The organism is Sphingobium sp. (genome assembly GCF_036170395.1).
Taxonomy (GTDB): domain Bacteria; phylum Pseudomonadota; class Alphaproteobacteria; order Sphingomonadales; family Sphingomonadaceae; genus Sphingobium.
Genome location: NZ_JAVHPD010000042.1, coordinates 1 through 57671, shown reverse-complemented (window position 1 = coordinate 57671; position 57671 = coordinate 1). Strand labels below are relative to the sequence as shown.

The window sequence follows — 57671 nt, the reverse complement described above, 5'->3', positions numbered from 1 at the left end:
TGAAGGGCTTAAGGCTCCGAACAAGGATACGGTCTGGACCGCCAGCGGCGCGGCGCTGACGCCGACGACCCCGGTGACGCTCAGCTGGAACAACGGCGCGGGCCAGCTCTTCGAGATTCGCCTGTCGGTGGACCAGAACTACATGATCTCCGCCGCGCAGAAAGTGTCGAACAGCGGCGCGGGCGCGGTGGGCGTGAAGCCCTATGCCTATATCAGCCGCACGGGCATCCCCAAGGATCCCGACACCTGGACCATCCATATCGGCCCGATGGGCGTGTTCAACGGCGCGGCCAATTATGACGTGAACTACAAGGATCTGGATGAAGGTCCGTCCACGCAAAGCTTTCAGTCGAAGGGCGGCTGGATCGGCTTTACCGACAAATATTGGCTGTCCGCGCTCGTCCCTGCCGCCGACGCCGATTTCTCCGGCCAGTTCCGCAAGGGTGCCGGCACCCAATATCAGGCCGACGTCGCGCTCGATCAAACGATGGTCGCCCCTGGCAAGGCAGTAACCCAGACCCAGCGCCTGTTCGTCGGCGCGAAGGAAGTGAAGACGCTCGAAGCCTATCAGGACGCGGGCGTTCCTCTGTTCGACCGGGCGATCGACTGGGGCTGGTTCTACTGGTTCGAAAAGCCGATCTTCGCGCTGCTCCACTGGCTGTTCGAACATATCGGCAATTTCGGCGTCGCTATCATCTGCCTGACGCTGATCGTCCGGGCGCTCATGTTCCCGGTCGCCCAGCGTCAGTTCGCCAGCATGGCGGCAATGCGCGCGGTGCAGCCCAAGATGAAGGCGCTCCAGGAAAAATATAAGGACGACAAGCAACAGCTCCAGATGAAGATGATGGAGCTGTACAAGCAGGAGAAGGTGAACCCGCTCGCGGGCTGCCTGCCGATCTTCATCCAGATCCCGATCTTCTTCGCCCTCTACAAGGTGCTGATGCTGACGATCGAGATGCGGCACCAGCCTTTCGTCCTGTGGATCAAGGATCTGTCCGCGCCCGATCCGGCGCATATCCTCAACCTGTTCGGCTATCTCGATTTCCAGCCACCCGATTTCCTGGCGATCGGCGTGCTGGCGTTGCTGCTGGGCGTATCGATGTGGCTCCAGTTCAAGCTCAACCCGGCGCAAATGGACCCGATGCAGCAGCAGGTGTTCGCGATCATGCCGTGGATGATGATGTTCATCATGGCCCCCTTCGCGGCGGGTCTGTTGGTCTACTGGATCACCAACAACTGCCTGTCGATGGCCCAGCAATGGTGGCTGTATCGCCGCCATCCGGTGCTGAGCACGGCGGCGGCAACGGCGAAGTAATGCCGATCCTCCCCTTGCAGGGGAGGTGGCTAGCCGCAGGCCAGACGGAGGGGTGTCACCCCCTCGCCACGGCGACACCCCTCCACCATTTGCTACGCAAATGGTCCCCCTCCCCCGCCAGGGGAGGATGAAAGAGAGAGTATGACCGACCAACCCGACCAAGACCTGATCGAGGACGCGCGCCGGCTCTTCGCCGGCCCCATCGCATTCCTCAAGTCCGCGCCGGACCTCAAATTCCTGCCCGACATGGCGGTGAACGAGGTCGCGTTCGCGGGCCGCTCCAACGTCGGCAAAAGCTCGCTGCTGAACGCGCTCACCAACCGCAACGGGCTTGCCCGCACGTCCAACACGCCGGGGCGCACGCAGGAACTCAATTTCTTCGACGTGGGCGACCCGCTGCGCTTCCGGCTGGTGGACATGCCGGGCTATGGCTATGCGAAGGCGCCGCGCGACATGGTGAAGAAGTGGCGCTTCCTCGTGAACGACTATCTGCGCGGCCGCGCGGCCTTGAAGCGGACGCTGGTGCTGGTCGACAGCCGCCACGGGATCAAGGATGTCGACAACGACATGCTCGACATGCTTGATGCCGCTGCCGTCAGCTATCGCATCGTCCTCACCAAGACCGACAAGATCAAGGCGAGCGAGCTTGCCGCCGTGGCCCAAGCCACCGCCGACGCGATCCGCAAGCGCCCCGCCGCTCACCCCGACATCATCGCCACGTCGAGCGAGAAGGGTATGGGCCTGCCGGAACTACGCGCCGCCGTGCTGGAGAGCGTGACGCAGGGGTGAGGACATCTCCCTCACAGCAGCTGATATTGCTCCCCGCCCGTTAGCGGCCATGCGCCGAGCGGTTCGTGGCGAGTGTGGCCGACATGGCTGCACAGCAGGACCAGTTCCTCGACCCGCCAGCCAAAGCCAGCGATCCGCTGCTGCGTCGGCCGGGTGTCGCGGTAGAAGAGCGTCTGGTGCGGCTCGAAGCGCCAGCCCGGCCGCGCGGTCGCGCCGGCGCGCTGCATCACCCGCTCCACCTCCGCCTGCAACAGAGCGAGCCCCGTGTTGCGCCGCGACGGACGGAGCGCCGCCGATCGGCCGCCGATGCTCAGCCGATCGAGCAGCAGGTCGAAAGGCTCCGCGCGGATGCCGCCGGCGGCGCGGCGCAGCGTCTTGATGACCTCATAGGGATAGTCGATCGCATCGGTGGTGATGCCGAGCGTCACATGCTGATGCGCCGCCGCGACATGCTGCGCGTCGGGCGCGAGAGTGCGGGCGAAATGGTCGATCTGCCGCGTCACCAACGCTGGCGGCTTCACGGCGAAGAACAGCCGATAGAGCGGCGTGGTGCGGCTTTCCATGACGAACCCCGTGCGAATCGAGCAACGATGTTCATCGTATGTTCTTATCGAGACAGAGTCGAATCCCCCCGCGCGGCTTACGCCATGGGGTCGAGCGTCCCGAGCCAGGCGACCAGGCCGATGATGGCGACGGCGGCGCTCGTTTCGACCAGCAGCGACCGGCGCAAATGGACGAGCGCGCCATCGCCGCCGCGCTCCAGCGCCCGCGTCAGCCGCCAGCGGTTTGCGGCGGCGAGGCCCAGCATCAGCGCGAACAGCCCCAGCTTCGCAGCCAGAAGCCAGCCATAGCGGCTGCCCAGCAGCGCCAGCAGCTCCGCCAGACCGGCAATCATGACGAGGTTCACCGCCCCGCTGACGACCAGCGTAGCGACCACCAGCGTCCCCATCAGCGCAAAGCGCGCCAGCATGGTCGCGACCGGGCGCGGATCGTGCCCCGATCGCAGCCGCAGCGCCGCGTGCAGCAGCGCCGCCAGCGCGCCGATCCACGCCGCCGCCGCCCAGATATGTGCGACATCGGCGGCACGGTGGAGCGTTCCGCCGAGCCCCTCGGTCGCGCCGGCATGACCGGTCCAAGCCAAAGTCGCGGCGGCGAGCGCGGCGGGGACGATCGCCAGCCGGACGCGCCCGGCCAGCGCCAGGAGCAAAGAGAGCAGCAAGGCGCAGGCGCGCACCGCCAGCACCGGGCCGATCGGCGTCATCGTCAGCAGCACCGCAACGCTAGCCCAATCGGGGGCCAAGACGGTGGTCCCGGTCATCGCCGCCGTGCTGGCGATCAACCAGAAGGCGGACAGGAGCAGCCCGCCGACCGCCAGCCAGGCAATCATCGCCGCCCGCCCCGCCCTGCCCATGACCCACCAGAACAGCGGCAGGCCCAGGAGCAGCGCGAGATCGAGCATCAGCGCCGCGCGCACGGCGATCAGCGCGCCCTCGCCCATTACTTGACCTTGAAGCTGTAGCCGCCTTCCATCTTGTGCTGGTCGGCGCCCACGATATGCCATTTGAGGTCATAGCTGCCGGCGGGCAGCGCGCGCGACAGGGTGACGGTCATGGTCTTGCCCTCGACGCTGGTCTTGAAGCCCTTGATCGGCATCGGCGGATGATCGGCCATGCCGGGCATCCCGGTCATGGTGAGATCAACGCCGCTCATCGGCGCGAGGAAGGTTTCGGAGAAGGTCAGCGTGATCTTCGTCGGCTTGGCAACGGTCGCGTTGGCGGCGGGATTGGACGAGAGCAGCTTGCTGTGCGCGGCGGCGACGCCCGGCAGGGCGATGGCGGCGGCGGCGATCAGGGCGACGAACGAACGGTGCATGGGGCAGTCTCCGAAAGGCATGGACAAAGGGCTTTACGCACGCCCTTGCCCGCCCCCTCATCTGCTGCGCATAATTTCCGACGAGGGATCGGCGCGCCGCGCGCGTATGCGAGTGCGTGGACATGGAGATGATGACGATGAGCGACCTCGACCATATGCTGGACGCGATGCGCGCCATGCCGACCGACGCGCGGCTGGCGGAGATCGACGGCGCGGTGATCGCGGGCGTCGCGCGGCGACGCGAGCAGGCGGTGGCGCGGCGCAGCCTGGCGCTGGCGGGACTGCTGGCGATCGGCATCGGCTGGGCTGGCACCATCCTGCCCGCCGCCCCGGCGCAGGCGTCGCCGCTGCCGATCGGCATGTCGGACTATGCGCCCTCGCGTCTGCTCGGCCAATGAGCGTTGGCCGCTATCTGCTGGTGGCGCTGGTGGCGTTCGCCGCCGCGCTCGCGGCCGTGCTGGTGGCGCGCACCTGGCTCGCGCCCGCGCCACGGGTCGAGAGCGAGGTTCATGCGCTGCTGCACGAGCGGCTGACGCTCGACCCCGCGCAGGAAGCGCGCATCCACGCGCTGGAAACGTCCTTCGCCAAGCGCCGCGCCGCGCTGGAGGCGGAAATGCGCGCCGACAACCAGCGGCTGGCGGACGCGATCGCCGCCGAGCATGGCTATGGCCCGAAGGTCGGCGCGGCGGTTGACCGGTCGCATCATGTCATGGGCCAGCTGCAAAAGGAGACGTTGCAGCACATCTTCGCCATGCGCGGCGTGTTGGGCCCCGATCAGGCGGCACAGTTCGACGCCGCCATCGTCAAGGCGCTGACCCAGCCTGCCCAGTCCTCCCGCTAAGGTGACCGCCGATCCCGAGGATCGCGCGCTTGTCGCCCGCGCATTGTCGGGCGATCAGGCCGGCTATGCCGGGTTGATGCAGCGCCACCGGGACGCGGTGTATCGGCTGGCGCGCGGCCATGTCGGCGACGCGGACGAGGCGTTGGACGTGACCCAGGAAGCCTTCGTCGCCGCCTTCGCCGCGCTGGCCCGCTATGACGGCGTTCGCCCGTTCCGGGTCTGGATCGCGCGGATCGCGCTCAACAAATGTCGCGACTGGGCGCGGCGCCGCGCGGTGCGGCGCTTCTTCACCGGGGCGCGGCCGATCGACGAGGCGCTGGACATAAGCGATGATGGCGCGACGCCGGAGGAAGCGCTGGCGTCCGGGCGCGCGCTTGCCCGGATCAACGCCGCCGTCGCCGCCCTCCCCGCGACACTCAAAGACCCGCTGCTGCTCTGCGCGATCGAGGGGATGAGTCAGATCGAGGCGGGCGCGGTGCTGGGCGTCACCCCCAAGGCGATCGAGACGCGGCTCTACCGGGCGCGCGCGAAGCTCAACGAAATGTTGAGGGATTAGGCGACAGCCCGCGTAAAGGACGGCATGGCTTCCCTGACTTTCGATCGCCGCGCCCTGATGAAGAGCGCTGCCGCGCTTACCCTCGCCCACGCCTTCCCCGCTTGGGCGCGCAGCGGATCGGCGGGGCTGCGTCCCACGCCCGATATGTTGTCGGGCGAGGCCATCGCGCTCACAGTAGGGGAAAGCCATTTCGCCACCGGCGGCCGATCGGCCCATGCCATCACCATCAACGGCACATTGCCCGCCCCGCTCATCCGCCTGAAGGAAGGGCAGACCGTCCGCCTGGCCGTCACCAACCGGCTGACGGAGGATACGTCGATCCACTGGCATGGCCTTATCGTGCCGTTCCAGATGGACGGCGTGCCGGGGATCAGCTTTCCCGGCATCCGGCCCGGCGATACCTTCACCTATGAATTCCCGGTCCGCCAGTCGGGCACCTACTGGTATCACAGCCATTCGGGGATGCAGGAGGCGATGGGCCATTATGGCCCCATCGTCATCGACCCCGCCGGCCCCGATCCGGTGCAGGCGGACCGCGAGCATGTGATCGTGCTGTCGGACTGGTCGCCGGTCCACCCGCATGTGCTGCTGAAGCGCCTCAAGCAGATGGGCGGCTATCATAATTTCCAGAAGCAGACCCTCGCCGGGCTGCTCAAGGGCAAGGACCAGAGCCTCAAGGAGCGGATCGACTGGGGCAAGATGCGGATGGACCCCACCGACATTTCCGACGTCACCGGCTCCACCTACAGCTTTCTGGTCAACGGCCATGGCACGCCGGAGAACTGGACCGGCCTGTTCGCGCCCGGCGAGCGGGTGCGGCTGCGGATCGTCAATGCGTCCGCCATGACCAATTTCAACGTGCGGCTGCCCGGTCTGCCCATGACGGTCGTCCAGTGCGACGGCCAGCATGTCCAGCCGGTCGAGACCGACGAGTTCCAGATCGGCATCGCCGAAACCTATGACGTGATCGTCCAGCCGACCGAAGCAACCCCCTATGGCCTGATCGCCGAGGCGATCGACCGCTCCGGCCTGGTCCGCGCGACGCTGGCGCCGCAGATCGGCATGGTCGCGCCGATTCCGCCGCTGCGCACGCGCCCGCTGCTCACCATGAAGGATATGGGCATGGACATGAGCGGCATGGACATGGGCCAGAACGGCGTCATCGATTTGAGCCAGCCGGCCAATGACAGCATGAGCGGGCATAGTATGAAAATGCTCGACCCCTCGGTCGCGCCCGATGTGCCGATGGGACCGGGCGTGGCGACGCTTTCGTCCATGCCCGCCGATCGCACCGCCGACCGGCCCACCGGCCTGGAGGATGTCGATCACCGCGTCCTCACCTATGCCGATCTCAAGGCGTTGGAGCCCAACAGCGACACGCGCCCGCCGACCCGCTCGCTCGACATTCACCTGACCGCGAATATGGAGCGCTATATGTGGTCCTTCGACGGGGTGAAGCTGTCGGACGGGGCCGAACCCATCGCCTTCCGCCATATGGAGCGGGTGCGCGTGACGCTCATCAACGACACGATGATGCCGCACCCCATCCATATTCACGGGCATTTCTTCCAGCTCGTGACCGGAGAGGATGCGGCCACCAATCCGCGCAAACATACGGTCAACGTGCTGCCGGGTGGCAAGATCAGCTTCGACCTGACCGCCGACGCAATCGGCGACTGGGCCTTTCACTGCCATATGCTGATGCACATGCACGCGGGCATGATGCGGGTCGTGACCGTGCGGCACGAAGGGGGCGCGGCATGAAGCGCGCGCTTGGGCTGGTCCTGCTTGCCGTCGCGCTGCCGGCGCAGGCGCAGACGATGGACCATAGCGCGCACGAGATGCCGCGGAGCGAAACACCTCCGGCCACCGATTCTCACGCCGGTCACGCGATGGGTCGCCCGGAGAGTGCCGTTCCGAAGGGCACGCCGCCCCCCGTTCCTGCCGACCATGCCGCCGACGCTGTCTATGATCCCGCCGTCATGGCCCGCGCCCGTGCCGCGATGACGCGCGAACATGGCGGCATGGCCTATTCGCAACTGATGATCGACCGGCTGGAGTATCGCGCGCTTCAAGGCCGCGACGGCTATCATTGGGAGGGCGAAGGCTGGATCGGCGGCGACATCAACCGGCTCGCGATCAAGTCGGAGGGCGAAGGCGACATCGACGGCGGGCTCGAAAGCGCCGAGGTGCAGGCGCTCTACAGCCGCGCTATCGATCCCTGGTGGAACATCGTCGGCGGCGTGCGGCAGGATTTCCGTCCGCAGCCACAGCGAACCTACGCCACCATCGGCTTCGAGGGGCTCGCCCCCTATTGGTTCGAGGTTGAGGGGCAGATCTTCCTCTCGCACAAGGGCGACGCGCATCTGCGGCTGGAGGGCAGCTACGACCAGCGCATCACCCAGCGGCTGATCCTGCAACCGGCGGTCGAGGTGAATTTCGCGGCCCAAGACGTGCCCGAAATCGGCGTCGGGTCGGGGCTGTCCGACATCGAGCTGGGCCTGCGCCTGCGCTACGAGATCGCGCGGGAGTTCGCGCCCTATGTCGGTATCAACTGGGAGCGCAAGTTCGGCGACACGGCCCGCTATGCGCGCGCCGACGGGGAGCGGGCGTCGGCGACCAGCCTGGTGATGGGCATCCGCTTCTGGTTCTGATCCGCGCGGCAGAAGATGCTGCGGCTTTCCCCCATTTCGTCATATTAGCAGCGGCTGGGACAGAGGTTTGCACGATAGCGCCGCTGGCGCGGCCCTAGCTTCGGCGCAGACGGAAGGGGGTCGATGCTGCGCGTTTCAGGTTTATGTCGACTTCTGCTTGCCTGCGCGGCGCTGTTCGCCATGCCGGCAGAGGCGCAGGACGCGGATGGCGGCGCAACGCTGAGCGGCGGCTTCGACCTCATCGAAATGCGCGCCGACAAAAGCGGCGACATCTTCCTGTGGGATGCGACCTTCTCCTATGGCGACGCGACCGACCAGCTGATGGTCGTCACGACCGGCGGCGGGCCGCTCTCGGCGCAGATCGACCAGTCCGAAATCCGCGTCTTCTACGGCCGCACGGACGGCAATGTGACATGGCTCGCCGGCGTCCGCCACGACATCACACCCGCCCCGCGGGACACCCATGCCATCATCGGCGCGCAGGGATCGGTCGGCACGCGGCTGAGCTGGGAAGCCTATGCCTTCCTGTCCGATCGCGGCCGGCTGAGCGGCGAGGGGCAGGTCATCTACGCCATGCCGATCACCGACACGCTCTACATCGAACCGCGCGTCGCCGCCGGCTGGGCGGCGCGCGACTGGATCGACCAGGGCGTCCGCTCAGGGATCGGCGAGGCGGAGGGGTCGGTCCGGCTGCGCTATCGGATCAAGCCCAAGATCAACGTGTATATCGGCATCGCGCATGAGCGGCTGCTGGCGCGACGCGCCGGCTGGCGAAGGATCAGGGCGACACGGTACAGGCAACGAGCGCGGTGATCGGCTTCGGCTTCAGCCTCTGACGCCGGCGGTTCAACGTCGCGCTAGGCCGAAAATGCTCCATTCACCCCATCATTCCTGCTTGCATATTGTAAGTAATACATACAATATCGCACAAGGATTGGGAGAGGATGAACCATGACCTGGGTTCGCAATCGCTGGTATGTCGCCGCCTGGGATGCCGAGGTCGATCGCACGCCGATTGCCCGCACCCTCTGCGGCGAGCCCGTCATGCTCTACCGCAAGCTCGACCGCAGCGTCGTTGCGATGCGGGACGCCTGCCCCCACCGGCTGCTGCCGCTCTCGATGGGGTTCAAGGAAGGCGACTCCGTGCGCTGCCGCTATCATGGCCTGCTGGTCGGGCCTGATGGGCACGCGACCCAAATGCCGATCAAGACCGAGCCCGTGCCCAAAGGGCTGTGCGCCACCCTTTATCCCGTGGTCGAAAAGCATCGTTTCGTCTGGATCTGGATCGGCGAGGCGGAGAAGGCCGATCCGGCCTTGGTGCCCGATTTCTGGCCGTGCAGCGCGCCGGGATGGACGTTCGACGGCGGCTACAACCGCGTCGAATGCGATTATCGGCTGATGATCGACAATCTCATGGACCTGAGTCATGAGACCTGGGTGCATCAGGGATCGATCGGCCAGCATGAGATTACCGAGGCGCCGATCGAAACGGTGGTCGAGGGCGAGCAGGTGCTGGTGCGGCGGTGGATGCCGGGCATCGAGCCGCCGCCCTTCTGGCGCGACGCGCTGCGCTCCACCGGTCTCGTCGATCGCTGGCAGGTCTGCCATTTCCTGCCGCCGTCGTCGGTCCTGATCGATGTCGGCGTTTCCCCGGTCGAAGCCGGCGACACGATCGAGCGGCATGATTCGGGCGTGCGCGGCTTCGTGGTCGATGCCATGACGCCGGAGACCGAAAGCTCGACCCATTATTTCTGGGGCATGGCGCGCAATTTCGACATCGAGGATTCAGGCTTCACGGCGCGATTCAAGGCGCAGCAAGGCCGGGTGTTCGACGAGGATGTGGACGTGCTCGAAGCCCAGCAGCGCAGCATCGACGCCAATCCCGACATGAAGCTGCGCGGCTATTCGATCGACGAAGGCAGCACGCGCGCGCCAGATCATCGCGCGGCTGAGCCGGGCCGAGGCGGCGTGAGCGGGCCGATCGGGCGCGGCGACCTGGACCATAATCTCGGGCTGCGGCTGCGCCGCGCCCATAGCGCGGTGCAGCGCCATTTCGCTGAGCATTTCGCCGATCTGGGGCTGACCCAGAAGCAGGTATCGGCGCTCTGGCTGACCGGCGACCATCCCGACCTTGCCCAGCGCGATCTCGCCCAGGCGATGGACATGGACCGCGCCACCGCGATGGCGCTTGTCCATGGCCTGGAAAAGCGCGGACTACTCTCGCGCAGCCCCTCCGCTATCGACGGTCGGCGGATCGCCTTTCGCCTAACGCAAGCCGGCGCGGCGCTGCTGGCGGAGGCGAAGCAGGCCATCGCCGTGCATGAGGCATGGCTCAAGGGCCGCTTCACCGCCGCCGAACTTTCGACGCTTGAGGAAATGCTGGCGCGCATCTATCGTTAGACTGTTCTACACCATAACGATTTCCGGAGCAGGACATGGCCGCAAACGACCCGCGCGACCTGATCGATCATCAACCGATGTCGCGATTCCAGTGGGGCGTCGTCGCGGTGATGGTGGGCCTTAACGCGCTCGACGGGTTCGACGTGCTGTCGATCAGCTTCGCCTCGCCGGGGATCGCGCAGGCATGGGGCATAGATCGGGCGGCGCTCGGTCTCGTCCTGTCGATGGAACTGCTCGGGATGGCGGCGGGATCGCTGCTGCTCGGCGGGGTCGCCGACCGGGCGGGACGGCGGGCGACGATCCTGCTGTGCCTCGGCATCATGACCGCCGGGATGCTCGGCGCGGCAAGCGCGTCGTCGGTGGTGATCCTGTCCAGCTGGCGGCTGCTGACCGGGATCGGCATCGGCGGGATGCTCGCCGCCACCAACGCAGCTGTCGCCGAAGCATCCAACGCGAAGCGCCGGTCGCTTGCCGTGGTGCTGATGGCAGGCGGCTATCCGGTCGGCACGATCGTGGGCGGATCGATCTCGGCGCTGCTGCTGGCGCATCATGACTGGCGCGCCGTGTTCCTGTTCGGCGCAGTCTGTTCGCTGCTCTTCATCCCGCTGGTGCTGTGGCGCGTGCCCGAATCGGTCGCCTTCCTGATGCACAAGCGGCCGCCCGACGCGCTGCCCCGGATCAATGCGATATTGGCGCGCATGGGCCGCCCGCCGGTCGATGCGCTGCCCCCCGCCGAACCCGTACAGCGCAAGCTGCCGATGGCGGCGCTGTTCGGCCCCGACCTGCTGCGACCCACGCTGGCGCTGACGATCGCCTATCTCGCCCACATTATGACCTTCTATTTCATCCTGAAATGGATACCCAAGATCGTGGTCGACATGGGCTTTCCCGCGCCGCAGGCGGCCGGGGTGCTGGTGTGGGCCAGCGTCGGCGGCGCGACCGGATCGGTGCTGCTGGGGCTGATGACAGGCCGCATCCGGCTGCTGCCGCTCACCGCCTTCGCCATGCTGCTGTCGACCCTGCTGGTCATCCTGTTCGGGCGGGGGCAGGCGGACCTCGCCGCCCTCTCCACCATCGCGGCGCTGGCGGGTTTCGCCACCAATGCCGGCGTAGTCGGTCTCTATGCGCTGATCGCCCAGGCGTTCCCGACCCATGTGCGAGCCACGGCCACGGGGTTCGTGATCGGCGTCGGCCGCGGCGGATCGGCGCTCGCCCCTGCCCTTGCCGGTTTCCTGTTCACGGCTGGCTATGGCTTGCAGACAGTCGCGATCCTGATGGGGCTGGGGTCGCTGATCGCCGCGCTCACCCTGTTTGCGCTCCGCCAAAAGGTCGCGGCGTGAGTCAGGAGCCGACCAGCGATTTCCGCTTCATATAGGCGCGCAGCGCCGGATCGGCGACGCATTGATAGGAGGCGGCGTCCTGCGTCGGCCCCTTGCCGTCATACCGCGCCGCCTGCGGATAGGGGCAGAGCCTGCGCGTGAACGCCTCGCGCCCCTCCTCGATCTTCGCAGCGACAAGCGACGCGGGCGCCTTGCCCTGCTCCACCCAGCCGATCAGCGCCCAGAGCATGTCGCGCGCCGCATCGCCCGGCGCGGTGCGCTGGCCCGATCCGCCGACCTGATCCGCGCCCGGTCCGCCGCCGCAATGATAGACGCCCGGCGCCATGAACAGCCGCACCGATTTGCCGAGCGCCTCCACCCCGCCATGGGCGCGAGCGAGCGCGGCATAATAGTCGATCGTCGGCCCGGCATTGGTCGATGGGTCCGCCCAGCCCTGCCACAGTATCGCCTTGCCGCCTCGCTGCACGAACGGCGCGATGGAGAGCCTGTCGGCGCGCAGTTCGGGCATGATGCGATTGGCCTGCGCCAGATCGCGCGCTTGTCGGAAGCTGTCCTCGTTCCAGTCCGGGTCGTTATAGACCCCGTCCGCCCACATCGCGCGCAGCAGCGGCGAAGGGGGACCGGGGCGCGTTCGCACGCCCGGGAAGAGGCCGTCGTCCATCACCCGCCCCGTCTCGTCCTTCATCGGCGCGACGATGCTTTCGAGCATCGCCAGCTTGGGCGCGGTGAGGCAGCCATCCGCCTGTCCGGGCTTGCAGAGCAGCGCCTCGGGCTCGAACCGGCAGGCGAGCGGGCTGGAGATGATGCCATCCTTCACCGCGTCGTCGCCATCGCAGGCGGCGGTCGCTGCCTTCTCGTAAAGCGACCAGTCGGCATCGGTCAGCGCCGCGTCTGGTTTCGCCTTCTGCTGGAGCGCGAACCAGAGCATCCGCACCGATTGCAGCGGCATATAGGGGCCAGGCGCGCCCGCGATCACCCCATCATAGTCGGCGGGGTAATTCTGCATTTCCTTCAAAGCCTGCCGCCCGCCGCCCGAACAGCCGACGAAATAGCTGCGATCGACGTCGCGGCCATAGAAGCGCGCGGCGAGCGCCTTGGCCGCCGTCGCGGTCAGATGGACGGCGCGATGCTCATAATCGATCCGCGCCTTGCTATCCGCCATCCAGCGCGCCTGGGTCGCCTTGTGCCCGCTGTCGGTGGTGACGGTGGCGAAGCCTTCGGCGATGCGACGGCTCATATCCACATAATTATAGATGCCGGCGTCGCCGCCCACGCCGGCCCCCAGCAACCGCCCGTTCCACTCGGCGGGCAGCCACAGCTCGAAACCGATATTGCCCTCGATCGTCCCTTCGACCCGGCAGAAGGGGCGCGTCACCGGCTCGGGGCGGTAGCCCTTCTGCTCGGTCGGCGCGATCCATCCCTTCTCTTCTATCGGTGTCGCGCGCATGACCACGCTGCCCGGATGCGCGCCCGAAAGCGCCGCGCATCCGGCAAGCCCGGCCGCGATCGCCACCGCCATCAGAATTTGACCAGCGCGGTCAGCGCGAACATGCGCGGGATCGGGTTGGCCGACTGCGGATCATAGCCGTTGGTGGTGTCGACGAAGGGCGGATCTTCGTTGAACAGGTTGCGCACGTCGAAGGACAAGGTGACATTCTGCGTGACATCATAGCCCAGCAGCAGATCGAACGTATCGTAATTGCTGACCTGCTGCACCGGCGTCACCGTATTGTTCACATAGCCGGCAAGATGGTTCCAGGTGAGGCGCGAGCGCAGCCCGCCGATCTTCGCGCCGATATCCGCCTGAGTGCGGAATTTCTGGGTGAAGCCGAACGTGTCGAGCACATTGCGCAACCCGGCGCCCGGCACCGCTTCGAACCGATAATCGAGCAGATATGTGCCCTGGATGCTGCTGTCGAGTTCCAACCCGCCCCAATTCCAGCGATAGCTGGCGGCGAAATCCAGCCCGCGCATCAGCGACGTGCCCAGATTCTGCCGCCGCCCGTCCTGAATATAGGTGACGAGCGCCGGGTTGATCTGCGCGTTGATCGGCAGGCCCGATGCGATCAGCGCATCCACCTCCGCGCGGGTCGGATTGAACTGCACGAAGGGCGCGTAGATCGGGTTGGTCAGCAGCCCCGGCGTGCCCCGCAACGCCTGAATCTGGTCGCGATAATCGATGCGGAAATAGTTGAGCGAGGCGGTGAACCCCGGAATGTCGGGCGGGGTCACCTCTGCGCCGAAGGACCAGGTCGTCGCCTTTTCGGGCGACAGCCCAGGATTGCCGCCGGCAATGCCGATGCCCTGAAGATTGCCGTTGGGACCGGGCAGCGTGTCGAAATATAGCCCCGCGCCGCCGCCCACGGTAGATACCTCGGTGAAGGTCGGTGCGCGGAACGACGTTCCATAGGTGCCCTTGAGCACCAGCCCTTCCCATGGCGAATAGGTGACGCCGATCTTGGGATTGGTAGTGCTGCCGAAGTCGCTGTAATTCTCATGCCGCGCCGCGATGCTGAGCGACAACCGCTCCAGCCCCGGCCCGCCATTGCCGCTGCCCACCAGCGGCACGAACAGTTCGGCGAAGATCGCGTCTACATTGCGGCTGCCGTCATCGGTCACATGGTTGGCGGTGGTCGACTGGCCGATGAACAGGTCGGTATAGGTATATTCGACGCGATGCTCCGCGCCGATGGCGATGCGGACATTGCCGCCCGGCAGAGTGAAGAGCGTGCCGTCCATTTGGCCGTTCAGCACTTCCAACCGGGTGCGGCCGGTGATGACGAAATAATTGTCGGTGATCCGCGCCAGCGTGGCGGGATTGTTCGGCCCGCCGAACACGTTGAGCGCGGTCGCCGGGTTGGTGTCGGCCAGCGCCGCGTTGAGCGCCGCGCCATTGACGCCCGAGCGGCGGCGGTCGGCGACTTCGCTCGACTTGCCATAGGCATAATAGACGGTGCCCTTGAAGTCGCCGAACAGGTCGGCCTCCACCCCGCCGCTGAGGTTCCAGGTGCTGGCGCGATAGGGATTGGGCAGCGTGCCGAGATCGCCCAGGAAATTGGTCTGCACCGTCACCGACTGCGCGCCCGGCACCGGCGAAACGAAGAAGGGATTGGTGCGCGGCACGGTGGCGTTGACCGTCGAGTTAAACAGCAAGGTGCCGCTGCGCCGCGACCAGAAGCCGTCCGCGAACAGGCGGATGCCGTCGGTAATATCCTGGCTGGCGGCGGCGATGACGCTCCAGCGCTCCTGTTCCGGGATCACCTGTTCGATGTCGCGAAATTCGCAGCGGTTGCTGGTGCCAGGCACCAACGTGCCCACATTGGCGGCGGTGACCCCGCCGGCCGGTATCGCATAGGTCCGCCCGCCGGCGGTCAGCGTGCCCGGCGCGCAGTTCATGCTGCGCAGGTCGCGCCCGCCCCGGTCGCGATTATCCTGCCGGTAGAAATCGAGGTCGGACCCCATGAGGTTGTTGTTCCGGGCATATTCGCCCGCGGCCATGATCCAGCCGGTCGACCATTTGCGGCCGGCGAGCAGCGAAATCTGCTGCTCATTATAGCCTTCCTCGGTGAAGCCGGCGCGAGCGCGCGCCTCCAGCCCGTTGAAATCGTTGCGCAGGATGAAGTTGACGACGCCCGCGACCGCGTCCGACCCATAGACAGCCGACGCGCCGTCGGCGACCACCTCGATCCGGCTGAGCGCGATCGAGGGGATGGCGGACGGATCGGTGAACTGGCCCTGCGTCCCTTGGGGCGGCAGGCGCTTGCCATTGTAGAGCAGCAGCGTGGCGTTGGTGGAGAGGCCGCGCAGGTTGATGCCCGCGCCGCGCGTGGCGTTGGCCGCGCCATTCTGCGCCGTGCCCCCCGCTCGGTTCGCGCCCAGCGAGACGACCTGCGGCACACGGCGCAGCAGATCGTTGGTGGAGACGACCGGCTCCTCCAATATCCTCGCCGAATCGATCGCGATCACGTTCGATCCCACCGGGTCGATGCCGCGAATGCGGCTGCCGGTGACGATGATGTCCTCCGCCGTGGGCGCTTCCGCCGCCTCCTGTGCCGCAGCCGGCGCGGCGATCCCCATCGCGAGGCTGCCAAGGGCGGAACAGGCGAGCCATTTGCTCGCCGGACGGGTGACGAACCTCTTCATATTTCCCTCTCCTTTGGCCCATCCCGCCTTGTCAGGCGGTTCGAGGGCGTGCGTGTTGAAATCTCAGCTTGTTTCCGCGCGCGCGGCGCGGGCTAGTCGGTCGGCGAAGCGCGGCGCGAGCGACAGCAGCACGATGGCGCCGATCAATATGGCCGCGCCGATCAGTTCGGCCGGGCGCGGCGCCTTCAAGCCCCAGACCCAGGACAGGATCAGCGCGCCGCCTACCCCGGCGATCAGGCTCGCCGCGCGCTCCAGCGGCACGCAATAGGCGTTCTCGCGCGGATCGAGCAGGATGATGATGGCGAACACCGACACGATCGTCAGGGTGAGGCCGATGCCCAGCAGCGGCCAGATCACCGGATCGGTCCAGACCTGCACGAAGCCCCAGCCCAATTCGCCCGACTGCCCGCCGATCCCCGATGCCGAGATGGCGGCCAGGATCGCCACCGACATTGGTAGCGCGAACACTTTCTCCTCGACGAAATAGCGCCGCACCGAGGCGGGATCGCCCGACTTCGACACTTTGGTCATGACCGCGAGGCGAATGAAATAGCCCAGCGTGTATAGAATGACGGTCAGGATCGCGAGCGGCGGCAGATGCAGTCCGCCCCGGTCGCTCAAGGTGATGATGAGGGCCAGCATCACCAGCCCCAGCGCGACCCAGCTCCACCAGCGCACCCGCCGCCCGAAAGCCAGATCCACAAGAGGCGCGATCAGCAATATGTCGCCGCGCATCAGCAATTGGATGAAGGGGATGCTGACCCCCTGGAAGGTGAAGGACAAGGGCACGGTGAACAGCACGAGCGCGGTGCCGATCCCCGACAGCAGCGTCCAGCGCGTCGGCACCGGCACGCGTCGCCCCAGGATCATCACGCCATGCGCATCGCGATGCCAGCCCGATCCCCAGATGAAGAGATAGGTCAGCAGCGTGCTGATGATGAGCGAGGCGGGCAGCGTCTCCAGCCCCGTCAGCGGCCGCCCTAGCCCCGGATGCGGCGTGCTCGTCACCAGCTTAGTGATGATGACGTTGGGCAGATAGGCGAGCAGATAGAGGGCGACATAGCCCTCCAGCGGGAAAGCCGATGCGGCGGGCTTGCTCATGCCGCCGCCTCCAGCTCGACCATCGTCTCGCCGGTGCGATAGCGCGCGTTGAGGCCCGCTTCCTGCGTGACGGCGCCCATATAGTCGACCACTTCGGCGTGGCGGGCGCTGCCCGGCTCGACGAAGCGGGGAACGGCGTCGCGGTCGATGTAGAGCGGCAGGAAACCGCTGCGGACGATCCGCCCCTGCGCTATTTCCAGCCGCGCGACCATCGACCGGCGCGACGCCTTGGGGAAATTATAGAGGCTCTCGAAATCCGGCTCCCATTCCTCGGCGAGGACGCGAATCTCGTTAAAGCTGCGCGAGGCGGCATGGACCGGGTCCATCCGCAGGTCGGTCGCGAAATTGCAGAGCGAATAATAGACCGGATTGCCGTCGATCAGCTCGCAGCCTTTGAGGATATGCGCATGCCCGCCGAGGATCGCGTCCGCGCCAGCGGCGATGGCGGCGCGGGCGACGTCGCGCTGATAGTCGGCAATGGCCGCGCGCACGAAATGGATGCCCCAGTGGAGCGACACCAGCACCACGTCCGCCTGTTGCTTGGCGGCGCGTATGTCGGCCTCCAGCGCGACGAGATCCTCGCGATGCGGATAGGTGTGGATGCGCGCGGGCGTGCCCGGCTGGTCATGCTCGATCTGCTCGTAGAGCGTATGCGCGCGCATCGGCGCGCAGCCCGGCCGTCGCTCGTCGGCCCAGTAACTGTGCGGCAGGATGCTGGAATAAGCCAGCATCGCGACCCGCGTGCCGTCGCCCAGGGTGGTGACGACGGGCCGGCGCGCTTCGGCGATATCGGCCCCCGCGCCCACCACCTTCATGCCGGCGCGTTCCAGATTGGCCTTGGTCTCGAAAAAAGCGTCATTGCCCCAGTCGAGCACATGGTTGCCGGCCATCGAGATGATGTCGAACCCCGCTCGCGCCAGCGCATCCGCGCCATCGGGCCGCGCGAGCACGGCATGGCGCGCCTGCGGCAGGCGCACGCCCTTCGTCGCAAAGCTGGTTTCGAGCTGGCCGAAGCTGATGTCGGCGGCGCGCAGCACGTCGCGGGTCGCGACATAGCTTTCGTCATAATCGTCGCGATCGGGCGCAAGATCGCCGGCGGCGAGGACGACATGGGTCATCCCACCGCATCCTCGAACCGCACCGGCACCCACAGCGCGCCGATTTCGGGAAAGCGCGTCTGGCGCGGCTCGCCCGCCAGCGCGAAGGGCGGCGCGGACAGCAGCGCGTCCAGCGCCACCTGAAGCTCCAGCCGCGCCAGCGCCGCGCCGACGCACATATGCGGCCCGCGCCCGAAGGCGAGCGATTCCTTCATGTTCGGCCGGTCGAGACGGAAACTGTCCGCATCCTCGAACACGGTCTCGTCGCGATTGGCCGACGCATAGACCAAAGCGATCGGATCATCCTTCGGGATGATCTGCCCGCGCACGGTCACATCCTCCACCGCCGTCCGCGCAAAGCCGCGATAGGGGGTATAGAGGCGCAGAAACTCCTCGATGGCGGCGGGCACCAGCGAACGGTCGGCGCGCAGTTGATCCTGCAAGGCGCGATCACGCCCCAGATGGACGGCGATCGACCCGATTATCACGCTCGGCGCGATGATGCCGACCACCAACACCTGGCGGATGGTGCCGACGATCATCTCCTCGGGCAGCGGCGCGCCATCGACCCGCGTCGCCAGCAGCGCGCTGGTCGCGTCCTCGTCCACCGGCATCGGATTGGCCTTGCGATCCGCGACGATGTCGCGCGCCATGTCGTAGAGCAGCAGGCTCGATTCCTTGGTCGCGTCGATATCGTTGGACTGGACCGCGATATTATAGCGCTGGCCTACGCGCGTCAGTTCGGCGACGGCGTCGGCGGGCAGGTTCATCCAGTGGGCGAACACCGCGATCGGCATATGCGCGGAATAGTCCGCGACGATGTCGCCGCCGCCCGCGGCGATCATCGGCACGAGCAGATCGCGGCAGATGGTGCGGATCACCGGCTCCAGCCGCGCGACTTTCCGCTCGGTCAGCAAAGGCGCGAGCGCGCGGCGATAGGGCGTATGTTCGGGAGGATCGAGATGCAGCGGCGGCCGTCGCCCGGTAAAGGCGACTTTGGGAATGACATTCTGCCGCGACGTGACGAAGGTCTGCCAATCGGCTGCCGCCATGGCCACATCCTCATGCCGGGTCAGCGCCCAGAAGCCACCCCAGCTATCGCTGTGCGCGACCGGGCAACCCGCCCGCAGCGCCGCATACTCGCCATAGGGACTGTCGAACGTCTCCGGCCGGGTCGGGTCATAGTCATGTGCCATAACTATTTTCTAGTGACGTTTGAAAGCGCTTGCAACAGCTTTTCTGATAGAGCGGGTAACAGTCCTATCAATCCGACCTACATAGTTGGAATGAGGGGAATTTAGCTAATTCTGGCTGCATTGCCGTTGCGGTAGCGGTTGAGCCGGTGGTAGCGCGAATTTGGGATTTTGGGTGCCCTCCGATGAAAACGCTTGTGTCCCACTCCGGCGGATGTAGTTTTACGGCATAACCAATTGGGAGATGATGGATGCGGACAAGCCTGATCGCGCTGGCGATGATCGCGGGAGCCTTGCCTCTGACGGCGGCGGCCCAGCAGCAAACCCGACCCGCCATCGAAGAGGAACGGCGCGCGGCCGACGCCAAGCGTCCAGATACGCCCGGCACCGGCGCCTATCCCGCGCTCAAGGAAATGGACCCTGGCCTCCCCGACCATGTCGTCTATCGCCCCGCCAATCTGGCTGCGCTGGGCGGCAAGAAATTGGGCGTCCTGCTCTGGGGCAATGGCGGGTGCGCCGCCGATGGGGCGAGCGCGCGCTTCCATCTCGCCGAGATCGCGTCGCACGGCTATGTCGTGATCGCGCCAGGCCGCATCCGCAGCGGGCCGGGCGCGGAGCCTTCTGCGACCCCGCCCGCACCTCGCCAGCCTGAAGGCACGCCGCGCCGCCTGCCCCCCGTCGCCACTACCGCGCAGGATGTGGCGAAGGGCCTGGACTGGATCCTCGCCGAAAGCGCCCGCGCCGGCAGCCGCTACGAAGGGCTGATTGACTCGGCCCAGGTCGCCGTCGCCGGGCATAGCTGCGGCGGGCTCCAGGCGATCCAGGTCGCGCCCGATCCGCGCATAAAGACCGTCATCATCAACAATAGCGGCGTGTTCACCGACGGCACCAACCCGATCCAGGGGCTGGTCGTCGACAAATCCATGCTGCGCGGCATCCACACGCCAGTCCTCTATGTGCTGGGCGGAAAGGGCGACATCGCCTGGCCCAACGGCACCGACGATTTCGTCCGCATCGACCATGTGCCCGCCGTGCTGGTGGACGGCGATGTCGGCCATGGCGGCACCTTTGGCGAAGAGAATGGCGGCGAGGTGGCGCGCTTCACCGTCGCCTGGCTGAACTGGCGACTGCGCGGCGACGAAGCAGCCGGCCGCCTGTTCAAGGGCGCGGATTGCGGCCTGTGCACCGACGCCAAATGGCGCATCCAGCGCAAGGGGCTGTGACGGCGGAAGCCGGCCTGTCGCGCCGGATCGCGGCGCACATCGCCGGCCTGACCCTGGACGCCATGCCGCACGCGGCGCAGCACGCGACGCGGCGCGCCCTGCTCGACGCGATCGGCGTGATGCTGGGGGCAAGCGGTCTCAGCGACGACGCCCTCCCCTATCGCGCCCACGCCGCCGCTACGCCCGGCCCCGCGCGGCTGATCGGCCTCGACCAGCGGAGCACGCCGGCCCTCGCTGCGCTCGCCAATGGCGCGCTTGCCCATGCGCTCGATTATGGCGACACGTTCGACTCCGGCCCCGCGCATCCCCATGCGGCGCTGGTTCCCGCTTTGCTGGCGCTGGCGGATGCGCGGCCGGAGGTCGATTTCGGGACGTTGCTGAGCGCCCTCGCGGCCGGCGGCGACCTCGCCTGCCGCCTGTCGCTCGCCCCTGCCCGCGCCTATGAGGAAGGCGGCTGGTATCCGCCCCCGCTCGTCAACCTGATCGCCGGCGCTGCGGCCTGTGCGCGCCTGCTGAGGCTGGACGCGGACGGGGTGCGGCACGCCATGGGACTGGCGCTGGTGCAGGGGGCCTTTCCCGGCATCATCAAATATGACGCGACATCGCCGATGCGGGGGATGCGCGAAGCCTTCGTCGCGCGCGCCAGCGTAGAGGCTGCGCTGCTGGCAGAGGCCGGCGCGCGCGGCTTCGATGCGCCGCTGGAGGGCAAGGCCGGCTTTTTCGAGGTCTATGGCGGCGGCGCGCGGGGCGCAGCCTTGACCGAGGGACTGGGCGAACGCTTCCTTGGCGCGGAAGTCAGCTTCAAGCCCTGGCCCGCCTGTCGCGGCACCCATCCCTATATTGAAGCGGCGCTGGCGCTGCGCGACCGCATCGACCTCGCCGCGATCGACCGAATCGAAGCGGAGACCGGGCCGATCCAGGAAATGCTGATCCGCCCGCTCGATGTAAAGGCCGCGCCATCTCGGCCGGTGGAAGCCAAATTCTCCATTCCTTGGACAGTGGGGGTCGCGTTGGTTCATGGCGGGGTTACGCTCGACAGCTTCCTTCCCCAGGCGCTGGACGACCCGCAGGTGCGCGCTGTCGCCGCCCGCCTGATCGAGCGGCGTAACCCCGGCTGGGGGCGCGCGGAGGCGGCAAGCGGATCGCTGACGGTCCATCTGCGCGACGGGAGGGTGCTGGTGCACAAGGTCGCACAGGCTGCGGGCCATCCCGACCGGCCAATGACCGACTCGGACCTGATCGCCAAATTCGTCCAGTGCGCCGCCCATGCCGCAACGCCCCTCGCCGCGGCGGAGGCGGAGGCACTTGCCGCGCGAATTTTGGATTTCCCGGTCGATCGACCGGGACGCAGACTGCTTGAACATAAGACTTGCGCGCGCGCCGATTAAGTTATATCCCATAACAATAAAGGAGAGAGGCATGGCAACCATCGCACCCCCGGCACCCGGCACCTTCGATCGGCTGAACCCCGTCACCGGCGACATCGCCACCACCGCGCGCGCCTTTTCCGTCGCCGACGCCGATGCCGCCGTCGAAGCGGCCGCCGCCGCCTTCCCCGCCTGGTCGGCGCTTGGCCCCAACGCCCGCCGCGCCGCGCTCAACCAGGCGGCCGATGCGCTCGCGGCCAGGGCCGACCAGTTCGTCGACGCGATGATGGGGGAGATCGGCGCGACCGAGGGCTGGGCGCGGTTCAACCTGATGCTCGCGGTCGGCATGGTGCGCGAAGCCGCCGCTCTCACCACGCAGATCGGCGGCGAGGTGATCCCGTCCGACAAGCCCGGCTGCATCGCGATGGCGATCCGCGAGCCGGTCGGCGTGCTGCTCGGCATCGCGCCGTGGAACGCGCCGATCATCCTGGGCGTCCGCGCCGTCGCGGTCCCGCTCGCCTGCGGCAATACAGTGGTGCTCAAGGCCAGCGAGCAATGCCCGCGCACCCACAGCCTGATCGCCGAGGCCTTTGACGAGGCACTGCCCAAGGGCGCGGTGTCGATCGTCACCAACGCGCCGGCCGACGCGGCAGAGATCGTCGGCGCGCTGATCGACCATCCTGAGGTCAAGCGCATCAATTTCACCGGATCGACCGCCGTCGGCCGCATCATCGCGCAGCGCGCGGCGGGCCATTTGAAACCTGTGCTACTTGAACTGGGGGGCAAGGCGCCGCTGATCGTGCTGGAGGACGCCGACCTTGACGAAGCGGTCAAGGCCGCCGCGTTCGGCGCGTTCATGAACCAGGGCCAGATCTGCATGTCGACCGAGCGGATCATCGTGGTCGATGCCGTCGCCGACGCCTTCGTCGCGAAATTCGGCGCGAAGGTCGGGTCGATGGCGGTCGGCGACCCGCGCGAAGGCAAGACGCCATTGGGCGCGGTGGTCGACCGCAAGACGGTCGACCATGTCCAGTCGCTGATCGCCGACGCGCTCGCCGCCGGCGCGACCCAGGTGACGGGCGGCGCGGCGGACGGCGTGCTGATGCCCGCCCATGTCATCGACCGGGTGACGCCCGACATGAAGCTGTTCCGCGACGAAAGTTTCGGCCCGGTGGTCGGCGTGATCCGCGCGCGGGACGAGGCCCATGCGATCGCGCTGGCCAACGACACCGACTATGGCCTGTCCGCATCGGTCTTCACCCGCGACACCGCGCGCGGCCTGAAGGTCGCGCGCCAGATCAAGTCGGGCATCTGCCATGTCAACGGCCCGACCGTGCATGACGAAGCGCAAATGCCCTTCGGCGGGGTCAAGGCGTCGGGCTATGGCCGCTTCGGCGGCAAGGCCGGGATCGACAGCTTCACCGAACTCCGGTGGATTACGATCGAGACCGAGCCTGGTCATTATCCGATCTGAGCCGCCATGACCCGCGCCACCCTCTCCTCGACGATCGCCGCGCTGGCGCTAGCCGGAAGCGCGCAGGCGCAGGGACCGGCCGCCCCCGCGCCGACGCTGGCCTACGCCTTCTCGGCGCGGGTCGAGGTCGCCGCGCCGGTCGAGCAGGGCGAGATCGACGGCGGCCGCAAGCGCTTCGTGCCGATCACCGGCGGCGCGATCACCGGCCCGCGCCTCACCGGCACGGTGCTGCCGGGCGGGGGCGACTGGCAGACCATCTTCCCCGGCGGCCTGACCCGCGTCGAAGCCCGCTATTTCCTCAAAGCCGCCGACGGCGCGGTCATCGGCATCCATAATGAAGGCGTCCGCGTCGCCACGCCCGAAATTACCGAGAAGCTGGCGAAGGGAGAGCGGGTCGATCCCGGCAGCTATTATTTCCGCACCAGCACCCGCTTCGATCCCCCGCCCGGCCCGCACGCCTGGCTGCGCGGCAAGACCTTCGTCGGTCGCGGCGTGCGGATGCCCGACCATGTCATCATCGATTTCTACATCGTCGAATGAGGCGCACGAGCGCCCTTTAACCCAAGGACAAGAGCATGAGTGAACTCAGCAGCAACGGCGTCGTCGCCTATGATGTCGAAGACGGCATCGCCTGGGTGCGGTTCAACCGCCCCGACAAGCGCAACGCGATGAGCCCCACGCTCAACCGCGACATGATGGAGGTGCTGGACGCCCTCGAATTTCGCGACGATGTCGGCGTGCTGGTGCTGTCGGGCGAGGGCGCGTCCTGGACGGCGGGCATGGACCTCAAGGAATATTTCCGCGAAACCGAGGCGCAGGGACTGGCCGGCACGCGCAAGGCGCAGCGCGAAAGCTATGGCTGGTGGCGACGGCTGCGCTGGTATCAGAAGCCGACGATCGCCATGGTCAACGGCTGGTGTTTCGGCGGCGGCTATGGCCCGCTCTTCTCCTGCGACCTCGCCTTCGCGGCGGAGGAAGCGACCTTCGGCCTCAGCGAGATCAACTGGGGCATCCTGCCCGGCGGAGGCGCGACCAAGGTCGCGCAGGAACTTATGCCCTTCCGGAAGGCCATGTATCACGCGATGATGGGCGAGAATATCGACGGTAAGAAGGCGGTCGAATGGGGCCTGGTCAACGAGGCGCTGCCGCTGGCGCAGCTCAAGGACCGCGTAACCGAAGTAGCCCAGGTGCTGCTCAAGAAGAACCCGGTCGCCCTCAAGGCCACCAAGGATGCGATGAAGCGCGTCGGCGTGATGAGCTATGACGATGCCGAGGACTATCTGGTCCGCGCGCAGGAAGCCGCCAACAGCTTTGACAATCACGGCCGCAAGGAAGGCATCCGCCAGTTCATCGACGAGAAGAGCTACAAGCCGGGCCTGGGCGCCTACGACAAGGACCGAGTGAAAGCCTAAGCGATAACACCTCACGTCTTATCGATAAGGGCCGCCAACCGCTTACATCGTCATCCCCGCGAAAGCGGGGATCCATCTCCGGCCCTATCCTCCTGATGAAAGGTTGGGAGATGGGTTCCCGCTTTCGCGGGAATGACGTTGTAGGGCGGATTGTAAAGCAATCCCCGCATCGGGGAGGATAGAGAAATAGATGCCCGACCTTTCCCGCCTCCTCGCCCCCCGCTCGGTCGCCATCGTGGGCGCCTCCCCCACACCCGGCGCGCTCGGCAACAGCGTGCTGCGGAACCTCGACCGGCACGGCTATGCCGGCGCGATCCACCTCATCAACCCCAAGCGCGACGCGATCGACGGCCGGCCCTGCCTGAAGTCGATCGAAGACCTGCCCCACGGCGTCGATGCGGCGGTGCTGGCGATCCCCGGCCCGGCGGTGCTGCCGGCGATCCGCGCGCTGGCCGAGCGCGGCGTCGGCGCGGCGATCATCTTTTCCGCCGGCTTTGCCGAAGGCGGCGAGGAAGGGCTGGCGGCGCAGGCGGAGGTCGCGCGCATCGCCCGCGACAGCGGGATGGTGGTGGAAGGCCCCAATTGCCTCGGCATGGTCAACTATGCCGCCGGCGTGCCGCTGACCTTCGTGGAAGCGCCGGTGCTCGACCTGACCGGCAAGCCCGCCGTCGGCATCGTCAGTCAGTCGGGCGCGATGGCCGTCGTGCTGGGCACGACCTTGATGGGCAAGGATCTGGGCATCACCCTGTCGGTCTCCACCGGCAATGAGGCCGCCTCAGGCGTCGAGGATTATGTCGAGCATCTGCTGGACGATCCCGCCACCCCGGCGATCGCGATGATCGTCGAGCAGTTCCGCCAGCCCGCGCGCTTCCTGAAACTGGCCGAACGGGCGCGCGCCTCGGGCAAGCCGATCGTCCTGCTCCACCCCGGCACGTCGAGCGCGGCGCGCGAATCAGCCGCCACCCATACCGGCGCGATGGCGGGCGACTGGCAGCTCATGCGCGCGAAGGTGGAACGCGCGGGCGTCATTCTGGTCGACAGCCTGGAGGCGCTGGGCGATGTGGTCGAACTGGCGGTGCGCTGCGGCATCCCCAAGGCGGGCGGCACCGCCGTTCTCACCGAATCCGGCGCGTTCAAGGCGCTGACGCTGGACCTGGCGGAACACATCGGCCTGCCCCTGCCCCCCATGGACGGCGCGACGGCGGCGGCGATGCGCGCTGCGATCCCCGAGTTCATCCCTGTGTCCAACCCGATGGACCTGACCGCGCAGGCGCTGGTCGATCCCGACCTCTACCGTCGCACGCTGATCCCGCTGCTGGCCGACGACAATTATGCCGCGCTGCTGTTCGGCATCATCCAGACCGACGCGGCAACCAGCGCCCGCAAATTCCCGGCGATCATCGACGCGGTGAAGGCGCTTGCGCCGGAAAAGCCCGTCATCTTCGCGGGGCTGGACGACGGTGCGCCTGTCCCTGCCGACTATATCAAGGGTCTGCGCGACATTGGCGTCGCCTATTTCCCGAGCCCCGGCCGCGCCTTCCGCGCGCTGCGGCACCTTGGCCGTCTCGCCGAGCGCGACTTCGCCCGTAGCGACGCCACGCCGATCGCGCTCGATCTGCCCACCGGCGTCATCCCCGAATATCGCGCCAAGCAACTGCTTGCCCCGGTCGGCCTCTCCTTCCCCGCCGGCGGCTTTGCGGCCGACGCGGCGCAGGCCAAGGCCATCGCCGCGCGGGTCGGCTATCCCGTCGCCCTGAAGGCGCAGGCCGCTGCGCTCAGCCACAAGAGCGACGCAGGCGGCGTGATCCTGAACATCGCCGACGACGCGGCGCTGGGTGCTGCCTGGGACAGGCTCTATGGCAATGTCGCCGCCCATGACCCCACGATCGCCCTCGATGGCGCGCAGGTCGAGGCGATGGGCAAGCGCGGGGTCGAACTGATCGTCGGCGCGCGCAATGATCCCGACTGGGGGCCGGTGATCCTCGTCGGCTTCGGCGGGGTGACCGCCGAACTGCTCCACGACGTCCGCCTGCTCCCGCCCGATCTGACCCAGGATGCGATCAAGGCCGAACTGCGCGCGCTGAAACAGGGCGCTCTGCTCGACGGCTATCGCGGATCGCCCGCGCTGGACGTGGACGCCGTCGCGCGGCTGATCGGGACGCTCGGCCAGCTGCTGATCGGCACCCCCGCCATCCGGGAAATCGACCTCAACCCGGTGGTCGTCTATCCCGCCGGCGAAGGCGTAGTCGCGCTCGACGCGCTGATCCTGGCGCAATAGGCGGCGTCAGGCGACCGCCGACGCGCGCCGCTCGATCCGGCCGAGAAGCTCCAGCAGCGTCGCCTTCTCCGCGTCGGTAAAGCCGGCGAGCATCCTTTGCTCATGCGCGGTGATGCGCGCGACGCACTGGTCGAGCATCGCGCGCCCGGCATCGGTGATGTGCAGCGCCACGACCCGCTTGTCGGTGGGATTGGCCTCGCGCGTCAGATATCCGGCCTCGGTCAGTTCGGTAATCAGCGACACCATGTTCGCCCGCTTGATCCCCAGGATCGCGCCGACTTCCCCCTGCTTGATGCCCGGATTGCCCGAGACCACCGCCAGCACGCCGACCAGCACCTGCCGCATCCCCGTGCCCTCGACCGCCGCCGCAAAGTCCGCCGCGAACGCGCCCGACGCCCGGCGAAGATGATAGCCCATCAGCGGCGCCAAAGGGCCGATTTCGTCGATCTGCTGTCCCATATGCCAGCCGACAAACATGTTTTTCGTTGCCCCGTCAACCGAACCATCCCGGTCGCGCCTGCACCATGAAACGGCTTTCAAGCGGCGCCGCGATACGGCATAGCGGCGTCATGGCCTTGCCCCGCGCTCCCCGGCTTGATGAAGTGGCCCGTCTGGCCGGCGTCTCAGCGGCGACCGTGTCGCGCTATCTCAACAATCCGGGCATGGTGGCGGCGGCGACCGCGCGCCGCATCCAGCAGGCGGTCGAGGAAACCGGCTATCTGCCGAACCTCAACGCCGGCGCGCTCGCCTCCAGCCGGTCGCGGCTGATCGCCGTGCTGGTGCCCGAAATCGCCCAGTCCATCTTCAACGACACGGTCGAGGCGATGATCGAGGAACTGGCGGCCGACGGCAGCAGCGTCATGCTGGCGCTGACCGGCGCGGACAATCGCCTGCTCGACCAGCAGATCAATGCCGCCCTGTCGCGCCGGGTGGACGCCATCATCCTGACGGGCATCCTGACCGATGCGGACGCGCGCCGCCGGCTGCGCGAACAGCCCGCGACCGTGATCGAAACCTGGGCGTTGCCGGACGATCCGATCGACGTCGCCATCGGCTTTTCCCACCGCGCCGTCGGGCATGAGATCGCCCAGTTTCTGCGGAGCCGGGGCTATCGCCAGCCCCATCTGGTGGTGCCGCGATCTCCGCGTGCGCAGGAGCGCGCGAGCGGCTTCATCGAGCGATGGACGACCGAGGGCGGCAGCGCGCCGAGCCAGATCGACGTGCCGGTCCCCAGCCATTTCGGTCAGGGGCGGCTCGCCTTTCGCGGCATGGCCGATCTGGCGACCCCGCCCGATGTCGTGGTCTGCGGCTCCGACTGGATCGCCCAGGGGCTGATCGTGGAGGCGCAATGCGCGGGCGTCCGCGTGCCCGATCAGCTCGCGGTCATCGGCTTCGGCAATCTGCGGCTGGCGGGCGACATGCGCCCCACTATCACCTCGGTCGATATCGATGGCCGCCACATCGCGCGCGAGGCGATCCGCGTGCTCAAGGCCCGCGCCGCCGGCGATCCGCCCCGGCCCGCCGCCATCGACGTGCATTTCCGGGTCATCGCCCGCGAAAGCGCATGAAGGTATTATGAAAACGCTTGCATCACCCGCTGCCGGGCTGCACTTTCCGCTGAAATCAGCAGAAAGGATAAGCGGATGAGGGCGATAGCGCGGCATATTCTGGCATGGACAGGCGCGATCGGCCTCACCCTATCCGGCGCCGCCGCGCAGGAAGTGCGCCCGCTCTATGCCGGCCCCGCGCCCGGCTCCGAGAACTGGACCCGGCCGGAGGAAGCCCGCAAGACGGGCGACGGCATCACCTATTTTAACGTCAGCGCGCCCTCCTTCACCGCCTATCTGCCGCCCAAGGGCAAGGCCAATGGCATGGCGGTCATCATCCTGCCGGGCGGCGGCCTGCGGCTGCTGGGGGTCGATGATGACACGCGCAGCGTCATTCGCCGGCTGAACGACGCCGGCATCGCCGCCTTCTTGCTCAAATATCGCATCCTCCAGATGCCGCCCCCGCCGCCCAGCCCGCCGCGTGCCGGTCCCATGCCCGCGCCCAAATTCCCGCGCATGGACATCCGCAACGCCAACGCCAATCCCGCGCCCGGCAATGCCCAACTGACGCAAGTGCTGGAGATGGCGGTCGCCGACACGCGCCGCGCCATGGCGATGATCCGGCAGGATGCCGCGCACTGGCGCATCGATCCAAAGCGTATCGGCCTCATGGGTACGTCGGCGGGCGGCGGCGTCGCGATCGGCACGCTGCTGGCGCAGGCCCCGTCCGACCGCCCGATCTTCGTCGCCTCGCTCTACGGCCCCGCCCTGCAGGACGTGGCCGTGCCGACGGACGCCCCGCCCTTGTTCCTCGCCACCGACAGCAACCATGGCGCGGTCACCGATGGCCTTGTCGCGCTCTTCTCGATGTGGAAGCAGGCGGACCGCCCGGCCGAGCTGCACAGCTACGAAGTGCCCGCCTTCGACTTTCCCTCCGCCCTCTGGCTCGACCGCTTCATGGCTTGGCTCGACCGGACCTTCTCCGCCGCCAACCGTTAAAGCGCGTCCTCTTCCAGCCAGGCCAGTATCTCCTCGCGATGCTGGTCGAGGCGGGGCGGCGCGTCGGTCGCGATATGCCCCGGCTCCATATGGAATCCCGTCCCCGGGAGGCGCACCGCGCCGTCACCCGGCAGCCCCTCGACCGCGACCGTAATCAGAGCATCCTCCCCCGCCAGCGCCGCCGCCTCATCGACCCGGCGGACCATGCCGCACGGTATCCCGGCGGCACTGAGGCTGCTTTCCCACTCCTGCGCGGTGCGCGTCGCCATCACCGTTTCCAGCTCCGCCTTCATCGCGTCGAAATTGGCGCGGCGCGCCTCCGGCGTCGCGAACAGGGGGTTCTCCAGCCAGTCCGGCCGCCCGACGAAGCGGGCGAGCGCGTCGAACTGGTTGGGCTGCACCACGCCCAGCGACACCTGCCGCCCATCCAGCGTCGTGAAGAGCGAAGCGGTGGGCAGGCCGCTATAGCCGGTATTGCCCATGCGCGACATGGCCTGCCCCGTCACCAGATAGGGCGTCAGCGCGGACGTCATGAAGGCCAGGCTCGCGTCGAACATCGACACGTCTATATAGCTGCCCCCCGCCCCCTGCATCCGCCGCACCAGCGCAGACAGGATGGCGAGCGCCGCCGTCTGCCCGGTCAGCGTATCGACGATGGGAAAGCCCACCCGCACCGGCGGGTCGCCTTCCTCGCCGCTCAGCATCATCATGCCGCTGGTCGCCTGCACGATATTGTCGATCGCCGGCCAGTCGCGCTGCGGGCTCTTCTGCCCATAGCCCGACACCGAGCAATAGATGATGTCGGGCCGCAGGTCGCAGGCGGCCTCGTAGCTGAGGCCCAGCCGCGCGATCACACCGGGCCGGAAATTCTCCAGCAGCACGTCGCTGCGCGCGACGATCCGGCGGGCGATATCGAGATCGGCGGCGTCCTTCAGGTCCAGCACGATCGACTTCTTGCCCGCGTTCGCGGCCATGAAGGCCGGCGACAGGCCGTCATAACGACGGTCCGCGCCATAGGATCGAAACGCATCGCCGCGCGGCGATTCGATCTTGATGACCTCCGCGCCCATCAGCTGCAACAGATGCGACGCGTAGGGACCGGCCATGACATGGCTGAAATCCGCGATGCGGATGCCGGCGAGCGGCTGGGTCATAATGTCTCCGAAGCAGGTTTGCGGGCACCCGTGGCATCGGCCTGCGACGGCGCGCACTTTATGTAATTCTTGCCGCGAACCGACGCGCGGGCGGATCGGAACGCGGCCATGCCGTCGATCCCGAACCGATCGAGCGCCCGCGCATTGGCGGCGGCATCGCGCAGGTAAAGCGCGTCGAAACGCCTCTGCTCGGCGGCGGGCACGCCGCTGATCGCGACACCGCTCTTGCGCGCCTCTTCCATGCCCTTGTCGAACGCGGCGACGATCTCGCGGCTGAGCGCCGCCTCCCACACGCCCTGAGATTGCGTCAGGATCGCGCGCTGCTCAGGGGTAAGGCTGTTCCAGCGCGCCATGCCCATGGCCCGTGCTGGATAGGCGCCACGCGGAATGGCCAACGTGTTGTAGTAGCCCGCGACCTCGGCGAAATGCAGCGACCGGAAGGTATCGCCAGGCGCGATCACGCCGTCGATCACGCCCTTCGCCATCGCCGAATAGACGTCCGCCATCGGCATGTTGACCGGGTCCGCACCCAGCGATTCCAGCACCGTCAGCAACTCGGTCGGCGCGCGCAGCCGAAGCCCGCGCAGATCAGTGAGGCTCCGCACCGGCCGCCCGGTCGTCACTACCCCGGCCAGCGACCCGCCCTGTACCGCCAGCACCTTCAGCCCTTCCAGTTCGTGCCCGATCTCGGGATTGGCGGCAGCGATGCAGCGATACAGCGCCAGCTGCGCCTCGATGCTGTCCGCGCCGCTGTAGAAGCCCGTCTGGATGCGCAGCAGATGGGTGCCGCCCCGCGCATAGATGGGGGTGATGAGGCCCACGTCCGCGACCCCATGGCGTAATTCCTCCATCGACATGTCGGACGACAGCAGCGCCCCCGACCAGCTCGGCCGGATGCGCAGCCGCCCGCCCGACTTCTGCTCGACAAAGGCCATCCATGCCTGGTCCGCCTTACTGAACGGATGATTGGGGCTGTAGGGCGACGCATAGGTGAGTATGGTCACCCCCGGCGGCGCGGGCCGCGCGCAGGCGGCGAGCAGCAGCAGGGGCAGGAACGCGGCAAACCTCACGCCAGCCCCCGCGCGTGCAGGAAATCTGCGACCATGCTCACCATATGGTCATGATCCCAATTTTTCGCGTCCACCATGTCCGCATCGATCGACAGCACCGGCACCCCGGCCGCCTCCAGCGACAGCGCGGTGATCTTCGTCCCCGACTGCGACAGGCGATTGTCGGGCGGCAGCAGCACGACGCAGGCGTCGATCCCGCACCGCTCCGCCTCGCTCGTCATCCATCCGTTCATCCAGGGCGGCAGGTGCAGCACCTCGTTCATCGAACAGATGCGGCTCGCCAGCGCGTCCATCGGCTGGCCCTGCAATTCGCGGATATATTGCGGCCCGGCAAAGGGCATGTACATCGACCAGACGAACACCGCACCCAGCCTTTCCTCCAGCGCCTGATAGAAGCCCGGATCGTGCCACACCCCCGCGCCGATCCACATAAGGCGCAGCTTCTCGGTCGCCGCCGCGCCCGCGCCGCTCGCCACCCGCTCCATCACCTCGTCGCGAAAGCGCTTGGCGTGCGCCACCGCCCAGTCGGAGCCGCGATGCCATTGCGGGATCATCGTGTTGGGCATCTGCTCGGCGATCGAGACCGGGCAGGGCCGCGCCGTGCCGATCGCCTGCGCCGCCTCCCAGATATAGCCCTCCTGCTCGTTGATCCGCTCCATCAGATGATGCAGCTTCGCCTCGTCGAAGCGCCGCCCGGTGCGGTTCTCCAGCAAAGTGATGAGGTCGCGCATCTCCTCGACCATCAGGGCGATGCGATCCGCGTCATAGACCGTCCGCCAGTCGGTCCGGCTATGCGCGAACCAGCGCGGGTCTTTATGCTCCCAGGCCGGCGCCTCCATCGGGAAGAATTCGGTGCCCAGCGCCTTGGCCCATTGGCCGAACACATGCTGGATGCAGTCGCAGGTCAGCCGCGCGACCAGCACCGTCGGCTTGGGCAGGCCGCCCCATGGCGCGGTCGCGGGGTCGTTCGCCAACGTGCAGGCGAGGCCCAGCGAACAATATTTGCAGCCATTTTCGGGATAGCCATGCTGCGCCATCACCTCGAAATAGCGGTTCGACAGCTGCTTGGCGGAGATATAGGCCGACCACCACTGGTTGGTGATGATCGGGATGTCCATCACATGGAATATCTCGTGCGGCGTGTCGGCCTGCACGATGGCGAAGGGTTCGCCCTCATCCACCACCCGGCGCTTCAGGTCCACGCCGAACTGCTTCTGATAGGCGCTGGCGGCGGCGGTGCAGGCGAGATGCTTGCGGCTGCGCTGGCCCGAAGGCGCGGTGACGGTGTCGCTCATTCGAAAACTCCTGCCGCGTCCAGCTCGGCGATGCGCGCGTCGGAAAGACCGCAAAGATCGCGCGCGACCTCCCGCACATGCTCGCCCATGCGCGGTGCGCGGTAGGGCTGGAAGGCGTCGCGCGAGAAGACGATCGGCGTCGCGATATGGCCGAAGGGGCCAAGCAGCGGATGATCGAGCGTCACCAGCGCGCCACGCCCGGCAAGCTGCGGATCGCGCTCGATCATATCCTCGCTGTCCTGCACCACGCCACAGGCGATCCCCGCCGCCTGTAGCTCGGTCGCGATGGCATGATCCTCGCGCGCTGCCGTCCAGGCGGCGATGTCCGGCCCGGTCACGGCCTCCAGCCGCGCGCGGTCCTCTTGCCCAAACAGGCTGATCGCCACCCAGCGATCCGCGCCTGCCGCCGGGAACACATCCTGAAAGAATATACCCGGATCGGCGTTGCCCATCCGCCGCGGCCGCTCGCCCCGCCGCGCCGCCGCCAGCGGGTCGCGCATCTGCTGTACGCAAATCTCGTACATCGACGCATCGATATGGCATCCCCGCCCGGTCTCGCGCCGATGCTGGAGCGCCGCCGCGACCGTCCCGGCCATCACGAAGGGCACGATCACGTCGCCATAGGGCACCGCGCCGGGGATCACCGGATCGCCATCGGGATAGCCGGTCAGGAAGGTCCGACCCGAAAGCGCCCCGCCGGTCCCGTCCACGCCCCATTCCTGCGCCATCGGCCCATTCTGCCCGAACACGCTGCCCGACACCATGACGATGCCGGGATCGCGTGCGGCGAGCGCGTCATAATCGAGGCCCAGCTTCTTCATCGTGCCGGGCGAGAAATTCTCCACCACCACGTCCGCCCACTCGATCAGCGGATCGATCAGTTCGCGCGCCTCCGGCTTCTTCATGTTGAGCGACAGGCTGCGCTTGGAGCTGTTGAGATGCGCGAACCAGGGCTTGTCGTCCCACTCGCCCGCCTTCGACGCCGCCACCTGCACGTCCAGCCGCGCGAGGTCCGGCCGCGTCCGGCTCTCGATCTTCACGATCTCCGCGCCCAGATCGCCCAGCGTCTTGGTGGTGATCGACCCGACCAGCGCCCAGGCGAAATCCAGCACCTTCACCCCTGAGAGCGGCCCCGGCCGGTCGCCGGTGTGAACCGCCGGCGCGGCGACGGCCTGCCCTGCCCGGATCGACGCGAACCGCTCGGGCAGTCCCGATGGCGTTTCGAAAAAGCCCCGCGCCGCCAGATGCGGGTCGGCCAGAACATCGGCCGGCTCGTTGGCGACGCAGGCGTTGATCCCTCGCCGCAAGCCTTCGATCGCGATCTCCGCCTTGGTGCGCGACGCGAAGAAGGCCGCGATCGCCGCCTCCCACACCGCGCGCGTCTCGGCCGGCAGCGTGGATCGGTTATATTTCAGCCAATCGGTACCCTGGAGCGGATTGGGCATCCCCACTTCGTCCATCCAGTCGGACAGCGCCTGGTTCGCCGGCGCCCCCAACCGCCCGGTCATCAGGGAATGAAAGCACCAGCCGTCCGCAAGGCTCCAGATCGCCCGCACCGTCGCCTTGCCATAGGCCAGCGCCCCGCCGACCCGCGCCAGCTTGCGCCGGTCGAACTGCCAGCACAGGATGCCGTTGAAGTTGCGGCTGAACGCGACCTGCTGGATCGACACGTCGACATGCTGGCCGCGCCCATGCGTCCCGCGCGCATAATGGGCCGCCATCGCCCCGCTCGCCGCGACCATGTCCGCATGGAAGGTGCAGGCGTCGCCCGCTTCCTTGACCGGCGGCCGATCCGGCTCGCCCGTCACCCGCAGCGCGCCGCCCATGGCCGACGCGACGAACTCGCCGCCCTTCCACCCCGATCGTGGCCCACCCGACCCGAATGTCGTCACCGACACATGCACCGCCGTCTCAGGGATATCGATGCCCTCGAGCCCCTCCAGCCCGATATCGTCGATCACGAAGGACGCGCCTTCGACCGGCCCGCCCAATTCCGCGCCGAGCGACGCCAGATAGCGCGCCAGCGGTCGCTTACCCATGCCGCCCAGCACCGCGACGCGATGACCTTCCAGCGGTCTCATGCCGCAACCCCTTCCAGAAATCGTCCAATCTCCTCTGCTTCGTCGCCATTGGCGCGCCAGTCGCGCCGCGTCATCACCAGCGCCGGTATGCCTTCCGCCGCCAGCGCCGCCCGCTGCGCCGGCACGTCCCAGAGCCGCGCCTCATCCTCCTCGGCGAACCACAACAGCACCCGCCGCGCGCCGATCCGCCGCACATCGGCGATCAGCGCCGCCGCCCGGTCATGAAAAGCCCGGCTTCCCATCACATTGTCATGCAATTGCGCCGCAATAGCGACAAAGGGATCGTCCCCCTCGCCTACCATCGGCCCCAAAGCGCCCCAGCTCTCCGCCAGAGTAGCCCCGGCGGCGCGCCACCCAGCCGCCTCGACCATCTCGTGCAGCCGTCGATCCGGCGGCGGCGTCCCCGCGATCAGGCAGACCGGCCCGTCCTCCTGCTCCGCCACGACAGCCGCGCGTCGCGCATTCGTCTCCCTTATGCCTCGCGCCAGTCCCGCAGCGTCGATCCCTAGCCGCTCCGCCAGCGCCCGCACTGCCGCGGCCATCTGCCGCCCGCTGCTCGCTCTCGGGATCGTCGCCGCGTCGAAGATCAGCGGCTCCGGCCCCCCGATCACCCCCTGCCGCCGCAGCTCGCAGATATAATAATAAAGCCGCTGCGCCGCGTCGTCCGCGCGCGAGAAGATAACCGCCTCACAGCTGTCCCACTCGCTGTTCGCCCAATCCTCCACTATCGACCGCGCCCACAGCGGAAACTTGCTTTCCAGCCATTGGTCGGCCGCTGGCATGGCCCGGTCGATCCGCCAGGGCAGCGGCCCGGCGCAGCGCCCGGTCGCGGCGAGCAGATCATGGGGAAGGTCGGGGCCGACATAATAGATCATGGTCATTGTCCGAACATCGACGGCAGCCACAGCGCCATCGCGGGGAAGAGGATCAGCAGCAGCAGGTGGATAAGGTCGCTCGCCAGAAAGGGCAGCACGCCCCGGAAGATGCGCCCCAGCGGCACGTCCTTCGCCACCCCCTGGATGACATAGAGGTTCATGCCGAGCGGCGGATGGACGAAGCCGATCTCCATCGCCCTGGTGATGAAGATGCCGAACCAGATGGGCGACATCCCCACTCCCTCAACCACCGGCAGCAGGATCGGCGTCGTCAGCAGCATCAGCGCCAACCCGTCGAGCACCGACCCCAGCAGCAGCAGGATCGCCGCCACCACCAGCAAGGTCGGGATCGTGCCCATACCCAGCTCGGTAACGCCGCTTCCCACCGCTTCGGTGATGCCGGTCACGCTGATGAAGATGGAAAAGCTGAGCGCCCCGATGATGACCAGGAAGATGAGGCCACTCGTTCGCAGCGTCTCGGAGAAAGCGCGGAACAGCACCTCCTTCGTCAGCCTGCGCCGCCATGCGGTGATGAGCAAAGCCCCCGCCGTGCCGATGGACGAGGCTTCGGACGGGCTGAACCAGCCGAGCACGATCCCGCCCAGCACGATGCCCAGCAGCAGCAGCATGTCGGCGATCCGCAGCAGCGCCCGTCCCCGCTCGCCCCAACTCGCCCGCTCGCCCACGGGCGCGATCGACGGCTTCCACCGCACCAGCAGCCAGACGACGAGGCAGTAGAACAGCATCTGGGAGATGCCGGGGATCAGCGTCGCGGTGAAGAGCTTGCCGATCGACTGTTCGGCGATGATGCCATAGACGATCAGCGCGCCCGACGGCGGCAGCATCTGCCCCAGCGTGCCGCCCGCCGCCACCGTGCCGGTCGCCAGCGCGTCGGAATAGCCGCGCTTGCGCATCTCCGGCAGCGCCACCAGCCCGATCGTCGCCGCCGTCGCCAGGCTCGACCCGTTGATCGATCCGAAACCGGCGCAGCCCGCGACCGACGCATAGGCGAGGCCGCCGCGCCGATGCCCCATCAGCTTGGCCGCCGCGTCGAACAGATCGCGGCTGGCATTGGCGGAAAAGAAGAGATGCGCCATCAGCATGAACAAAGGCAATGTGCCGAGTTCGTACCGGGTCAGCGTCTCGACGATGACGACGCCGCCCTTGATGATCGCTGCCTCGAACCCCAGCGCGACCACGAGGCCGCCGATGCCGACCAGCCCCAGCGACACGCCGATCGGCACCCCGCCCAGCAGCAGCACGAAGAGGATGACAAGGCCGATCAGGCCGGTTCCCGGTGTCGCCAAGGTCATGGCTCGCGGCGCTCCACCAGCTGCCGCGCGAGCAGGATCAGGATCACCACCAGCGAGAGGTTGAGGAACAGCCGCATGAAGCGCCACGGCACGCCGACCAGCTCGCTCACCTCCTGCGCGTCCCACAGGTCGATCGCCAGCCAGACCGATCCGGCCAGAAGCAGCAGGTAAAGGAGCATCGTCAGGGCGGTGCAGACACGCTCGGCCCATTCGCGCGCCGCGCCGCTCAGCCGGTCGAGCAGCAGGTGCACCCGCGCATGGCTGTGCGCCAGCGTCGCCGCGATCAGCGCCAGCGATCCGGCGACCAGCACGGCGAGCTGGATGACCTCGATCGCGCCTTTCAGCGGCAGCCCCGTATGCCGCCCCAGCACCGCCAGCACGTTGAGCAAAGCCGCTGCGATCAACGCCGCGCCCGCCACCCATGTCATCGCCTGCCGCGCGGCGTTCATGCCGTCTCCTCGCTCACCCAACCATCCGCTCCGATCTTAATCGCCGACAATCCGGCTTCGCGCGTGATGCGCTCGACATAGGCTCCGATCTCCTCCGCCCGCTCCGGCGACGCCAGCACCGGGCGTCCGGGCGGCTCGACATGGACCGGGACGATGCCCGCCCGGATTGCTCCGTCCTGCCCCACCGACAGGCGGCCGATAAAGGCGTTGACCGCCTCGGGATGAAAGGGCGCGAGGCCATAGGCGGGGTCCGGCTCGAACCCGAACATCGCCTTGCGCCGCTGCGCCCAGGCGGCGCGCGCGGGATGATCCTGCGCGGGACTTAAAGCCCGTGTCACGACGCAGCCATTGCCGAGGCCGTGAAAGATCGGCTTGCCCCGATGAAATTCGATCCCCCGCACGATATGGGCATGATGGCCGGTCACCGCGTCCGCCCCCGCCTCGATCGCGGCGTGCGACACAGCGCGCTCATAGGGTGCAAGCCGCGCGGGCGTATGGACGATGCCCTTGTGCAGCGCGACCAGCACCAGATCGGCCTGATCCCGCGCGGTCGCTATGTCGGCGCGCAGCGTTTCGACCGCCTCCTCGGTCAGAATGGCAAGGTCGGCCGCCGGCGCAATCGGTGCGCCATCGGCCGTCTCGATCCTCAGATATGCGCACCCCGCTTGGTCCTCGCCGGCCCAGCTCATTTCCGGCCCGACGCAATTATAGCTGAGCAGCGCTACCGCCATCCCGCCGACCACCGTCACCGCCGGCCGCCGCGCCGCCGCCAGCGTCAGCCCCGCGCCCGTATGCGCCACGCCCAACCCATCGAGTCCGGCGATCGTATCGGCGATCCCCTCCGCCCCGCAATCGGCGATATGGTTGCCCGCCAGGCTCAGCATCCCGAACCCCGCCTGCGCGATCGCGGCGAGATTTTCCGGCGGCGCGCCGGGCGCTGGCACATCGCCCTTCAGCTCCGCGCCTCGCCGGGTATGCGGCACTTCCAGATGGCCGATCGACAAATCGGCGGAACGAAGCGCGGGCGCGATCCCCTCCAGCCAATGGGCGCCGTCCGGTTCGTCCAGAACCAGATCGCCCGTCAGCAGGATCGAGATCGCCGCCTGTCCCACGCTCCGTTCGCTCAGAAGGACTTGCGGACGCTGACTGCGAACAGGCGGCCGATCGGATCGCTCGCCGTCGCGTCATAGCCGCCGCTGCCGTTGCCGCTGGGCGCCAGATTGACATAGGGCGGGTCGGTGTCGAACAGGTTGCGCACTTCAAAGCCCAAGGTCATGCCCTTTTCAAAGAAGCCGTCTGCCTTCTGGTCGCCGATCCGCCAGGTGAGCGTCAGGTCGATCGGGGTATAGCTGTCCACCTTCTGCCCCGGATTGGACAGATTATTGTAATAGCCGCCGACATGGGTCGCCAGCACCCGCGCGCTGAACGGTCCGTGGTCCCAGGTCACGCTGGCGCGCGCCTTGAACTTCAGCGGATTGAAGATGTAATTCTTGCGGTCGATCAACGGCGCCACCGGAGTCACCGCCACCATATATTTGGTGAGGTACGTGCCCGAGACATTGACCGTCAGCCTGTCGGACGCGCCCAGTTCGGCGTTCCATGTGCCGGTAAAGTCGATGCCCCGCGTCACCGACACGCCCAGATTCTGCGACCGGCCGTCGACGAACAGGGTGACATTGTTCGGATCGCCGCCGGGGAAGGAGCCGCCCGCCAGCGTGACGCCCTGGGCCAGCAGTTCGCGCACCCGCGCCGCCGCCTCCGCGCCACGCAGGATGATGCCGGTGCCGGCATATTGCGCCTCATTGCCCAGGATCGCGAGGTTGGAGAGGTTGGCGAGCACCTGATTCTCATATTTGACGTCCCAGTAAGTGACCCCAAATCGCAGATTAGGCAGCGGCTCGAAGTCCGCGCCGACCGACCATGTCGTCGCTGTCTCCGCCTGGAGATCGAGGTTCGGCCCCGACAGCGCATAGCCCTGAAGCGGTGCGCCGCCGGCCGGGTTCTGGTAGCTCTGGCCGAAGAGATTGTTCGAATTGCCGTAAATCTCCGGGATCGTCGGCGCGCGGAAGGACGTGCCATAGCTCGCCCGCAGCTTCAGCGCCTGGAAGGGCTGCCAGTTGATGCCGAACTTGGGATTGGTGGTGGTGCCGACGTCGCTATATTTGTCGTGGCGCACGGCCGCGTTCAGCTCCAGCCGCTGGAACCCGCCCGTCGCATTGTCCGGCCCAAAGATCGGCACATAGAGTTCGGCATAGAGCGAATCGACCTTCCGCCCGAAGTTGCGGAACGTGATCGGCACCGTCGGATTGCCGCGCGCCGATCCGAGCGCCACGGTGAAATCCTGCCGCTCATAGCCCGCCGCCAGCTTCACCTCGCCGCCCGGCAGGCGGAACAGCGGACCGTTGAGCCGCGCTTCATAGGTTTTCAGCCGGCCGTTGGTGGGGGCGAGGAATATCTGGTTCGCCAGCGTCGCCAGCACGGCGTCACTGGTGCGGCCAAGGCCATAGGGATCGAACGCCGTCGCCGGGTTGCTGCTCGCCAGCGCGGCGTTCAGCGCGGCATTGTTGATGCCAAAGTAGGAACCTGAAAAATCATTGGTCTTGCCATAGCCGAACAGCGCCTCGGCCTCCCACCCATAGGGCAGCTTCGCGCGCACGCCCGGCGTGATCTGCCAGCTCCTGGCATAGCCGAAACTGTCGTTCACCGGCACATCGTCCCTGAAATTATAGTCGAGCGTATAGCTGGTCCCGGTGAAGCCCGCCGGCCGCACGAAGAAGGCGTTGGTCTGCGGCACCGTCAGCCGCGCGTTGGAAAAGCCCGATTTGCGGTAGAATTCGCGCTTGGAATAGAAGCCGTCGTAGAAGACGCTGAGCCAGTCAGTGACATCGAACCGCCCGGTGCTGTTGACCGAGTCGTAATTCTGCTCCGGCATCAGATCCTGATTGGTCAGTTCGTCGCAGCGGTTGATCGTGCCCGCCGCCAGCGACCCCGCCGTCGCCTGCGTCACCCCGCCTGGCGGGATCGCGTAGGTGGTGCCGTTGGCGTTGATATTGCCCGGCGCGCAGCGGGGGATGCGGTAGTCGCCGCCGCCGAACCGCCGCTGGTCGCTGGTGAAAAAGGAGCGGTCGTCGCCGCTGAGGTTCGATCGCTCGACATGCTCATAGGCGACCATGATCTGGCCGCGGCTGAACACCTTGCCGATCGCCGCGCCCAGCGTCTTCTCGCTGAAGTCGCCCCGGTCGGATATGCCCGACCGCGCGAAAACTTCGCCGCCGTCCAGCGACCGGCGCGGGATCAGGTTGACGACGCCGGCGACAGCGTCCGACCCGTAAATGGCCGATGCGCCGTCCGCCACCACCTCGACCCGCTCGACGCCGAGCGACGGCAGGACGGACGGGTCGATCGAGCGGCTGTTGTTGGTGACGCGATGGCCGTCGATCATCACCAATGTCGCATAAGGGCCGATGCCGCGCAGATTGACCGAGTTGCCATAGGTGATGTTCCCGCTGCCGCCCGACTGGCCGCGCGAATTTTCGGATACGCCCAAGTCGAAGACCTGCGGGATTTCCTTAATCATGCGGTCGACGGTGACGGCGCTCGACGCCTCCATCTCGGCGCGGCCGAGCGTCGTGACGGTGGAACCGACCGGAGTCGCGCCGCGCACGCGGCTGCCGGTGACGACGATGTCGGCGGCGCTCGTCGCCTCCTGGGGCGCCTCTTGCGCCATCGCCGGCCCGGCCAGCGCCATCAAGCTCGTGCCCATCGCCAGCACGCTCAGCGCCCGGCCTCCTTCGCTCTTCCTCATGCTGTTCATCCTTCCCCTGGAGTTTGCGCGGCGTCCTTTGTTCTGACCGCTCACTTCGTCGTCGGTTGCGCCAACGGCAGGTCGATCCACGACCCATCGCCCGCCCCGCGCCGGACGCTGATGGTCGGCGGCGGCGTCTGCTGAATATCCTTGAGGTTGCGCTGGCGCGGATCGGCGCCCGCGATCGTCACGCGCAGCCGCGCGCCGGCGGGCACGACCCGCGAGACTGGCGTCAGGTCGATCGCGAGATCCGCCTCGGTTCCCGGCGGCAGCGGCGCGACGTCGGCTTTCAGCCCCGAATGATAGGGCAGGCCCATGGTGGCGTAGGGCGCCTTGCCCTCCTTGCGGTGCGACAGAGCGAGGCGACCGAACGCCACGACCTCCGCCTTCCCGTCCGCGCCCACCTGATCCAGATAGGCGAAGATGGTGGCGTCGGGCTTGTCGGCGGACAGGCGCAGATGCACCACTGGATAGCCGATCAGCGTCATCGGCCGGGCGAGCGGCGCGCTGGTGTAGCTCAGCCCCTTGTCGTCCATCGGCTTGGCCCAAAAGGCGAAATAATCGGCAGGCGGCAGGTCGTAGCGGACGGTAAAGCGATCGACGCCCTTGCCCTGTGGCCGCATCGCCAGCAGCCCGTCATTGACCGACCGCGCCGTGGCGCTCCGGCCGCCGGTCAAATGCCACCGCACCGGCGTCGCCTTCTCGCCCGGCAGCGCGGCCGAGCGGACATAGCCGCCCTTCCCGTCCAGCCCCTCGACCCAATAGGTCGCGCGCGGCGCTCGATCGACGCCATTATCGGCGCCCTTAAGATGATGATCGAAGTAACGCTGCACCTCGCCGGCGAAATCGAAGCCCGGCGGCGGCACGCAATGGCTGCCCGGCCCCGCCAGAAATTTGGAACCCGGCATGTTCGCCGCGCTCAGAATCGACTGGGCGGTCGGCTCGTCCTGCCAGTTGCCCCAGAAATAGGTGGCGATGCCCGCCTTTCGGATCGCGTCCAGATAGCTATAGACGCGGACTTCCTGCCAAAAGGCGTTGCCGGTCAGCGGCGATACGCTGTCGCGATAGGGCATCCCGTACCAGAGCGCCGCCATCGGCGTGTTGCGAGCATGAGCCTCGACGGCCGCTTTCAGGTCCGCCCCGTCCTTGTCGGCATCCACCGGCAGGCTGGCGAGATCGACGCTCGCCGGCTCGTCGGGACGGGTATTGAACTGGGCCGTAATGCCGCCGCGCCGCACGAAGGCGTATTTGTCGAGATCGGACGCGCCGACGAACACCGCTATCAACGACGGCGGCGCGGTGCTCGCCGTGTGAAAGGTCGTGCCGCCCAGATAGGAGCAGCCGATCATCCCGACCTTGCCGCTGGCGAAGGGCTGGCGCGCGAGCCATTCGACCAGATCATGGCCGTCCTGCGCCTCGGTCCGGTCCTGAAAGCCGCGGCGCGTCCCAAAGGACGCGCCCTTGCCGCGAATGTCGGCCACCGCCACGACATAGCCCGCCGCGATCAGCGACCGCAGCGCCATGTCGTCCTTCAGCGCCACCTCGTTGATCGTGCCGTCCTCTGCCCGGAACCGCGCGCGATAGGGGGTGAACACGAAGATCACCGGCAGCCGCCTGGCTTCGACTCGGTCGCCATTCGCTGGACGGTAGATGTTGACCGCCAGCTTCGTGCCGTCCCGCACCGGAACATAGAGCGATTGGCGCTGCACGTTGGGATAGCGCGCCTCCGGGCTTGCAGCCGAAGCGCCCGCAGATAGCGCCATCACAGCCGCTGCAACGATCGCCCTTCTGGCTCGCATCACCCTCTCCATTTTGTCGACGATTTCATCGGCGATCGGCAACAAGGGTGCAATCAAAAAGTGGCTGACGATATTGTTGACAATATTGTTCGAGCGATGGAAGAAGACGCGCATGGCTGAAACGCTTCCCCTCCTTACCGGCAGCGAAGTCGCGGACTGGATTCGCGAACGCATCCGCGTCGGCCGCTTCGTGCCGGGGCAGCGGCTGGTCGAAGTCGACATCATCCGCCAGACCGGCACCAGCCGCTCCAAAGTGCGCGAGGCGCTTCAGCGACTGGAGGGCGAGGGGCTCGTTCAGATCGAGGAATTTCGCGGCGCGTCGGTTAAGAGCACCAGCCTGGACGAAGTGCGCCAGATCTACCGCGCCCGCGTCGCGCTGGAGGGGATATGCGCCGCCGATTTCGCGCGGCACGGATCAGCCGAGCAGAAGGCGTCGCTGCGCGATCTTCAAGCTCAGCTCGATCGCTGCGTCGACGAACGCTCGCCCGAGCGCTTCGGGCGGCTCAATCTGGAATGGCACCGGCTGGTGGTGGAAGGCTCCGGCAACAGGACCATTGCCGAATTGCTCAAGCGCCTCAACGTGCCGATCCACCGGCTGCTGTTCGAGAGCTTCTACGACGAAGCCCGTCTGCGCCGCGCCAATGCCGATCATCAGCGCATGGTTGCGCTGTTCCTCGCCAGCGACGCCGAGGGCGCCGAGGCGGCGATGCGCGATCATATCGGGGACGGCTTTGAAACCCTCTCGAAGATCGAGAGCGAATTTTATCGCTGATCGTTCATCAGGTCGCTGATCGTCGCCTGGAGCTTCGAGGGCGAGCAGGGCTTGCCGCACACCATCGCGTGCGGGTAGCGGTCGCGCAGCGACAGGGCGTCGGCATGGCCCGAATGGAAGATCATCGGCACCCCCGCTTCGTGCAGCAGATCGGCGGCCGGAAACACTTCTCCGTCCGACAATTGCACGTCCAGGATCGCACAGGCCGGCAGGTGCGCGTTCACCGCGGCCACCGCCTCGGCCACCGACACATAGGGGCCGTCCACTGCGAAACCCGCCGCCTCGATAATGTCCTGCACGTCGAACGCGACGAGCAGTTCATCCTCCACCAGCATCACCGTCTTAGTCATCGGCCAATACCTTCGATGGCAAATGGATGCGGATGAGGAAGGCGTCATCCTCCACCGTCCGCGTCACGCTGGCCCCCAATTGCCGCGACGACGTATCCACCAGGATGGTGCCGAAGCCCGTTCCCTGCGCGATCGTCACCTCGCGTCCGCTTTCCTCGCGCCAGATGAGGTCCAGCCCGTCCCCGTCCGCGCCCCAACTCACCGTCAAAGCGCCGCCGGGTGCGCCCAACGCCCCATATTTGACCGAATTCGTCGCCCATTCGTGCAGCATCAGCGCCAGCGGAGACAGGCAGGCCCGCTCGATCCGCGCCTTCGGCCCGTCGATGCGGATCGCGGCATGATCGCGATAGGGCGCGACGGTCGCATCGACCAGCTCAGCCAGGTCGATCGCCTGCATCTCGCCCGTGGGGGAGGCGAGCGAATGGGCGCGACCGAGCGCAGCGATGCGTTCGCGAAGGTCGCCGGCGAAAGCGCGCACATCCTCATGCGAGCGCGCGCCCGCCGAGATCATGCCGCCGACGATCGCGAACAGATTCTTCACCCGATGGTTCATCTCGCGCAGCATCAGCTCGCGGGTTTCGGCCAGCCTATATTCGGGCGTGATGTCGATCGAGACGCCGACCAGCCGGCGCGGGCCATCATCCACGATCATCCGGCCGAAACTCTTGATCCGGCGCGTCTCGCCATTCTGGACGACGCGATAGCTGCATTCAAAATCGCCGCCGTCGGCGATCACCTGCGCCAGCGCCGCATCGAAGATCGGCCGGTCGTCCGGGTGAAGCCGCGACAGGCGACCGACCGCATCGTCCGGCGACACGGCCGGATCGATGCCCAATATGGCGCGCGCATGGTCGTCGATCACCGCTTCGCCGGTATCGACGCGATATTCCCAAACCGCGACCCCGCCGGCGCGGATCGCCATGTCCATTCGCTCGCGCTCGGCGGCGAGATCGCGCTCCATCGACAGCGCTTCGGTGATGTCGGTCAGCACCAGGGTCGCGCCGTCCACCGATCCGGCCTGCGTGCGGTAGGGCAAGGTGCGAAGCGACAGCGTTCGCCCGCCATCGCGCGTCGTCACCCGCCGCTGCAACGCGGCCTTCCCACCGGCAACTGCCCGAGCGTCGTCCAGATATTCGCTTCCGGCAAGGCGCGTGGACACATCCTCCAGCGGCCGTCCACGATCGCTCGGCTGCAACGGGAACAGAGCGGTCGCCGCCTCGGTGAAGCTGCGCACGCGCAGGTCGCTGTCGAGCACGATCACCGCCAGCTCGGTCGATTCGAAGAAATTCCGCAGGTCCGAATTGGCGACGGTCAGCTGATCGACCTTGGACTTCAGCTCGTCATTGACGGTCGAAAGCTCCTCATTGGTCGATTGCAGCTCCTCGTTCATCGACATCATTTCTTCGTTGGAGCTTTTCAGCTCCTCGTTCGCCGTCTCCAGTTCCTCGACGGTCGATCGCAGCCGATGCCGCGTCGCGCGCAGTTCGTCCTCCAGCGCATCGACATGGTCGTCACTGGCGTCCAGCTCGCCGATATCCTCGTCCAGCGCCGGGCGGAACGGCGCGGTCTCGCGGAACACGAAGAGCAGGGTGCCGTCGGGCAGCGGATCGCACACGACGTCGATCTGCTGCTGCCCATATTCCGACGCGACCAGCACATCGCGCGCGACCACGCGCTTGCGCCCGTCGCGGCCCTCGCGCAGCAGCGGCCCGAGCACGGTGCGCAGGCCGCCGCGCGCCAGGCTGATCGCGCTCGATCCGCCGGTGCGGGTGACGGGGAAATCGAAATAGCGGCCAAGCCGGCCATAGGCGGCGATTATGCCGCCATCCTGGTCCAGCACCAGACTGGGCGGCGCGTAGCGATCGACCATGCGCCGCACCGCCGCCGTCTCGTCGCTCACCGTGCGCGCCCCGCTGCGGTCGCTTCGCCCGTCACCGCGCGCATCGCGCTGGCGCATGTGGCCGGGCAGGTCGATGGGATAATTGGGTGGGCCGGGCGCGCGCTGGAACAGTCGGGCCTGCTGGTCGATGGCGGGAAACAGATGCTCGAACCGCCCCACGCTTTCCGACGGCCCGAGGAACAGATAGCCGTCAGGCCGGATCGCATAATGGAGCAGCGGCATCACCGACTGCTGCAACCGGTCGTCGAAGTAGATCAGGAGGTTGCGGCACGACACCAGGTCGATGCGCGAAAAGGGCGGATCCTTGACGATGCTGTGGTTGGAAAAGCGGATCATGTCGCGGATCTGCGGCGCGATGGTGAACCGCTCGGCATGGGGAATGGCGTAGCGTTCGCGTAAGGGTAGCGGCATGTCGGCCAGCGCCGACGCCGGATAGACGCCCTCCCGCGCGATCTGGAGCATCCGCTCGTCGATGTCGGTCGCGAATATCTGCACCGTGGCGGGCGAGACCCCGCGCGCCCGCGCCGCTTCGGCGAAGAGCATGGCAATGCTATAGGCTTCCTCGCCCGATGAGCAGCCGGGCACCCAGACGCGAATATCCTCTCCCTCCGTCTGCCGCACCAGCGGCTCGATCACCTTGTCGCGCAGCCGGTCGAACAATTCGGTGTCGCGGAAGAAGCGGGTGACGTTGATGAGCAGGTCGCGGAACAGCGCCTCGCACTCGTCGGCGTCGGACTTGATCCGCGCCAGATAGTTGCGCCCCGTTCCGATGCCGAGCACATGCATTCGCCGCTCGACCCGGCGGATCAGCGTGGTGCGCTTATACCCCGAAAAATCATGGCCCACGGCGGTCCGCAGCACCTTGCAGAGGTCATCGACATGGTCGGCGACCAGCGCCGCTTCCTGTTCAGGCGCGTCCGCCGTGGCGCGGTGGTTGAAGAAGGCGAACAGGCAATCGAGCATCTCGCCCGGCTGCCTGACATAATCGACCAGGCCGGTGCCCACCGCAGACAGCGGCATCCCGTCATAGCGCGCGCTTTCGGGCTGCTGCACCAGGCAGACGCCGCCATGTTCCTTGACCGCGCGAAGGCCCGTCGTTCCGTCCGCGCCGGTGCCCGACAGGATGACGCAAGCGGCGTCGGCCTGCTGATCGATGGCGAGCGAGATGAAGAAATCGTCGATCGGGCGGCGCAGCCCGCGCGGCTGGGCGAACTCGGTCAGTTCCAGCACACCGTTGCGGATCGCAAGGCCATGGCCGGGCGGGATGATATAGACCTTGTCCGCCGCGATCTTCTCGCCGCCCTCGCATTGCAGCACGTCCAGCATCGTGTGCCGGTCGAGCAGCTGCGCCAACATGCTTTCATGATTGGGGTCAAGATGCTGGACGATGACGAAGGCCATGCCGGTCGGCGCGCGAGCAGGTGCGAGCATCTCGCGCAGCGCCTCCAGCCCACCGGCGGACGCGCCGATGCCGACCACGGGAAGCCGCGCTTCGCTCACAATAGGCTGCCCCGATCGAGATCGGCCAGGGTCATCTTCGCCTGCGCGATCGTCGCCGCGGCGTTGGCGATGGTCATCAGCGATCCTTCGACCACGATCCCGCTTTCGGCGAGCATCGGGCTCAGCCGCGCCAGCGTCCCCGACAGGTTGCTGTCATAGTCGCTGAGCTTCTCTGGCTGGGACCGGCTGACATCGAACTGAGACGCGAAAATATAGCGCACCGCGCCCGCCTGCGAGCGCAGCTTCGACATATAGAGCAGGTTGACGAAGGGCTGCCCATCCTTGCGGAAATTGACGATCGGCGTGCGGACATTGGCGTGCCGGTCATGGCGCAGGAAAGCGTGGATCGCCTCGCGCGCCTCGTCGTTGCGGCTGTTCCCCTGGAGGAAGCGGCAATTCTGGCCGACGATCTCGCTCATCGCATAGCCGGTCAGGTCGCGAAAACGCCGGTTGGTCAGCAACAGAGGATTGTCGCCATCGGCGGCGCCCAGCGAAAGGGCAATCGGCGAAGCATCGAAATAGTCCCGAAGCTCCGTCGGCAATTCAACATCACGCATCGATGCTCCAGTGACTCCCGGATGTCAGCACTCGGCAAAGCCACCCGCATCGATCGATACCGATGACCGCCCATAGAGACAAGCCAGCCCGATCTGATCTGGATTGCATCGCCTTAACTGTTGCGGCGGCGATTCGATCCCTGCGGTCCGGACACCGCGAAACGACGAGGGGCGCCCGGTCGCCCGGACGCCCCTGCCCCTTCGTAAAGCCCTTTTGAACTTAAGCCTTGTAAACCTTGTCCACTGCCGCGCGGAACTTCGCCATGTCGTCCGCCGAACCGACGGTGACGCGCGAGACGCTGGGCCAGATCGCCCAGCTGCGGCCGATCTGTACCTTTTCCGGCGCGGCCAGCAGAGCGGCCTGCATCTCCTTGGCCGGCTTTTTCCAGTTGACCATGAACATGTTGGCCTGGCTGCCGGGCTGCACCTCGATGCCCTTCTTGGTGAGCCAGGCGATGGTTTCGTCGCGGTTGCCGATCATTTCGTTGCGGCGCGCCTTGATGAGCGCGGCTTCGGTATAAACGGCGTTGCCGCAATGCATTGCGGTAATGGCGAGTCCGCCGGCGGACGGGCCGAACAGCATAATCCGCTTCTGCACCTCAGGATCGGCGAAGGTGAGGCCGAGGCGCACGCCCGCCATGCCGAACAGCTTGGAGAAGGTCCGCATGACGATGATGTCCTTGCGGCTGCCGATCAGGCTGGCGGCGCTGGGCGCCTCGGAGAAGTGCAGATAGGCTTCGTCGACCAGCAACATCGAATCCGCCGGCTTGTTGTCGAGCAGCCATTGGATATCGGCGATCGGCGTGATCGTGCCGGTCGGGTTGTTGGGGGTGCAGATATAATAGAGGCCGGCATTGGGGTTGGCGGCCAGCATCGCCTTCACGTCATGGCCCTTGCCGATCGCCTGGGGGGCCTTGGCGATCGGCGCCTTCATATAGTCGGCGGTGCGCCAAGCCGATTCGAAGGTCGGATCGGCGGTGACCAGCCCCTTGGTCGGCGAGCAATAGGCAGCGACGATGCTGACCAGCGGCCCGCCCGAGCCCGGCCAGGGCATGACATGGGTTTCGGGCAGCCCTTCGACCGACGCGACCGTCTTAATCAGGCTGTCGCGATAATTGTCGGGATCATACCAGTTGCCGAACGAGGCCGCTTCGGCCGCCGCCTGCACCCCCGACGGGAACGGGCCGGTCCAGCATTCGTTCGCGCCGATCCGCACCGCACCCTTGATGCCCCGCCCGGCCTGCTGCTGCGCCAGCGCGGCGGCGGGGAGCAGCGAACTCGCCGCAACACCCGCGCCCACCAGCGCGGTGATCTCCGCCAGCTGGCGGCGCGAATAGCCCCGGTCCATCAGGTCGTCGCGGGCATCCTTGTTCAGCATCATCGTCATGGCGCTCTGTTCCCTGTCTGCGATCATCATTGGTGTCGCAGCGGAAAACGAAGCGGCGACGCATGTCCGCCATGCGCCGCCGCCAAATTGTGCAAGAATCTTCGTTACGATGCCGTCATGCGGCTTAGGCGGTCCACACCTTGTCGATGGCGGCGTTGAACGCTTCCATCTCGCTCATCGATCCGACCGAGATGCGCGAGACATTGGGCCAGATCGGCCAGCTGCGGCCGATCTGCACATTCTGCGCCAGCAGCGCGTCCATCATGCCCTTGGCGGGCTTGCCCCAATCGACCATGAACATATTGGCCTGGCTGCCGGGGATGACCTTGATCCCCTTCGCCTTCAAATGGCTGACCGCCTTTTCGCGCGCGGCCACCATCTCGGCGCGGCGCTGCTTGATGAGGTCGGCTTGCGTTACCGACGCGGTGCCGCAGGCGACGGCGGTCATCGGCAGCATCCCGCTCACCTGCCCGCCGTCATAGCGCATCATCTTCTCCATCAGCGCGGGGCTGGCGAAGGTGAGGCCGAGGCGCATCCCCGCCATCCCGAACAGCTTGGAGAAGGTCCGCAGGATCAGCACATCGTCGCGCGTCGCGGCCAGCTTCGCGGCATTGGGGCCATCGACCCAGTGGATATAGGCTTCATCGATCACCAGGATCGCGTCCTTGGGCTTGTTGTTCGCCAGCCATTCGATGTCGGCGATCGGCGTCACCGTGCCGGTCGGGTTGTTGGGCGAGCAGATATAATAGACGCCGGCATTGGGATCGGCGGCCAGCATCGCCTTCACGTCATGCCGGTAATCGCTGGTGAGCGGCACCTTGGTCACCTTCGCGCCCAGCCACTCGCCGGTGCGCCAGATCGCCTCATAGGTGGGGTTCGCCGTCACGATCCCCCGGCTGGGCGAGGCATAAGCGACGGCGACTCGGCTCAGCGGGTCGGACGATCCCGGCCAGGCGACGATCCGCTCGGCGGGAACGCCTTCGACCGAAGCGACCGCGCGGAACAGCTTCTCATGCTCATTGTCGGGCTCGTAGCGATTGCCTTCATTGACCAGCTTGTAGGCCGCCTCGGCCGCGACCGGGAAAGGCCCGGTCCAGCATTCGTTCGCGCCGATCCGCACGGCGCCCGCAACGGCCTTGGCCGCCTGCTGCGCCTCCACGCTGCCGACGCGAACAGTTGCGGCCGCCGCGCCCAGCAGCGCGGCGACCTTCGCCATCTGCCGGCGTGAATAGCCGCGATTGGCGAGATCCTGTTCCATTTCCGGTCCGAGTTGCGTCGCCATGGTCCCTGTCCCTCTCAAAATCTCTGCGAGGCGGCCCGCCCCGTCGATCTGCTTGACGATTGTACAGAATCTTTCCGCCATGCAAACGGCCAAAGAGATATGACCGGCCCCATGCCGTAGCGTAGAACGGAATCGCCTTGGTAAGCGCACCGTCTATCTGATAGCGCAACGACATGCCCAGCACGCCCGCCGCCGCCGCCCGCCAGATCCTCACCCGCCTGCAAGAAGTCATGGCCGCGCGCACCAGCGCCCAGGCGAAGCTCAACAAGGTGGTCGAGATCATCGGCGAGTCGCTGTCGAGCGAGGTCTGCTCCATCTACTTGGTGCGCGAAGGCGTACTGGAACTGTTCGCCACCCGCGGGCTGAAGCAGGAGGCGGTCCATGTCACCCGGATGGCGATGGGCGAAGGGCTCGTCGGCCTCATCGCCACCAATGTCGAGACGCTGAACCTCGACGAAGCGGCGGCCCATCCCGACTTCTCCTATCGCCCCGAAACCGGCGAGGATCGCTTCCACAGTTTCGCCGGCGTGCCGATCGTCCGCCGCGAACGCGCCATCGGCGTCCTCTGCGTCCAGCATGTCGAGCCGCGCCGCTACGAGGAGGTCGAGATCGAGGCGTTGCAGACCGTCGCCATGGTGCTCGCCGAGCTGATCGCCAACGCGGAACTCGCCGACGATGGCCCCATGGACCTGCGCCCGGCCGACACGGGCACGACGATGCTCCAGGGTTTGCAGCTCGTCATGGGGATGGCGCGCGGCCATGCGGTGTTCCACCAGCCGCGCGTCCATATCGAGCATACGGTCGCCGAGGATACCGAAGCCGAGCGCGCCCGCGTCATCTCCGCCTTCGCCAAGATGCGCGAGCAGATCGACCGTATGACGGGCGCGGCCGAGTTCGGCACCGAAGGCGAGCATCAGGAGGTGCTCGAAACCTACAAGATGTTCGCCTATGACGAAGGCTGGACGCGCCGCATCAACGAAGCGATCGACAGCGGCCTCACCGCCGAGGCGGCGATCGAGCGGGTGCAGCAGCGCACCCGGATGCGGATGCGCCAAATCGACGATCCGCTGCTGTCCGACCGGATGCACGATCTGGAGGATTTGGCCAACCGGCTGCTGCGCATCGTGTCGGGGCAATTGGGCACGGCCGCGCAGATGGGCCTGCGGCAGGACGCGATCCTGATCGCGCGCAATCTGGGTCCGGCCGAACTGCTGGAATATGACCGCCGGCGCTTGAAGGGCGTGATCCTGGAGGAAGGATCGCTGACCGCCCATGTCACCATCGTCGCGCGCGCCATGGGCGTGCCGGTGCTGGGCCGGGTGCGCGACGTGCGGCATCAGGTGAGCGAGGGCGACCTCATCCTGATGGACGTCAACGAAAATGCGCTGCTGCTGCGCCCGAGCGCCGACATGGAGGAGGCGTTCGAGAACAAGCTGCATGTGACGCAGAAGCGCCGCGCCGAATTCGCGGCGATGCGCGACCTGCCCTCCGTCACCGCCGACGGGCAGCGGGTGGAGCTGATGGTCAATGCGGGACTGCGCGAAGACGCCCAGGCGCTCGACCTCGTCGGCGCGGACGGCATCGGCCTGTTCCGCACCGAGTTCCAGTTCCTCGTCTCCGCCACTTTGCCCCAGCGCGAAAAGCAGCAGCGGCTCTACAAGGATGTGCTCGACGCGGCCGGCGACCGGCCCGTCATCTTCCGCACCGTCGACATCGGCGGCGACAAGGCGCTGCCCTATATGCAGCAGCGCGACGGCGACGAGCATGAGGACAATCCCGCGATGGGCTGGCGCGCGCTGCGGCTGGCGCTCGACCGCGACGGCCTCATGAAGGCGCAGGCGCGCGCCCTGCTGGAAGCCAGCGCGGGCAAGGTGCTGCACATCATGTTCCCGATGGTGTCGGAACCCTGGGAATATGAGGAAGCTCGCGCGCTGGTCGAGCATCAGCGCGAATGGCTGCAATCGCACAAGAAGAAGCTGCCGATCGCGGTGCGCTACGGCGCGATGCTGGAGGTGCCGGCGCTGGCCGAGGTGCTCGACCTGCTGTTGCCCCGGCTCGATTTCCTGTCGATCGGCACCAACGACCTGACGCAATTCCTGTTCGCCGCCGATCGCGCTCACCCCAAGCTCGCCGAGCGCTATGACTGGCTCAGCATCGCGATCTTGCGCTTCCTCGACCGGGCGGTGCGCGCCTGCATCGCCCATCAGGTGCCGGTCGGCGTCTGCGGCGAAATGGGCGGGCGCACGCTGGAGGCAATGGCGCTGATCGCGCTCGGCATCCGCCGCCTGTCGATCACTCCCGCGTCGGTCGGCCCGGTCAAGGCGATGATCCGGGCGATCGACGCCGCGCAGTTGGAGGAAGCGATGCGCGGCTGGCTGGACGGCGGCGCGACCGACATCCGCGCGCGGCTGACCGGATGGGCGGCGGAACGCGGCATCGAACTGGGCTGAATTGCGCAGCGACGGCGTTGACAAGCGCCGCCCCCCGGTGAGACAAGGCCGAGCCCCATAGGTCGCGGAGCAGCATGACAGAAGATGTTCACCCGGAATCCGGTGCGATCGGCGCATCGGCGGCGCAGCCCACTACCCCGGGCGCCACGCTGCGCGCCGCGCGGGAAGCGCAGGGCCTCTCCCTTTCGGACATCGCCACCCGCACCCGCATCGCGCAGCGCCAGCTCGATGCGATCGAGCGCGACGATTATCCCGCCTTGCCCGGCATCCCCTATGCCGTCGGCTTCGCGCGCGCCTATGCCCGTGCCGTCGGGCTTGACGAAGTCGCGATCGCGGCCGACGTGCGCCGCGCGGTCAGCGAGAGCGATCTGGGCGCTACCCGCTACGAGGCGTTCGAGCCGCTCGATCCTGCGCGCGTGCCGCCGCGCAAGCTCGCCTGGGTGGTCGCGATCGTGGTCGTGCTGCTGGTAGCCGGTTATACCGTCTGGCGCACCCAGCTGCTCACCCCGCCTACCGGCGAGCAGATCGCGCAGCGCGACGCCCAGCCCGCGTCCGCGCGCCCGGCCGGGCCGCCTCCGGTCGCGCCCGCCGCGCAGCCGGTGGTCTTCACGGCCGTCGATGACGTATGGCTGCGCATCTATGACGAGGCCGGCGAGCGGCTGAAGGACGGCCTCATGAAGAAGGGCGAGCGCTTCACCCTTCCGCCGGCTGCGAAGAATCCGATGATCCTGACCGGCCGGCCGCAAGCCCTGGCGGTGACGGTCGGCGGCAAGCCGATTCCGCCGCTCGGCGAAGCGGACCGCACCATCGCCGACGTGCCGGTGAGCGCCGAAGCGCTGCTGGCGCGCGGTGCTTCGCGAGCCACCACTATTGACCCGCCCCCCGCCGCGCCGGCCCGCCGGGCTGCGCCGCGCCGCGCTTCGCCCTCCCCTGTCTCGACCGACAGCGCCGCGCCGACGGTGGCACCGGCGCCGGTGCCGGAACCCGCCACACCGGCCGCTGCCGAAACCCGGCCCTGACCGGCACCCGGCGGTGCAACGTCGCGCTTTACCGCGCGGAATAACCCCTTATGGTTAAGCGCGGAACGTCAGTCGGGGATCATCATGCGTAACGCCCTTTTCGCCACCACGGCCCTCCTGCTGGCCGTATCAGCGCCGGCCGGCGCGCAGACCACGGTCGAGGGACGGGTCGACCGGCTGGAAAAGGAAATGCGCGCGGTCCAGCGGAAGGTCTTTCCCGCCGGCGCCCCGCTGGAGGCGGAGATCGCCCGTCCCGCGACGCCTGCGCCTACGCCCGGCACGCCCGCCAGCACCCCGATCGCTGACCTGACCGCGCGGGTCGGCGCGCTCGAAACCCAGCTCGCCGCCATCACCGGCCAGGTCGAGGAGACTAGCTACAAGCTGCGCCAGCTCGAAGCGGCCTTCACCAAATATAAGGCGGAAACCGACGCAAAGCTCGCGCCGCCGCCAGCGCCCGCCGAACCCAGCGTTGCCGCGCCCGTTGCGGCCGAACCCGCGCCCGTCGCCGCAAAGCCGACAGCGCCCAAGCCCGCACCCATCGCCGCCAAGCCCGCCGCGCCTGCGCCAGCCAGCGAGGAGCGCAAGACCGCCGTCGCCGCGATCGAGCGCCCGAGCACCGGCGACGCGGCGAACGACGCCTACACCTATGGCTTCCGCCTGTGGGACGCCAAATTCTACCCGGAAGCGCAGGCCCAATTGAAAGCCACGGTCGATAAATATGGCGCAAGCCCGGTCGCCAGCAAGGCGCAGAATCTGCTCGGACGCGCCTATCTGGACGATGGCAAGCCGGCACTCGCCTCCGTCGCTTTCTACGAAAATTACCAGAAGCGCCCGCGCGGCGAACGCGCGCCGGACAGCCTTGCCTATCTGGGCGAAGCGCTGATCCAGCTCAAAAAGCCGGCCGACGCCTGCAAGGTCTATGAGGAGCTGGAGCAGGTCTATGGCGAAAGCCTGTCAGGCACGCTGCGCGGCATGATGACGTCCGGCCGCGCCAAGGCGAAGTGCAGCTGACGCCCGACCGGGCGGCGCTGGCGGCGCGGCTGCGCGCCGCCGTACTGTCCCTCGTCGGAGACGATCCCGCCGCCCGCTTCGGCGTCGCCGTGTCGGGCGGGCCGGACTCGATGGCCTTGCTGTTCCTCGCGGCTGAGAGCTTTTCCGGCCGGGTTGCAGCCGCCACCGTCGATCATGGCCTGCGCGAAGCCTCCGCCGACGAAGCCGCGATGGTCGCACGCTGGTGCGCGGATCAGGGGATCGCGCATAGCATCCTCCTTCCCGACCGCCCGGTGGAGGGCAATGTTCAGGCCTGGGCGCGCGCGACCCGTTACCGGCTGATCGAACGCTGGCGGGTCGAGACCGGCATCGACTGGATCATGACCGCCCATCATGCCGACGATCAGCTCGAAACCCTGTTGATGCGGCTCAACCGGGGATCGGGCGTCGGCGGGCTGGCCGGGGTCCGCGCCCGGACCGGCCGGATCATTCGGCCGCTGCTCGATGTCCGAAAGGCCGCGCTGCTGGCGCTGGCGGAGGCGGAGCATCTCCCCTTCGTGCATGACCCCAGCAATGCCGATCCTCGCTTCGATCGCGCCGCCCTGCGCACTGCCCTTGCGCAAGCGCCGTGGCTCGATGCCCAGGCCGCGGCCCGCAGCGCGGCGGCGCTGGCGGAGGCGGACGCGGCGCTCGACTGGAGCGTCGCCGCCTTGGCACAGACCCATGTCCATGCGGAGGCGGAAGGATGGCGGCTCGACCCTACCGACCTCCCGCGCGAATATCTCCGCCGGCTGCTACTCGTCATGCTCGACCGCGCCGATGTGCCTGCTCCGCGCGGCGAGACGCTCGATCGCGCCATTGCGCAAGCGCTCGCCGGCCGGCAGACGAGCCTGGGCGACTGGCTGCTGAAAGGCGGCCCCACATGGACCCTCACGCCAGCCCCGCCCCGCCGTTGACGATCGTTACGGAAAGGTTCCACGGCCCATCGCATAAGTTCCACGGCCTGCCGCTTGGTTGCAGCGCAACAGCCTTTTCTTAACCGCCGCCATGGCTATCCTGCGCGCACTGAGCGGGGATAGAGCGTCTATGATGGAATTTGCAGCACTTACCTATGGCCTGTTGGCGAGCGTCATCCTTTCGGCAGCGCAACGAAACCGCAAACTGGCGCAGCCGCACCCGCCGCTGCTGCTCTATGCCGGCTATCTCGTCTGCGGCCTTTCCGCCGGCCTCGCGCTCGCGCTCGCCTATGTGGCGCTCACGCTCTCCGGCCTGCTCTGATCCGTCTTCAGCATCGGTAAAGGCGGCCGGCGGCATAGCCCCGTCCTGCTTGCGCTTTTGCGGGCGCGCCCTATCTTGACGGGCGAAAGAGAGTGATGATGAACGACGAGAAAGACCCGCAGGGCAACCCCTGGATCAAGAGCGCGATGATATGGGCCGGCGTGATCGTCGCGCTGCTGCTGTTCGTGTCGATCTTCGACAGCCGCTCCGCCTCCACGGCGGGCACCGGCATCGCCTATTCGGAATTCCGCTCGAAGGTCGCCGAGGGGCAGGTCAAGGATGTCGCGATCGCGCCCGACCGCATCACCGGCACCTTGTCCAGCGGTCAGAAATTCTCGACCGTCCCCGTCAACGATCCGGGTCTCACCGGCCTGTTGGACGACTATAACGTCAAGTATTCAGGCCAGGCGCAGGAGCAGCCGAGCTTCTGGCAATATCTGCTGTTCCAGTCGCTTCCGTTCCTCCTGATCCTCGGCATCGCCTTCTTCGTGCTGCGCCAGATGCAGAAGGGCGGCGGCGCGGGCGGCGCGATGGGCTTTGGCAAGTCGAAGGCCAAGCTGCTGACCGAAAAACATGGCAAGGTGACCTTCGATGACGTCGCCGGCATCGACGAGGCGCGCGAGGAATTGCAGGAGATCGTCGAGTTCCTGAAAGACCCGAGCAAGTTCGCGCGGCTGGGCGGCAAGATTCCCAAGGGCGCGCTGCTGGTCGGTTCGCCCGGCACCGGCAAGACGCTGCTGGCCC

The 57671-nt window shown here is 67.3% G+C and carries 49 protein-coding genes (1 of these 49 running past the window's edge); 25 read left to right on the top strand and 24 right to left on the bottom strand.

Annotated elements, in window-relative coordinates:
• Both yidC and yihA read left to right on the top strand, forming a co-directional pair.
• Positions 1-1315 carry the 3' portion of a membrane protein insertase YidC gene (yidC, locus tag V2B31_RS11395; protein ID WP_328278572.1) on the top strand. Its footprint begins 395 nt before the window's first position, so the window shows 1315 of its 1710 coding nt (coding positions 396-1710); the start codon falls outside the window, past its left edge; its stop codon occupies positions 1313-1315.
• A 141-nt stretch (positions 1316-1456) separates the two neighbouring features.
• Positions 1457-2104: a ribosome biogenesis GTP-binding protein YihA/YsxC gene (gene yihA, locus V2B31_RS11390; RefSeq protein WP_328278570.1), complete on the top strand. Its 648-nt coding sequence runs from the start codon at positions 1457-1459 to the stop codon at positions 2102-2104.
• Positions 2105-2115: 11 nt separating this feature from the next.
• Here the strand turns inward: yihA and V2B31_RS11385 are convergent, their stop codons facing one another.
• The 3 genes from V2B31_RS11385 to copC form a co-directional block, all read right to left on the bottom strand.
• Positions 2116-2667 carry a 2'-5' RNA ligase family protein gene (locus tag V2B31_RS11385; protein ID WP_328278568.1) on the bottom strand — a complete coding sequence of 184 codons (552 nt, stop codon included), beginning with the start codon at positions 2665-2667 and terminating at the stop codon, positions 2116-2118.
• 77 nt (positions 2668-2744) lie between these two features.
• On the bottom strand, positions 2745-3602 hold the full coding sequence (gene copD, locus V2B31_RS11380) for a copper homeostasis membrane protein CopD (protein ID WP_328278566.1): 858 nt from the start codon (positions 3600-3602) through the stop codon (positions 2745-2747).
• Positions 3602-3976 (bottom strand): copper homeostasis periplasmic binding protein CopC, encoded by a 375-nt coding sequence (gene copC / locus V2B31_RS11375; protein WP_328278564.1) that lies wholly within the window; start codon positions 3974-3976, stop codon positions 3602-3604. Before copC ends, copD begins: the two co-directional genes overlap by 1 nt.
• Before the next feature lie 137 nt (positions 3977-4113).
• Here copC and V2B31_RS11370 point away from each other — a divergent pair, with 137 nt between their 5' ends.
• From V2B31_RS11370 to V2B31_RS11335, 8 genes are all read left to right on the top strand, one after another.
• Complete coding sequence (locus V2B31_RS11370) at positions 4114-4374, top strand: hypothetical protein (protein ID WP_328278562.1); 261 nt, start codon at positions 4114-4116, stop codon at positions 4372-4374.
• Entirely contained in the window at positions 4371-4817 is a 447-nt protein-coding gene (locus V2B31_RS11365) for a periplasmic heavy metal sensor (protein ID WP_328278560.1), read from the top strand. The genes V2B31_RS11370 and V2B31_RS11365 overlap by 4 nt, the downstream gene beginning before the upstream one ends.
• Before the next feature lies 1 nt (position 4818).
• Positions 4819-5373, top strand: coding sequence for an RNA polymerase sigma factor (locus V2B31_RS11360; RefSeq protein ID WP_328278558.1), 555 nt, complete (start codon positions 4819-4821; stop codon positions 5371-5373).
• Positions 5374-5397: 24 nt separating this feature from the next.
• Positions 5398-7137, top strand: a complete 1740-nt coding sequence (locus V2B31_RS11355) for a copper resistance system multicopper oxidase (protein ID WP_328278556.1) — start codon at positions 5398-5400, stop codon at positions 7135-7137.
• A 56-nt stretch (positions 7138-7193) separates the two neighbouring features.
• Positions 7194-8027 (top strand): copper resistance protein B, encoded by an 834-nt coding sequence (locus V2B31_RS11350; protein WP_443022014.1) that lies wholly within the window; start codon positions 7194-7196, stop codon positions 8025-8027.
• 123 nt (positions 8028-8150) lie between these two features.
• Complete coding sequence (locus tag V2B31_RS11345) at positions 8151-8840, top strand: copper resistance protein B (protein ID WP_328278552.1); 690 nt, start codon at positions 8151-8153, stop codon at positions 8838-8840.
• Between the two features lie 138 nt (positions 8841-8978).
• A complete protein-coding gene (locus V2B31_RS11340; RefSeq protein WP_328278551.1) occupies positions 8979-10427 on the top strand; it encodes a Rieske 2Fe-2S domain-containing protein in 1449 nt (482 codons plus the stop codon).
• Between the two features lie 35 nt (positions 10428-10462).
• Positions 10463-11767 carry an MFS transporter gene (locus V2B31_RS11335; protein ID WP_328278549.1) on the top strand — a complete coding sequence of 435 codons (1305 nt, stop codon included), beginning with the start codon at positions 10463-10465 and terminating at the stop codon, positions 11765-11767.
• Between the two features lies 1 nt (position 11768).
• Here the strand turns inward: V2B31_RS11335 and V2B31_RS11330 are convergent, their stop codons facing one another.
• From V2B31_RS11330 to V2B31_RS11310, 5 genes are all read right to left on the bottom strand, one after another.
• Complete coding sequence (locus V2B31_RS11330; RefSeq protein WP_328278547.1) at positions 11769-13286, bottom strand: tannase/feruloyl esterase family alpha/beta hydrolase; 1518 nt, start codon at positions 13284-13286, stop codon at positions 11769-11771.
• A complete protein-coding gene (locus V2B31_RS11325) occupies positions 13286-15910 on the bottom strand; it encodes a TonB-dependent receptor plug domain-containing protein (protein WP_328278545.1) in 2625 nt (874 codons plus the stop codon). The genes V2B31_RS11330 and V2B31_RS11325 overlap by 1 nt, the downstream gene beginning before the upstream one ends.
• Positions 15911-15973: 63 nt before the next feature.
• On the bottom strand, positions 15974-17011 hold the full coding sequence (locus tag V2B31_RS11320) for a hypothetical protein (protein WP_328278544.1): 1038 nt from the start codon (positions 17009-17011) through the stop codon (positions 15974-15976).
• The gene (locus tag V2B31_RS11315; protein WP_328278542.1) at positions 17008-18129 is read right to left on the bottom strand and encodes a CapA family protein; all 1122 of its coding nucleotides are present in this window, start codon (positions 18127-18129) and stop codon (positions 17008-17010) included. The genes V2B31_RS11320 and V2B31_RS11315 overlap by 4 nt, the downstream gene beginning before the upstream one ends.
• Positions 18126-19304 (bottom strand): cytochrome P450, encoded by a 1179-nt coding sequence (locus V2B31_RS11310; protein WP_328278540.1) that lies wholly within the window; start codon positions 19302-19304, stop codon positions 18126-18128. Before V2B31_RS11310 ends, V2B31_RS11315 begins: the two co-directional genes overlap by 4 nt.
• Positions 19305-19552: 248 nt before the next feature.
• Here V2B31_RS11310 and V2B31_RS11305 point away from each other — a divergent pair, with 248 nt between their 5' ends.
• The 6 genes from V2B31_RS11305 to V2B31_RS11280 all read left to right on the top strand — a co-directional run bounded on the left by V2B31_RS11305 (position 19553) and on the right by V2B31_RS11280 (position 27055).
• Complete coding sequence (locus V2B31_RS11305) at positions 19553-20524, top strand: hypothetical protein (protein ID WP_328278538.1); 972 nt, start codon at positions 19553-19555, stop codon at positions 20522-20524.
• Positions 20497-21912, top strand: coding sequence for an MmgE/PrpD family protein (locus V2B31_RS11300; protein WP_328278536.1), 1416 nt, complete (start codon positions 20497-20499; stop codon positions 21910-21912). The genes V2B31_RS11305 and V2B31_RS11300 overlap by 28 nt, the downstream gene beginning before the upstream one ends.
• A 31-nt stretch (positions 21913-21943) precedes the next feature.
• Positions 21944-23365, top strand: a complete 1422-nt coding sequence (locus V2B31_RS11295) for an aldehyde dehydrogenase (RefSeq protein WP_328278534.1) — start codon at positions 21944-21946, stop codon at positions 23363-23365.
• A 6-nt stretch (positions 23366-23371) separates the two neighbouring features.
• Positions 23372-23905, top strand: a complete 534-nt coding sequence (locus tag V2B31_RS11290; RefSeq protein ID WP_328278532.1) for a DUF3237 domain-containing protein — start codon at positions 23372-23374, stop codon at positions 23903-23905.
• Between the two features lie 35 nt (positions 23906-23940).
• Positions 23941-24777 carry a p-hydroxycinnamoyl CoA hydratase/lyase gene (locus tag V2B31_RS11285; RefSeq protein WP_328278530.1) on the top strand — a complete coding sequence of 279 codons (837 nt, stop codon included), beginning with the start codon at positions 23941-23943 and terminating at the stop codon, positions 24775-24777.
• 190 nt (positions 24778-24967) lie between these two features.
• Complete coding sequence (locus tag V2B31_RS11280; protein WP_328278528.1) at positions 24968-27055, top strand: acetate--CoA ligase family protein; 2088 nt, start codon at positions 24968-24970, stop codon at positions 27053-27055.
• 6 nt (positions 27056-27061) lie between these two features.
• On the opposite strand, the gene V2B31_RS11275 is transcribed toward V2B31_RS11280, so the two are convergent.
• Positions 27062-27532 (bottom strand): MarR family winged helix-turn-helix transcriptional regulator, encoded by a 471-nt coding sequence (locus V2B31_RS11275; protein ID WP_328278526.1) that lies wholly within the window; start codon positions 27530-27532, stop codon positions 27062-27064.
• 92 nt (positions 27533-27624) lie between these two features.
• Here V2B31_RS11275 and V2B31_RS11270 point away from each other — a divergent pair, with 92 nt between their 5' ends.
• Entirely contained in the window at positions 27625-28623 is a 999-nt protein-coding gene (locus V2B31_RS11270; RefSeq protein WP_328278524.1) for a LacI family DNA-binding transcriptional regulator, read from the top strand.
• 75 nt (positions 28624-28698) lie between these two features.
• Entirely contained in the window at positions 28699-29601 is a 903-nt protein-coding gene (locus tag V2B31_RS11265) for an alpha/beta hydrolase (RefSeq protein WP_328278523.1), read from the top strand.
• On the opposite strand, the gene V2B31_RS11260 is transcribed toward V2B31_RS11265, so the two are convergent.
• From V2B31_RS11260 to V2B31_RS11215, 10 genes are read right to left on the bottom strand one after another with little or no spacing between them, the layout of a single operon-like run.
• A complete protein-coding gene (locus V2B31_RS11260; protein ID WP_328278521.1) occupies positions 29598-30755 on the bottom strand; it encodes a CaiB/BaiF CoA transferase family protein in 1158 nt (385 codons plus the stop codon). The genes V2B31_RS11265 and V2B31_RS11260 overlap by 4 nt on opposite strands.
• Positions 30752-31825: a TRAP transporter substrate-binding protein DctP gene (gene dctP / locus V2B31_RS11255; RefSeq protein WP_328278519.1), complete on the bottom strand. Its 1074-nt coding sequence runs from the start codon at positions 31823-31825 to the stop codon at positions 30752-30754. The genes V2B31_RS11260 and dctP overlap by 4 nt, the downstream gene beginning before the upstream one ends.
• Positions 31822-33120: a 2-hydroxyacyl-CoA dehydratase subunit D gene (locus V2B31_RS11250; protein ID WP_328278517.1), complete on the bottom strand. Its 1299-nt coding sequence runs from the start codon at positions 33118-33120 to the stop codon at positions 31822-31824. Before V2B31_RS11250 ends, dctP begins: the two co-directional genes overlap by 4 nt.
• Positions 33117-35201 carry a CaiB/BaiF CoA-transferase family protein gene (locus V2B31_RS11245; RefSeq protein WP_328278515.1) on the bottom strand — a complete coding sequence of 695 codons (2085 nt, stop codon included), beginning with the start codon at positions 35199-35201 and terminating at the stop codon, positions 33117-33119. Before V2B31_RS11245 ends, V2B31_RS11250 begins: the two co-directional genes overlap by 4 nt.
• On the bottom strand, positions 35198-36082 hold the full coding sequence (locus V2B31_RS11240) for a hypothetical protein (RefSeq protein ID WP_328278513.1): 885 nt from the start codon (positions 36080-36082) through the stop codon (positions 35198-35200). The genes V2B31_RS11245 and V2B31_RS11240 overlap by 4 nt, the downstream gene beginning before the upstream one ends.
• Positions 36079-37389, bottom strand: coding sequence for a TRAP transporter large permease (locus V2B31_RS11235; protein ID WP_328278511.1), 1311 nt, complete (start codon positions 37387-37389; stop codon positions 36079-36081). The genes V2B31_RS11240 and V2B31_RS11235 overlap by 4 nt, the downstream gene beginning before the upstream one ends.
• The gene (locus V2B31_RS11230) at positions 37386-37838 is read right to left on the bottom strand and encodes a TRAP transporter small permease subunit (RefSeq protein WP_328278509.1); all 453 of its coding nucleotides are present in this window, start codon (positions 37836-37838) and stop codon (positions 37386-37388) included. Before V2B31_RS11230 ends, V2B31_RS11235 begins: the two co-directional genes overlap by 4 nt.
• Positions 37835-38950: a CapA family protein gene (locus V2B31_RS11225; RefSeq protein ID WP_328278507.1), complete on the bottom strand. Its 1116-nt coding sequence runs from the start codon at positions 38948-38950 to the stop codon at positions 37835-37837. The genes V2B31_RS11230 and V2B31_RS11225 overlap by 4 nt, the downstream gene beginning before the upstream one ends.
• A gap of 11 nt (positions 38951-38961) precedes the next feature.
• Positions 38962-41643, bottom strand: a complete 2682-nt coding sequence (locus V2B31_RS11220) for a TonB-dependent receptor domain-containing protein (protein ID WP_328278505.1) — start codon at positions 41641-41643, stop codon at positions 38962-38964.
• Positions 41644-41693: 50 nt separating this feature from the next.
• Positions 41694-43406: a CocE/NonD family hydrolase gene (locus V2B31_RS11215; RefSeq protein WP_328278503.1), complete on the bottom strand. Its 1713-nt coding sequence runs from the start codon at positions 43404-43406 to the stop codon at positions 41694-41696.
• Between the two features lie 148 nt (positions 43407-43554).
• On the opposite strand from V2B31_RS11215, the gene V2B31_RS11210 reads away from it, so the two are divergent.
• Positions 43555-44214 carry a GntR family transcriptional regulator gene (locus tag V2B31_RS11210; RefSeq protein ID WP_328278501.1) on the top strand — a complete coding sequence of 220 codons (660 nt, stop codon included), beginning with the start codon at positions 43555-43557 and terminating at the stop codon, positions 44212-44214.
• On the opposite strand, the gene V2B31_RS11205 is transcribed toward V2B31_RS11210, so the two are convergent.
• From V2B31_RS11205 to V2B31_RS11185, 5 genes are all read right to left on the bottom strand, one after another.
• Positions 44205-44564 (bottom strand): response regulator, encoded by a 360-nt coding sequence (locus V2B31_RS11205; protein ID WP_328278498.1) that lies wholly within the window; start codon positions 44562-44564, stop codon positions 44205-44207. The two genes, V2B31_RS11210 and V2B31_RS11205, sit on opposite strands and share 10 nt — an antisense overlap.
• Positions 44557-47964: a CheR family methyltransferase gene (locus tag V2B31_RS11200; RefSeq protein WP_328278493.1), complete on the bottom strand. Its 3408-nt coding sequence runs from the start codon at positions 47962-47964 to the stop codon at positions 44557-44559. The genes V2B31_RS11205 and V2B31_RS11200 overlap by 8 nt, the downstream gene beginning before the upstream one ends.
• On the bottom strand, positions 47961-48521 hold the full coding sequence (locus V2B31_RS11195) for a PAS domain-containing protein (protein ID WP_328278488.1): 561 nt from the start codon (positions 48519-48521) through the stop codon (positions 47961-47963). The genes V2B31_RS11200 and V2B31_RS11195 overlap by 4 nt, the downstream gene beginning before the upstream one ends.
• A gap of 220 nt (positions 48522-48741) precedes the next feature.
• The gene (locus V2B31_RS11190) at positions 48742-49908 is read right to left on the bottom strand and encodes a pyridoxal phosphate-dependent aminotransferase (RefSeq protein WP_328278483.1); all 1167 of its coding nucleotides are present in this window, start codon (positions 49906-49908) and stop codon (positions 48742-48744) included.
• Between the two features lie 124 nt (positions 49909-50032).
• Positions 50033-51190 (bottom strand): pyridoxal phosphate-dependent aminotransferase, encoded by a 1158-nt coding sequence (locus V2B31_RS11185; RefSeq protein ID WP_328278481.1) that lies wholly within the window; start codon positions 51188-51190, stop codon positions 50033-50035.
• Positions 51191-51363: 173 nt separating this feature from the next.
• On the opposite strand from V2B31_RS11185, the gene ptsP reads away from it, so the two are divergent.
• From ptsP to V2B31_RS11155, 6 genes are all read left to right on the top strand, one after another.
• Positions 51364-53640, top strand: coding sequence for a phosphoenolpyruvate--protein phosphotransferase (gene ptsP / locus V2B31_RS11180; RefSeq protein WP_328278478.1), 2277 nt, complete (start codon positions 51364-51366; stop codon positions 53638-53640).
• Positions 53641-53714: 74 nt separating this feature from the next.
• Complete coding sequence (locus tag V2B31_RS11175) at positions 53715-54659, top strand: helix-turn-helix domain-containing protein (protein WP_328278476.1); 945 nt, start codon at positions 53715-53717, stop codon at positions 54657-54659.
• A gap of 84 nt (positions 54660-54743) precedes the next feature.
• On the top strand, positions 54744-55670 hold the full coding sequence (locus V2B31_RS11170) for a tetratricopeptide repeat protein (protein WP_328278472.1): 927 nt from the start codon (positions 54744-54746) through the stop codon (positions 55668-55670).
• Positions 55661-56605 carry a tRNA lysidine(34) synthetase TilS gene (gene tilS / locus V2B31_RS11165; RefSeq protein WP_328278468.1) on the top strand — a complete coding sequence of 315 codons (945 nt, stop codon included), beginning with the start codon at positions 55661-55663 and terminating at the stop codon, positions 56603-56605. Before V2B31_RS11170 ends, tilS begins: the two co-directional genes overlap by 10 nt.
• Positions 56606-56735: 130 nt before the next feature.
• Positions 56736-56927 (top strand): hypothetical protein, encoded by a 192-nt coding sequence (locus V2B31_RS11160; protein WP_328278466.1) that lies wholly within the window; start codon positions 56736-56738, stop codon positions 56925-56927.
• A gap of 98 nt (positions 56928-57025) precedes the next feature.
• A partial coding sequence (locus tag V2B31_RS11155) for an ATP-dependent metallopeptidase FtsH/Yme1/Tma family protein (protein ID WP_328278461.1) occupies positions 57026-57671 on the top strand: 646 nt, incomplete at its 3' end.

Coding starts and splice junctions, on each gene's coding strand:
- V2B31_RS11190 (WP_328278483.1), bottom strand. CDS start 49,908: ATGACGATGATGCTGAACAAGGATGCCCGCGACGACCTGATGGACCGG.
- V2B31_RS11335 (WP_328278549.1), top strand. CDS start 10,463: ATGGCCGCAAACGACCCGCGCGACCTGATCGATCATCAACCGATGTCG.
- V2B31_RS11230 (WP_328278509.1), bottom strand. CDS start 37,838: ATGAACGCCGCGCGGCAGGCGATGACATGGGTGGCGGGCGCGGCGTTG.
- V2B31_RS11315 (WP_328278542.1), bottom strand. CDS start 18,129: ATGACCCATGTCGTCCTCGCCGCCGGCGATCTTGCGCCCGATCGCGAC.
- V2B31_RS11250 (WP_328278517.1), bottom strand. CDS start 33,120: ATGAGCGACACCGTCACCGCGCCTTCGGGCCAGCGCAGCCGCAAGCAT.
- V2B31_RS11185 (WP_328278481.1), bottom strand. CDS start 51,190: ATGGCGACGCAACTCGGACCGGAAATGGAACAGGATCTCGCCAATCGC.
- V2B31_RS11265 (WP_328278523.1), top strand. CDS start 28,699: ATGAGGGCGATAGCGCGGCATATTCTGGCATGGACAGGCGCGATCGGC.
- copC (WP_328278564.1), bottom strand. CDS start 3,976: ATGCACCGTTCGTTCGTCGCCCTGATCGCCGCCGCCGCCATCGCCCTG.
- V2B31_RS11340 (WP_328278551.1), top strand. CDS start 8,979: ATGACCTGGGTTCGCAATCGCTGGTATGTCGCCGCCTGGGATGCCGAG.
- V2B31_RS11235 (WP_328278511.1), bottom strand. CDS start 37,389: ATGACCTTGGCGACACCGGGAACCGGCCTGATCGGCCTTGTCATCCTC.
- V2B31_RS11365 (WP_328278560.1), top strand. CDS start 4,371: ATGAGCGTTGGCCGCTATCTGCTGGTGGCGCTGGTGGCGTTCGCCGCC.
- V2B31_RS11310 (WP_328278540.1), bottom strand. CDS start 19,304: ATGGCACATGACTATGACCCGACCCGGCCGGAGACGTTCGACAGTCCC.
- V2B31_RS11175 (WP_328278476.1), top strand. CDS start 53,715: ATGACAGAAGATGTTCACCCGGAATCCGGTGCGATCGGCGCATCGGCG.
- V2B31_RS11345 (WP_328278552.1), top strand. CDS start 8,151: ATGCTGCGCGTTTCAGGTTTATGTCGACTTCTGCTTGCCTGCGCGGCG.
- V2B31_RS11285 (WP_328278530.1), top strand. CDS start 23,941: ATGAGTGAACTCAGCAGCAACGGCGTCGTCGCCTATGATGTCGAAGAC.
- V2B31_RS11210 (WP_328278501.1), top strand. CDS start 43,555: ATGGCTGAAACGCTTCCCCTCCTTACCGGCAGCGAAGTCGCGGACTGG.
- V2B31_RS11160 (WP_328278466.1), top strand. CDS start 56,736: ATGATGGAATTTGCAGCACTTACCTATGGCCTGTTGGCGAGCGTCATC.
- V2B31_RS11280 (WP_328278528.1), top strand. CDS start 24,968: ATGCCCGACCTTTCCCGCCTCCTCGCCCCCCGCTCGGTCGCCATCGTG.
- V2B31_RS11245 (WP_328278515.1), bottom strand. CDS start 35,201: ATGAGACCGCTGGAAGGTCATCGCGTCGCGGTGCTGGGCGGCATGGGT.
- V2B31_RS11325 (WP_328278545.1), bottom strand. CDS start 15,910: ATGAAGAGGTTCGTCACCCGTCCGGCGAGCAAATGGCTCGCCTGTTCC.
- V2B31_RS11290 (WP_328278532.1), top strand. CDS start 23,372: ATGACCCGCGCCACCCTCTCCTCGACGATCGCCGCGCTGGCGCTAGCC.
- V2B31_RS11220 (WP_328278505.1), bottom strand. CDS start 41,643: ATGAGGAAGAGCGAAGGAGGCCGGGCGCTGAGCGTGCTGGCGATGGGC.
- ptsP (WP_328278478.1), top strand. CDS start 51,364: ATGCCCAGCACGCCCGCCGCCGCCGCCCGCCAGATCCTCACCCGCCTG.
- V2B31_RS11240 (WP_328278513.1), bottom strand. CDS start 36,082: ATGACCATGATCTATTATGTCGGCCCCGACCTTCCCCATGATCTGCTC.
- yihA (WP_328278570.1), top strand. CDS start 1,457: ATGACCGACCAACCCGACCAAGACCTGATCGAGGACGCGCGCCGGCTC.
- V2B31_RS11205 (WP_328278498.1), bottom strand. CDS start 44,564: ATGACTAAGACGGTGATGCTGGTGGAGGATGAACTGCTCGTCGCGTTC.
- V2B31_RS11350 (WP_443022014.1), top strand. CDS start 7,194: ATGGACCATAGCGCGCACGAGATGCCGCGGAGCGAAACACCTCCGGCC.
- V2B31_RS11355 (WP_328278556.1), top strand. CDS start 5,398: ATGGCTTCCCTGACTTTCGATCGCCGCGCCCTGATGAAGAGCGCTGCC.
- V2B31_RS11330 (WP_328278547.1), bottom strand. CDS start 13,286: ATGGCGGTGGCGATCGCGGCCGGGCTTGCCGGATGCGCGGCGCTTTCG.
- V2B31_RS11215 (WP_328278503.1), bottom strand. CDS start 43,406: ATGGCGCTATCTGCGGGCGCTTCGGCTGCAAGCCCGGAGGCGCGCTAT.
- V2B31_RS11195 (WP_328278488.1), bottom strand. CDS start 48,521: ATGCGTGATGTTGAATTGCCGACGGAGCTTCGGGACTATTTCGATGCT.
- V2B31_RS11305 (WP_328278538.1), top strand. CDS start 19,553: ATGCGGACAAGCCTGATCGCGCTGGCGATGATCGCGGGAGCCTTGCCT.
- V2B31_RS11270 (WP_328278524.1), top strand. CDS start 27,625: ATGGCCTTGCCCCGCGCTCCCCGGCTTGATGAAGTGGCCCGTCTGGCC.
- V2B31_RS11385 (WP_328278568.1), bottom strand. CDS start 2,667: ATGGAAAGCCGCACCACGCCGCTCTATCGGCTGTTCTTCGCCGTGAAG.
- V2B31_RS11295 (WP_328278534.1), top strand. CDS start 21,944: ATGGCAACCATCGCACCCCCGGCACCCGGCACCTTCGATCGGCTGAAC.
- V2B31_RS11320 (WP_328278544.1), bottom strand. CDS start 17,011: ATGAGCAAGCCCGCCGCATCGGCTTTCCCGCTGGAGGGCTATGTCGCC.
- V2B31_RS11260 (WP_328278521.1), bottom strand. CDS start 30,755: ATGACCCAGCCGCTCGCCGGCATCCGCATCGCGGATTTCAGCCATGTC.
- V2B31_RS11275 (WP_328278526.1), bottom strand. CDS start 27,532: ATGTTTGTCGGCTGGCATATGGGACAGCAGATCGACGAAATCGGCCCT.
- copD (WP_328278566.1), bottom strand. CDS start 3,602: ATGGGCGAGGGCGCGCTGATCGCCGTGCGCGCGGCGCTGATGCTCGAT.
- V2B31_RS11170 (WP_328278472.1), top strand. CDS start 54,744: ATGCGTAACGCCCTTTTCGCCACCACGGCCCTCCTGCTGGCCGTATCA.
- V2B31_RS11300 (WP_328278536.1), top strand. CDS start 20,497: ATGGCGCATCCAGCGCAAGGGGCTGTGACGGCGGAAGCCGGCCTGTCG.
- V2B31_RS11370 (WP_328278562.1), top strand. CDS start 4,114: ATGAGCGACCTCGACCATATGCTGGACGCGATGCGCGCCATGCCGACC.